Raw genomic sequence first — 57,671 nt, forward strand, 5'->3', positions numbered from 1 at the left:
GGGGGGTGTGCACTGGAGGGTCCTCCTGGAGGTACGGGAGCAGGCTTCATCGCCCGTCGGCCCGTGCTGGGGGGATGGGTGTGGTGCAGGCGGAGCGGGGAGTCCTTGGGTGGAGCAGGGAGTCAGTGGGTGGAGAACACCGCTTCCCGAGCTGTGGCGAGGGCGCGTTGCAGGGCGCCGTGCAGGACGGGGGAGCCCGGCACGGAGCTGCTGCGCACCTCCGGCCGGGGGATGGAGATCTGGGCCAGCGTGTCCTGGACGAGCTCGCGCAGGCGGTCGCCGCCGGCTGTCGGGATGCCGCCGGAGATCACCACCAGCTCGGGATCGACCACCGCGACGATCACGGCCAGCCCGATGGCCAGCCGCTCGGCCAGGGTCTCCAGGAAGCGGTCGCCCGCACCGGGCGTGGCGAGCGCGAGGGCGATCGCCTCCCCGGCGCCGGCGGCCGCGAGACCGTGCTCCTGGGCCAGCGCGAGCACCGCGGGGGCGCCGGCCAGCTCCTGGAAACCGCCGGAGTTGCGCCGGCGGGGCTTGTGGATCAGCGGCGCGCCGGGCACCGGCATGTAGCCGACCTCGCCCGCGCCGCCGGTGAAGCCGCGGTGCAGCCGGCCGGCGATCACGATCGCCGCGCCGATGCCCTCCTCGGCCCAGAGCAGCACGAAGTCCTCGCAACCCTGCGCCGCGCCGAAGGACTGCTCGGCTATCGCGGCCAGGTTGACGTCGTTCTCCACGCTCACCGAGGTGCCCAGCGCGCACTCCAGGTCGGCCGTCAGGCGCGGCGAGTGCCAGCCGGGCAGGTGCGGGGCGTAGCGGAGCTTGCCGGTGGACGGGTCGAGCGCGCCGGGGACGCCGATCACCACCTCGCGCAGGCAGTCGGCGGGCAGCCCGGCCTGGCGGACCGTCTCGGCCACGGCGGCGGCGGTGCGCTCCACCGTCTCGGCGGCCGGCCAGCCCTTGGTCGGGGCGGTCAGCTCGGCCAGCGTGCGGCCGGTGATGTCGGCCACCGCGACCTTGACCCGGGTGGGCGTGACGTCGAGCCCGGCCACGTACCCGCTGGCCGGGTTCACCTGGTACAGCTGCGCGTTCGGCCCGGGGCCGCCGGCGGTGGTGCCGACCGGCTCGACCAGGCCGGCCGATTCGAGCCGGGCCAGCAGCTGGGAGGCGGTGGGCTTGGAGAGGCCGGTGAGGCTGCCGATCTGGGTCCGGGAGAGCGGGCCGTTGGCGAGCAGCAGTTCGAGGGCGGCCCGGTCGTTGATGGCGCGCAGCAGGCTGGGCGTGCCGGCGAGCGGGGTACGGGTGGTGTCGGTCACAGCCCGCATCCTCCTCTGTCGCCGGGCGGGTCCACTGGGCGGGGCTACCGGGCGGGCCGGGGCGGCCCCTCCGGCGAACTGTTAGGAAACTTTCCAGTCGCTTCGAGAGGACGGTAGATCCCGCGTCAGCGGGGTGTCAATGACTCGGTGGGCCCTGGATGCCGAAGCGTTACGGAAAGCACCGAGCCCCGCCACGGGGGCGGGGCTCGGGCGTGCCTTCCGGGTCCGGTGCGGCGGGCCGTCAGGGGCGGTCCTCCGGGGCCGGCAGCGGGATCGGCTTGGTGGCCAGCGACCGGGCCGAGGCCGGGTCGGCCAGGATCGAGGGGGCGGCCGTCTCCACCGCCGGGGCGGCCACCACCGCGACCGGCTCCTCCTTGAGCTTCACCCCGGCCAGGTCGAAGGCGGTCTTCAGCCGCTGCCGCAGGGCCCGGCCGACCAGCGCCGACTTGCCCGGCGTGGTGCGCGCCTCGACCCGCAGCACCACCGAATCGGCCGCCACCGACTCCACGCCGAGGATCTTCGCCCGGCCCCAGATCAGCTCGTCGTAGGGCGTCTCCTTGCCCAGCTGCTCGGCCGTCTCCACGATCAGCGCCTCGACCCGCTCCAGGTCCTCCTTGTAGCCGACCTGCACGTCCACCGAGGCGGTGCCCCAGCCCTGGCTCATGTTGGCGATCCGCTTGACCTCGCCGTTGCGGATGTACCAGATCTCGCCGCCGGCCCCGCGCAGCTTGGTCACCCGCAGGCCGACCTCCAGCACCGTGCCGGTGGCGACCCCGGTGTCGATCTCGTCGCCGACCCCGTACTGGTCCTCCATGATCATGAAGACCCCGGAGAGGAAGTCCGTCACCAGGTTCCGCGCGCCGAAACCGATCGCCACGCCGGCCACCCCGGCGCTGGCCAGCAGCGGGGCGAGGTTGACCCCCAGGGCGGAGAGCACCATCAGCGCGGCCGTGCCCAGGATGGAGAAGGAGGCCACGCTGCGCAGCACCGAGCCGATCGCCTCGGCCCGCTGCTGGCGCCGCTCGGGGTTGACCACCCCGCTGTTGGCCAGCAGCCCGCCGAGCCGGCCGAACTCGGCCTCGCTCTCGGCGTGCCGGGTCATCCGCCCTATCAGCTGGGTGATCAGCTTGCGGACCATGGCGCGCAGCACCATCGCCAGCACCACGATGAAGACGATCCGCAGCGCGCCCTCGACCCAGCTCTGCCAGTTGGCACCCAGCCAACCGGCCGCCTGCCTGGTGGTGTCGGAGACCTCGCTCGCGCTGGTCGGCACTCTCAGGTCCAGCTTGGGCAGCGGGTCGTCGGAGGCGGGGGAGGGGCTGGGGCTCGGACTCGCCGAGGCGGCGATCAGCAGGCCGGTGGCGCGGAACACGGACGGACCTTTCCGGGGCGGGCGGTGTGCACGGCCCGCGCCCCGACGGGCCCAGGGCCGTTCGGGCCAGCTTAGTCCGATGCCGGGTCGCCTCCGTCCGGGTGGTTGCCCGGCGTGATCCGGCGACCGGTGCCAGGACGAAGCGGCCGAAAAGCCGGGGCCGGTGGTGCATTCCGGCCATCGCCTGGGCATATCCGCTATGACCGGTGATGGCAACTGCCTCATACAGGTCCGTTACACAGGAGTGGTGGCGCCCCACGACACCGTGAGGCGACACTGATGGTGATCGCGGTGCGAGCTGCGGTCACCCGCTCGTCCCGGCGCGAGCCACGCGCCGCAGGCGTCCAAGGAGGCATCCGTGCCACATGTCCTGGTCCTCAACGCGTCCTACGAGCCGCTCGGCGTGGTCACCATGCGCCGCGCGCTCATCCTGGTCCTCAACCACAAGGCGGTCAGCCTGGAGGATTCGGGAGTCACTCTGCACAGCGCCACCAGCGCCGTCACGGCGCCGTCCGTCGTCCGACTGACCCGCTTCGTGCGGGTCCCGTTCTGCGGGCCCGTCCCGCTCACCCGCCGAGCCCTGTTCGCCCGTGACCACGGGCGCTGCGTCTACTGCGGGGCCGCCGCGACCAGCGTCGACCACGTCATTCCGCGCAGCCGGGGCGGCCAGCACCGGTGGGACAACGTCGTGGCGGCCTGCCGCCGCTGCAACCACACCAAGGCCGACCGCCACCTCACCGAGCTGGGGTGGCGGATGAAGCGTCCACCGGCCCCGCCCAGCGGGCTGGCCTGGCGGATCATCGGCACCGGCCTGAGAGACCCCCGCTGGCGTCCGTACCTGGAGCCGTACGGCGGGGTCGAGCAGTTCCGCGAGTACGAGCACCACGATCATCCGGAGCAGCCCGTCGGCCACCCGGCCGCCGTCACGCCCACCCGTCACCCCGTCACCCGTACCCACCGCGGCGAGCAGCCGGAGCCACTGCCGGCCTGACCGTCGCCCGAGCCGACCGGGCATGCCCCTCGGTACGCCTCATGGGCCGCCGTTGCACCCCCTCAGCGGGAGCAACGGCGGCCCGCCGTTTTGCCCTGCTGCTACGGGCTCGGGCTGGCCGTCGGGCTCGGCACGGCCGTCGGCGGGGTGCTCGGCGCGGTCGGCAGCAGCGGGGCCACCGGCAGGGTCGGCACCACGGGCAGCGGGGGGAGCGAGGGCAGCAGCGGCGGGGGCGTGACCGGCACCGGCAGCGAGACGGCGTACGCCTCCACGCCCCAGAGCGAGTACCCGTACTTGGTGGCCCGGGTGACGCCCTGGACCCGGACGTACCGGGTGCCCGGCGCGTCGAACCGCACCGTCTCGGTGCCGCCCCGGCCGTCGTCCTCGCGGGCCACCGTGGTCCAGTGGGTGCCGTCCGCCGAGGTCTGCACCTGGTAGGCCGAGGCGAAGGCGTCCTGCCAGTGCAGCACCAGCGAGCCCAGCCGGACGGGCTGCGGGAACTGCAGCTGCACCCAGGCGTCGTCCTTGGCCGGCGAGGACCAGCGGGTCTTCGGGTCGCCGTCGGTGACGGCCGAGGCCGGGAAGGCCGGGGTCTCGTCGCCCGAGGAGGAGGCCGTCGCGCCGGGCGCCAGGTCCGGCCCGCCGGTGGGCGGCACCACGTGCACCTGGAGGGTCTGGCGGACGGTCACCGTGCCGACGGTGAAGGTGAGCGGCACCTGGTACGTGCCGGACGGGGTGTCCGCCGCGGCCGTCAGCTGCACCGGGGCGCCCACCTGGCCGCCGCGCGGCACCGTCACGGCGGCCGTGGGCGTCACGGTGAGGCCCTTGGCGGCGGCCGGCACCTCCGCCTTGAGCTCGCCGCTGACGCCCTCCGGACGGCCGGAGACCAGCACCGCCTTGGTCTGCGCGGGTGTGCTCTGCCCGGCCACCACGTCCAGGCCGGGGTCGCTCAGGCTCATCCGGGCGGCGGGGATGTCCGCGTACCAGGGCACCACCTGGTTGACCACCGGCGGCGCGCCGCCCGGGGCCCAGACCAGCCGCATCGCGTCCACCGCACCCGGGGCGGGCAGCTCGTTGTAGCCCGGCTGCACGGTGCCGACCGGTGTCCAGGCGCCGGCCTTGCGCACCTCCAGGGTGGCCGTGGCGTGCACCGAGGGGTCGGTCAGCACGGTGACCCGGTCCAGCGGGCGGGCCGCGCCGAGCTCGATGGTCAGCGGGGTGTCGGCGGCGGTCGGCGCGGCGGCGGCCCGGTAGGCGGTGTCCGGGTTGCCGTCCAGCACCGAGGAGGGGGCCGCGCCGGGCAGCGCGGCGGGGCCGCCGGAGACGGTGGCCGGGGTGTCGCCGGGGGCGGTGATGCTGAAGTCGCGCACCGCCATCCCGCCCTTCTGGCTCGCGGTGGCCCGCAGCCGGACGGCCTTGGCCACCGTGCCCGCCGGAGCGGTGGCGGTGACGTTCTTCTGGTTGTGCACGGTGGCCAGCTGCTTCCAGCCGCCCTCGCCGGTGGTGTACTCCAGCACCCCGTCGTGCAGGTAGTCCTCGGCGGCCGAGGCCGCGTCCGGCCCGTCGCCCCATGAGCCCATCAGCACCGTGACGGTGCCCAGCGGGCGGCCCGCGCCGAGGTCCAGGCCGACCGAGTCGCCGGTCTGCGGCGGGGTGCCGCTCCAGTAGAAGGTGTCGGGCGCGTCGTCGGTCATCAGCGCGGGGGCGTGGTCGTGCGCTGTGCCGAGCGTGGTGGTCGGCGTCAGCGCCCCGGCCCGCACCCCCGACCAGCTGTCGGCCGAGTGCAGCGCCCGGTCCAGGAAGCCGTCCAGCACGCCTGCACCCACGGTGGCGGTGCCCTGCGCCAGCTGGGTGCGCAGCTGGCGCAGCGTCACCCGGGCCTGCCAGGCGGCCGAACCGTTGCCACCGCGCTGGGCCACCAGCATGTCCACGGCTGTCTGCCCGGCCCGGCCGTACCCGGCCAGCTGGGCCAGCCAGGGGGCGGTCTCCGGCCCGATCTCCTCCTTGGCCAGGGCCTGTTGGGCGCCGGCCATGGTGGTGAACGCCGCGCGCAGCGCGGCGGCGGCATCCAGAAGCCGGGCCTGGTCCGGGGCCGCGTCGTTGGCCCCGCTCGGGTCCAGGGCGGCCCAGAAGTGGTCCAACAGCGGTGCCAGGTAGGCGGATTCGGTGGGGGAGAGCGGGGAGGAGAGGCTGTTGCCGGCCAGCGCGGTGAGCGCGGCCAGGCCGGCCTCGCTGCCCGCGAGCGGGCGCAGCGCGGCCCGCCAGGAGTCGGCGGGGTGGTAGCCCGCCGGGTTCCAGGCGAAGTCGGCGGCGGTGGCCAGCGGCACCCGGGAGGCGACCGGCTGGGTCATCGCCGAGGTGAGCAACGCCGCCGAACGGGAGGCGAGCCCGGCCTCCCGGCCGGTGTAGGCGCCGAGGTAGAGCCGGTCCGGGGCCGAGTCGTTGGCCGGGTAGCTGTCCAGGGTCATCAGCGGGTGCGCGAGGGCGGTGGCGGCGTCCTCGGCCTGGGCGCCGGTGATCTTCGCGGGGAAGGCCGCGCCGCCGCTCCAGGCGATCTGCACCTCCTTGGGCAACGCCGCCACCAGCGCCGTCCGGTACGGCGAGGAGCCCGACCGCTGGTACTCGGTGGGCACGATGCTGAGCGGCGCGAGCTCCGGGTGCTTGGCCGCGAACCTGTCCCGCACCTTGGTGACCAGCGCCGCCTGCGCCTTCGCGGCGGCGGCCGGGCCGGTGCCGAAGTTCTTCCGGTCCACCGCGCAGTGCCACTCGGTGTAGCTGACGTCCAGGAACTGCAACTGGAAGGCGCCGAAGCCGAGTTGGCGCAGCTGCTCCAGCTTGGTCAGCAGCGCGTCGGAGTCCCGGGTGGAGCTGTAGCAGAACGACTGCCCGGGGTCGATCGAGTAGCCCAGCGTCACGTGGTCGGCCTGCGCGCGCTCGCCCAGCTTGCGCAGCTCCTCGGCCTGCTCGGCCGGGTAGGCGTCGCGCCAGCGGGCCAGCCGGTACGGGTCCCCGCCGGGGGCGTAGAGGTAGAAGTTCTGCTTGGTCCGGGCCAGGAAGTCCAGCTGGCCGAGCCGCTCCTCGGTGCTCCACGGGGTGCCGTAGAAGGACTCGGCGAGGCCGCGCACCGGCGCCCCGCTCGGCCAGTCCCGCACGGTCACGGCCGGGAAGGCCGCACCGGTGCTGGTCCTGGTGAGCAGCTGCCGCAGGCTCTGCACCGCGTTGAAGGTGCCCACCTGGTCGATCCCGGCCAGCACGATCGCCCCGAACTGCCCCTCCAGGGTCGGCAGTTGCCCGGCCGCCAGCAGGTATCCACCGCTCGGCAGCCCGGTGTACGAGGGCCCCTGGGTGTCCTTGTCCCCGGCCGCCACCGAGAGGTCGCGCAGCGCCCGGTCCACCGTCCCGTCCGCACCCTCGGCCGGCCCGCCCACGTACACCACCAGCGAACCGGCGGTCGGGGTCTGCGGCTGCGAGTGCTGCTCGCTCACCGTGGCGACCCCGGCCTCGGTCAGCAGCGCCTTCAGCGCCGCCACGGCCGGTCCGTCGGCCTTGTCGGCGAGCACCAGGCTGACGCTCTTCGGCACCGTCACCGGCGCCCCGCCCTGCTGCAACTCCTGGGGCTTCGGGTAGATCTGAGGGTTCGTCAGACTGCCTTGGGCGTACGGGGCCTCCGCCGCTGCCGCCGCGTTGCTCACCGTCCGGTCGAAGCCCGGCACCGCGTACCCGGGCGCGCTCACCAGCAGCCCGCCCACCACGGCCGCCGCGGAGAGCGTGGCCGCCAGCTGCAGCGCCTTCCGGCGCGGCCCGCGCCGCCGCTCCGCCCGCACCGAGGCCAGCAGCGGTTCCGTGCCCTTGAGGTCCGCGATCAGCCGGTCCGCCGCCTTGGGCGCCCACTGGCGCGCCGTCCGCGCCGTCGCCCGCCGCGCGGCCAGCGCCGCCGGATGCCCCAGCACCTCCCGCAGCGCCGCACTCCGCTCGACCGCGTCCCGCAGCCGACGCCCCGCCACCACGGACACCCGAGCCTGCACCAGGAGCCTCCTCATACCCGCCGACCACCCGGCTCTCCGGACCTTGGCCAGCCCATCAGTTGCCACGTCCGGTGTCAACGGCACTGCGGCCTATGTCGGGTTTGTCCGCTGCGAAGATCAGGTGACCGTCGGCGGGGGCGGGTGGTATGCGCACGGCCCCTCCCCGGCGTGCCGCCGCGGCTCTCAGGGACGGGCCCCGCCGAATCCGCGTCGGCTGAAGCGGGTCAGGGCCAACTCGGTGCGCAACTCCTCCAGCCGCTCCAGCGCGGGCGTGCCGTAGAAGGCGTGCAGGAGTTCCCGGTCGAGGGCGTGGGCCCCGTAGAGGTAGGGACGGCCGCCGACCTCGGCGCACACCTCCAGCAGGCGGCGCTGCGCGCGGCGCGTGGCGGAGACGAGCTCCTCGTCGGCGACGGGGGCCGAGGCGAACACCCCGATGCCGTACTGGACGGGCGCGTCCAGCACGGGGGCCAGGGCGAAGGGGGCGGCAGGGCCGGGGCGCTGGACGACCAGGAAGTAGAGGCTGACCAGGCTCTGGGCCAGGCCGGGCTCGGCGATCAGTTTCTCCAGCGCCGCGGTGAAGGCCGGCAGGCCCGCCTCGTCCAGGACGTAGTCGGCCCAGAGGTTCGCATGGGTGTCCGTCCCGAGCAGCGGCGCGAGGTGTCCGGCGACCTCCTGGTGGAGCAGGACGGTGTAGCCGGGTACGGGGAGCACCGGTGTCGCGAGGCCGGTCTCCTCGGCCCCGGGGGCCAGGGAGAGCTGCGAGTACCAGGCTTGGCGGTCGTACATCCCGAAATACCCCTCGAACCGCGGGTCGGCGGCGACGCGCGGGAGGTGGGAGACCAGGTCGGCCAGGCCGCTATGGTCGACCCGGGTGACGCGGGTGACGCGGGTGACGGCCGGGCGCTCCACGGTGCGCAGGACCGCCGTGGTGAGGTGGCCGACCTGGCCGACGCCGCCGAGGGCGTACCGGAAGAGTGGGCTTTACCCCAGGTTGTGGACACTTCTGAGAAGCGGATCTTCGGGTCCGTGGAGAGGATGTCCTCATGGGTACTGCGAGGTACTCGGGGGAGTTCAAGCGGGACGCGGTTGCTTTGGTGGAGTCCAGCGGGCGCCGGGTCTCGGCGGTGGCGCGGGAGCTGGGTGTCAACCCGGAGTCGCTGCGCCAGTGGGTTGCACGCTCACGCGCACAAGCGCCTTCTGGTGCGGGCGGTGAGGGCCCGTTGACCCCCGCCGAGCGCGAGGAACTGCGCCGGCTGCGCAGGCAGGTCCGTGAGTTGGAGCTGGAGAAGGAGATCCTGCGGAAGGCGGCTCAGTATTTTGCCAAGGAGATGGGCCGATGACCGGCCGCTGGCGGTTCATCTCCGACCATCGTGACCTGTACGGAGTACAGCGGCTGTGCCGGGTGCTGAGCGTCTCGGCGTCCGGTTTCTACCGGTGGATACACGCCACCCCTGTCCGTGTGGCCCGCAAGGCGGCCGACGAGGTGCTGGCCGGGCGGATCGAGGAGATCCACGGCGAGTCGAACGGCGCCTACGGCGTCCCCAGAATTACCCGCGAGCTGCGCGAGCGGCACGGCGCGGTGAACCACAAGCGGGTTGCCCGGCTGATGCGCGAGCGCGGCCTGGCCGGGCGGCGCCTGCGGCGCACGGTCCGCACGACGATCGCTGACCGGACCGTGCCCCCGGCGCCGGACCTGGTCGGGCGGGTGTTCGCCGCCCCGGCACCGGACGTGCGCTGGTGCGGCGACATCACGTACCTGCCGGTCGGTGGGTCGTGGATGTACCTGGCGACGGTGATCGACATGCACTCGCGGCGGGTCGTGGGCTGGTCGCTCGCGGAGCACATGCGTGCCGGCCTGGTCGTCGACGCCGTCCGGTCAGCGGTCGCCGCCCGGGGCGGCGATGTGCGCGGTGTGCTGTTTCACTCCGATCGCGGGGCGCAATATACGTCGGCGGCCTTCGCCGAGGTCTGTCGGGCGTACGGGATACGGTGCTCGATGGGCCGGGTCGGCTCGAGTTACGACAATGCGATGGCGGAGTCGTTCTTCGCCACGCTCAAGCGCGAACTGCTCTATGGTTCCCGATGGTTGACCCGGCCCCAGGCGCGCATGGCGGTCTTCGCCTGGATGGCCTGGTACAACCGTCGCCGACGGCACTCCGCCCTCGGCTACCGAAGCCCCGTCGACTACGAACGGCAGCACGCCAGGCCTGTTACTAACCTGGACTTGGTCGCATAACAGGCAAGTGTCTACGAAATAGGGCAAAGCCCGGACCCAGATCACCGGCTACACCTACAACCCGGCCGGCCAGATCACCTCCATCACCAACACCCCCGACAACACCCCGTCCCTCCGGGACCGGGAGTGCTTCACCTACGACCGCCTCGGCCGGCTCACCACCGTGTGGACCGACGGCGGAGGCATCACCACCCCGCCGTCCACCCCGTTCACGGCCCTCTCACAGGGTGCCTGCACCAACGCGACGCCCACCAGCGGCGCCGTTGCCCCTGCCAAAACCACCGTCAAGGGCGGTAACCCCTACTGGCAGGAGTACCGCTACGACCTGACCGGCAACCGCACCGCCCTTATCCAGCACGACCCGCTCGGTGACACCACCAAGGACGTCACCACGACCCAGACCTTCGGCCAGGCCCCCAACACCAAGACGAACAGCCCCAATCCGGACAGCGGCACGGGAGGACCGCACGCCCTCCTCACCTCCTCCGTCCAAACCGGCAGCGGCACCCCCGCGGTGAGCAGGACCCAGTACGACGCCGCCGGCAACACCGCTTACGTCACTGATCCGAACGAGTTCACCACCCTTCTCTGGGACCGCGAGAACAAGCTCGAAACCGTCGACAAGCGCACCCAGCCCGGCAACACCCACTACGTCTACGACGCCGACGGCAACCAGCTCATCCGCCGCTACGCCGGCCGTAGCACCTACTTCTTCGGCGCCGACGAGATCACCGTCAACAACAACGTCACGCCCAAGGACATCGCGGGCACCCGCTACTACCCGATGCCCAACGGCATCACCGACGTCCGCGTCGGCAACAGCAGCCTGGTTGCCCAGATCGCCGACCACCACGGCACCAACTCCCTCTCGATCGACCTCAGCACCAACACCAAGACGCGCCGCCCCACTGACCCCTTCGGCAACCCCCGAGGGACCCAGCCTGCACCCGGCACCTGGGCGGGCGACAAGGGCTTCGTCGGCGGCACCAAGGATGACGTCGCTGGCTACACCAATCTCGGTGCTCGTGCCTACGACACTCTTCACGGACGGTTCATCAGCCCTGACCCACTGTTGGACTTGGCGAACCCGCAGCAGTGGAACGGCTACGCCTACAGCAACAACGACCCGGTCAACTTCAGTGATCCAAGTGGTCTCCGCGGAGACCCTGACGGCGTGTGGTGCGATAATCACGATTGCAGTGGCGGTGCCAAGCAGTACGCCGATGACTTGCATGACAAGCAGACGCGACGCGACCGGGCGGTTCAGTTCAACCATGTGAAGACAATTCTCAAGCAACTTGAGGACTACACCACCGTCAAGCACTGCACCGGCCTCGGAAAAGCGACTTCCTGTCGTACTCAGCAGCAGATCGACAAGGATGGCTCTGACAGAAGCCGCCTCTATGCCGAAATCCGAGACTCGTCGGCCGCCATAACCCAGATGTTTGGCCATGCTGCAGAGTCGCTTATCGGGGCGGCAGGGATTGTTGGAGGCGCTGGCTTCGATTTCCTTGGAGGCGTTGAGTGCGCTACCGGTGTACTCTGCCCTGCCGGGGCGGCTACCATAGTGGCTGGCACTGCCACCATTGGCGGGGGAATTTGGCTGGCAGGGAGCGGGGCAAAGGGCCTCGGCAGTGATATTCATACTCTCCTGAGTGAATCCCATGAAACTGGTGGAGGCTCCCCTGGTGGAGTATTCAATGATGGAGATATATTTCTTCAGACCTTCAACACGCACTCTGGGGATTTGGATGTAGCTGCAGAGGTCACGCATTCGGGTCGGGATCTTCACCTTGACGATCTGATGATTTTTCCGCGCGGCACCGCAGGGCTGGAGCGATCGGCAATGGGACCGGAGGCGATCAACTCTTTGAAGTCGCAGATTTCGGACATGGCTCGACGGCAAGGCTTCGATAAGATCATCATCTCGTATACGAGATACTTGAAGGGTGGGGAAGTTAGGCGCCCCGGATCCATGACAATTGACCTGGGAGGAAACTGATGGATCGAGAGTCCCTTGACCGGGTGAGCGAGGAGATTTCGACCCGGGGGGGTGTGAGAGCTGACGTGGAGGCAGCTCGAATTAGAGCCTCTGGGTACTCTATTGTCGAGTCGGCCTATATTCTCGCGAAGGCATTTGCGGTTCCGCTTTCCGAAGCGAAGCGCATTGTGGTTGCCGTGGAATCTAGAAGCGGGGGGATTTGGGATTTTGACGCCCTCCATGATCGTCTCATCGGAGACTAGCTGAGTTATTTCAGCTCGCGGAAACCCCTCCAATGAATGGGTGGCCCCATCGGAGTAACTCTCTGGTGGGGCCGCTTTTGTTCGGATTTATGGGCGGTCGCGGTGCCGCTTCCAAAAGGCGGGTATTGCTCAGGGTGGTCCGAAAGGGGAACAGTGCGTCTTGGCAGGGAGGCCCGCGCTGTTCTTGGCGTTGGCTGCGATCTCGTTGATTGAAGTCGATTGATGAGTCGATACTCCTCGTGTCGTTGCGGGGTCGGGGTGGGGTGGGGCGGGTAGGACTTGAGGCGTCCTGTGTGTGGGGTTGGGTCGTGAGTAGGTGGGAGCTCGGGCGTGGCTGCTTATCTGGGTGACGGTGAGGGTGAGGTCGGCCTGGTGGGGCGGGGGGTGGAGGTCGAGGAAGGGGCCCTGCCCTCGGGGGAGTTGGTGATGTTGGCGCAGGCGTACGGGGTGGACCCGACGTATGACGCCGGGGGTGGGCCGGTGGTGGTGGCGCCGGGGACGTTGGTGGCGGTGCTGGGGGCCTTGGGGGTGGAGGCCGGGACGCCCGAGGCGGTGACGGAGAGTCTGACGCGGCACCGGGCCGAGGTGGCCGGGCGGTTGGTGGCGCCGTGCGTGGTGGTGCGGAGTGGGCGGCGGACGGCGGTGGATGTGCCCGCCGGGGCCGTGCTGAGCGTGGAGTTGGAGGAGGGCGGGGTCTGGTCGCTGCCGGCGGGGAAGTCGCACTGGTTGCCGGCGGATCTGCCGCTCGGCCGGCATCGGTTGAGGGTGCGGGTCGGGGAGCGGGAGGAGAGTGCGGCGCTGATCGTGGCGCCGCAGCGGCTGCCGGAGGTGGCGCAGCGGGGGTGGGGGTTCCTGGCGCAGCTGTACTCGGTGCTGAGTCAAAGGTCCTGGGGGATGGGGGACTTGGGGGATCTGAAGGAGTTGGCGGAGTGGGCGGGGAGTGGATTGGGGGCGGCCTTCCTGCAGATCAATCCGTTGCATGCCGCGTTGCCCGGGGTGCCGTCGGATCCTTCGCCGTACCGGCCGAGTTCGCGGCGGTTCGCCGACCCCGTGCATCTGCGGGTGGAGGCGGTGGAGGAGTACGCCTATGTGGGGGACCGGGCGGAGCTGGAGGAGTTGCGGGAGAAGGCGGCCAGGCTGCGGGGGGAGGTGCTGGGGCATGACGGCCTGATCGACCGGGATGCCGTGTGGGCGGTGAAGCGGCGGGCGTTGGAGATCCTGCACCAGGTGCCGCGCGGGGTCGGCCGGGAGGCGGCGTACCGGGCGTTCGTGGAGCGGGAGGGAGAGTGGCTGGAGCAGTACGCCACCTGGGGGGCGTTGGCCTCGGTGCACGGGAGCAACTGGCGGAGTTGGTCGAAGGGGCTCAGGAAGCCCGGGAACCCGCAAGTGGCGGCGGCCAAGGTCGAGTTGGCGGGGGAGGTGGAGTTTCAGCGGTGGCTCGCCTGGCTGGTGGACGAGCAGCTGGGGGCGGCGCAGCGGGCGGCGGAGGATGCCGGGATGGCCGTCGGGCTGATCCATGACCTGGCCGTCGGGGCGCACCCGGACGGGGCCGATGCGTGGGTGTTGCAGGAGGTGCTGGCCGAGGGGATCTCGGTCGGGGCGCCGCCGGACGCGTTCAACGCGCACGGGCAGGACTGGGGTCTGCCGCCCTGGCGGCCGGATGCGCTGGCGGCGTCCGGCTACGCGCCGTACGCCGAGCTGCTGCGGGCCGCGGCGCGGCACGCTGGGGCGATCCGGATCGACCATGTGATGGGGCTGTTCCGGCTCTGGTGGGTGCCGGCGGGCAATCCGCCCACGCAGGGGGCGTACGTGCGGTACGACGCCGAGGCGATGCTCGGCGTGCTGGCGCTGGAGGCGCACCGGGCCGGCGCGTACGTGATCGGGGAGGACCTGGGGACGGTCGAGCCCGGGGTGCGGGAGGAGTTGGCGGCGCGTGGGGTGCTCGGGACTTCGGTGCTCTGGTTCGAGCGGGATTGGCAGGCGAAGGGGGCCGTGCTGCCGCCGGAGCGGTGGCGGGCCGCCTGCCTGGCCACGCTGACCACGCATGATCTGCCGAGCACGGCGGCCCGGCTCAGCGGGGAGCACGTGGAGCTGCGGGACCGGCTCGGGCTGCTGGCGCGGCCGGTAGCGGAGGAGATCGCCGAGGCCGTTAACGAACTCGCCGAGTGGAAGGGTGAATTGCGCCGGCTGGGGCTGCTGGGGGAGGGGGAGGAGCTGACGGCCGAGGCGCTGTACTCCTTCCTGGCGGACACCCCGGCGGAGTTGGTGGGCGTCTGGCTGCCCGATGTGGTGGGTGATCCGAGGCCGCAGAACCTGCCGGGCACCTGGGATCAGTACCCGAACTGGCGGCTGCCGGTGGCCGACGGCACCGGCCGGCCCTGCACGTTGGAGCGGCTCGCCGAGGCGCCCGGGGTCGCGGGTCTGGCGAAGGCGGTCGGCGGCCTGGGGGCGGCGGTGCCCGGAAGGCGGACCCCGGCGCGCGAGGGACAGTAAGGGGCCGGTACCTTGGGAAACGTGGACAAGAGGAACGCTTTGCGCGCCGGTGCGGTCACCGCAGCGGCCACGCTGATGATGCTGATGACGTCGCCCGCCATGGCCCTGACCCGGGACGATGGTGACGACCCGGGCTCCGGCCTGAGCGTTGCCCAGACCCTCGGTCTGTACGTGCTGGCCCCGATCGTGCTGTTCGCGATCATCGCCGGTCTGGTCATGCTGCCCTCGCTGGGCAAGGGCAAGAAGAAGTAACGAGCTGTTCGGCTGAGCGCCGTCGGGGCTGATGCTCCGGCGGCGCTCAGTGCTGTCCGGAGGCGGTAGCCGATCCAGGCAGGTAGCGGGTCAGCCCCGGGGTGATGCGGGTGGTGCCGTCGGGGAGGACGGCCAGGGCCTCGGTGTCCGGGCGGGCGGTGGCCCAGGCGAGGGCGCGGTCGGGGCCCATCGCGAAGGCGGCGGTGGCCCAGGCGTCGGTGCGGGCGATCCGGCGGCCGGTCAGGGTGAGGGCGGCCAGACCCTCGGCCGGGCGGCCGGTGTGCGGGTCGAGGATGTGCCGGCCGCGTTCGGCGATGCCCGAGGTGGCCACGGCCAGGTCGTGGCCGGTCAGCACGGTGAGCAGGGCACCCGGGCGGAACGGCGCCGCGATGCCGATCCGCCAGGGCCCGCCGCTGGTCTGGACGTCGCCGCCGCCGCTGACGCTGTGTTCGGTCCAGCCGGCGGCGGAGAGCGCGAGGGAGGCCTCCTCCACGGCCCAGCCCTTGACCCAGCCGCTCGGGTCGAGCCGCCCGGCGGGCCGGTGGGTGAACCAGCCGTCGGTCTCGGCGGCCACCTCGCGGCAGCGGGCGAGCACCTCCGCCACCTCGGGGTCGCACTGGGCGAGGGTGAGCTCGGCCCGTTCGAGCCGGCGGATCTGGCTGTCGGCGCGGTAGGTGGAGAAGACCTCGTCGATCCGGTGCAGGCGGGTCAGGATGCCGTGCAGTACCGCCTCGAAGGGCAGCCCGGCCGCCGGGGCGGTGGTGCGGGGGCGGACGGCGAAGGAGAAGACGGTGCCCATCAGGTGCTCGGCGTGGCGGAAGGCGACCGGGGCGGGCGCAGCCACGGGGGCGGGCCGGGTCATTTGCGGCCGGCCTGGTCGAGAGCGCTCTGCAGGGAGCGCGTGTAGCCGTCGCTGGTGAAGGTGGCGCCGGAGACGGCGTCGATCTGGGCGCTCTGGGCGGCCAGCGCCTCCTGGTTGAGTTCGGGGAGGGCGAAGGTGTTGATCTCCTGGTCGCGGCGGCTCTCGTCGGGGTACTGGATGACGTCGATCTTGGATATTCGGCTGTTGTCGAGGGTGACGCGGACCTGGACCGGGCCGTAGCGAGTGTCGACGGCCTCACCGGTGACGGTCCGTGAGCCACCGGCCGTGGTGGGCGATGCCGAGGGGGAGGTGCCGGTGCTCGGGGCGGCGGCCTGGACGGGGCCGGTGCCGGTGGAGATGACCTTGGCGGTGGAGCCGGTGCTGCCCGCGCCGCCGGTCTGCTTGAGGGAGAGCAGCAGGACGATGCCCGCGGCGGTGGCGGAGGTGGTGACGACGGCTCGGCGCACGGGGACTCCTGGAGCGGATGGGAAGTCAGAGAGGTCGATTCAGAGGGAGCGAGTCAGAGGGGGTGAGTCAGAGGGAGAAGGACTCGTGGTGGATGCGGCGGACTCCGGCGGCGCGGAGGGAGCGGACGGCCTCGGCGGTGAGGGCGTCCGGGCCGCAGAGGAAGACCTCGTGGCGGGCGAGGTCGGGGACGAGGCGGGCCAGCGCGCGGCCGAGGTCGCCGACTTCGGTGCGGGTGCCGAGGAGTTCGAGGGCCCGGCCGCCCCGGGCGGCGGCCACGGCGGCGAGTTCGGCGCGGAAGAGCAGGTCCTCGGGCCGCCGGGCCCGCTGCACCAGGGTGACCTGGCCGGGGAGGGTCTCGAAGAGCGCCCGCAGCGGCGTGATGCCGACGCCCGCGCCGAGGAGGAGGACCGGACGGGTACGGGTACGGGAGCTGCGACGGGGCGTGGGGGAGGCGGGTGAGCCGGCCCGACGGTGGGCGGCAGCCTGCGGCGCGGCGGTACCCGCGGCCGGGGCCGAGGCCGAAGCTGGGGTGTGAGCCCGGCGGTGGGTCGCGGCCTGCGGCGCGGCGATGCCCGGGGCGGGGGCGGGGGCGGGGGCGGGGGCGGGGGCCGGGGCTGGGGCTGGGGCGTCGGCGAGGCGGCGGGCCGTGAAGGCTCCGTACGGGCCCTCGGCCAGGACGCGGGTGCCGAGGGGGAGGCGGGCGACCGCTGCGCTGTGGGAGCCGAGGGACTTGACCGTGAAGCGGAGGAACTGCGGGTGGGGCGGGGCGGAGAGGGAGTAGGGGTTGGCGGCCCAGCGCAGGCCCGGGGTCTGGAACTGGAGGCGGAAGAACTGGCCGGCCTCGGCGCCGAGCTCGTCCAGGTGCTGCCCGGTCAGGAAGACCGAGACCACGCCCGGGCCTTCGGGGCGGATCTCGGCGACCCGGAGCCGGTGGCGGCGGTCGCGCAGGTACGGGACGGCCAGGCGGTACCAGCCGAGCAGGGCGGCGGTGCCGAGGTAGAGCGCGTACCAGAGCAGCCGGCCGGGGCCGTCGCCGAGTTGGGCGCCGTTGGCGAGCTGGTGGCCGAAGGCCAGGGCGACGGCGAGGTAGGTGGCGAGGTGGAGGTAGTACCAGAGCTCGTAGGAGAGCCGGCGGCGGGCCACGGCGGCCGAGACGGCGCCGGTGCCGAGCAGCAGGAGGGTGCCGAGCGTGCCCTTGATCATCTCGGGGTAGTCGAAGACCAGGTGCACGCCCTCGGCGAGCAGCCCGCGTCCGTCGGTGAGCGCGTAGCCCCAGGTGATGGTGAGTACGTGGGCCAGCACCAGCCCGACCATGTACCGCCCGCCCCTGGCGTGCCAGCGGGCCAGCCGGTCGGCGCCCACCTCGCGTTCGAGCAGCGGGAGCCGGGCCATCAGGAGCAGCAGGACCGGCGCCGCGTACCCGGCCAGCAGGCCGGTGATCTGGCCGGCCCCGGTGAGCCATGCGGCGGCGCCCCGCACCTCGGGCGTGTCGCGCCACCAGAGGGCCACCACCCCGGCGGCGCCGACCCCGATCGCGGCCAGGAGGAGCGCGGGCAGCACCCGCCGGAGCGGGCCGGGCAGCAGGAAGCCGGCGGGAGCACCGGGGCGGGGAGGGCCCGGGGAAGGCAGCGGCGGCCGGACGGCCGGGGGTGGTCCGACGGTCGGGGCGGACATCGGGCCTCCGGGATGGTCTGGTTGTCGTGGGCATTGCCAGGGCGGGCCGTCCATGAGTGGATGCCCTGGGCGCGGTGGCGCCCGGCGTGAGCGGATGGCGCAACCCTTGCACCGGAAGCTCTCAATTGCCTCTGAATGTCGCGGGGCACAGGAACGAGATCGGGAACGAAAGTGCAGGTCAGCATGGGTGAAGTGGTGGATTCGGGCCCGAAGCGATCTCAGCGCTTTCTCATCCCCGACCCCGAGAATGAGTACCCGCCACCCGCCACCGATCACGATGGGCCGCCCATGGACACCGACCTCGCCCCGGAGCCCTGGCGGCTCCTGGTGGTCGACGACGAACCCGATCTGGTCGAGGTGCTCTGCGGCGCCCTGGCCTACGAGGGCTGGGACGCCCGGGGCGCCGCCGACGGGCCGGCCGCGATCGAGCTGGCCGCCGAGTGGCAGCCGCACGCCGTGGTGCTCGACATGATGCTGCCCGGCATGGACGGCATGGAGGTGCTGCGCCGGATCCAGGCCCGGCAGCCCGAGGTGCGGGTGCTCTTCCTGACCGCCAAGGACGCCGTGGAGGACCGGATCGCCGGTCTCGCGGCCGGCGGGGACGACTACGTGACCAAGCCGTTCAGCCTGGCCGAGGTGGTGGTCAGGCTGCGCGGTCTGCTGCGCCGCGCCGGGTCGGTGCCGCGGCGGCCGACCGGCCCGCTGCTCACCCTCGGCGACCTCACCCTGGACGAGCAGTCCCGCGAGGTCACCCGGGGCGGAGAGCCGGTGGAGCTGAGCCCGACCGAGTACGCCCTGCTGCGGCACCTGCTGCTGCACCCGAGGCAGGTGCTCAGCAAGGCGCAGATCCTGGAGGCGGTCTGGTCGTACGACTTCGGCGGGCAGGCGCACGTGGTGGAGCTGTACGTCAGCTACCTGCGGAAGAAGATCGACCACGGGCGGGCACCGATGCTGCACACCGTGCGGGGGGTCGGGTACGTGCTCAAGGCGGGGGCGTGAGGGCACGCCCGGGCAGGCTGGTGCCGCGGACGCTGCGGGCCCGGCTGATCGCCGGGGTGCTGGCGCTGCTGGTGCTCACCTGCGGCGGGATCGGGCTGGCCACCACCCAGGCGCTGCGGCACTTCCTGATCGACCGGCTCGACCAGCAGCTGGTGGACACCGGCGGCCGGTACGCGGCCAGTCTGGAGCACCAGGCGACACCGGGCACGGCCGGCACGCCCGGCACGGCCGGGCGGGAGCGCAGCGACACCCGGGCGCAGGCGCCGGGCACCTTCGGGGCCCGGCTGGTGCACGGGGTGGTGACCAACGCCGGGGTGGTGGACGGGGACGCGGACGACTCCCAGGTGGAGGCCGGCGAGGTGCCCGCCGACACCGACGACCTGGTGCGGCTGGACGCGGCGGACCAGCGGGCGCTCGCCGCCCTGCCGGTCGGCGGGCCGGCCCGCAGCCTCGACCTGTCGGGGCTGCCGGGCTACCGGGTGCGGGCCTTCGCCGGGAACGACGGGGACGTGCTGGTCACCGGCCTGCCGCTCAAGTCGGTCTCGGCGACGGTCCATCAGCTGGTCACGGTCGAACTCGTGGTGTTCGTGGTCGCCTTGGGCTTGACCGGGGTGGCCGGAGCGCTCTGGGTCGGGCTCGCGCTGCGGCCGCTCGGACGGGTGGTGGCGGCGGCCGAGCGGGTCAGCGGGCTGCCGCTGGCCAGCGGGGAGGTGCAGCTCTCCGTCCGGGTGGACGAGGACGATCCGCGCAGCGAGGTCGGGCGAGTCGGCGCCGCGCTCAACCGGATGCTGGGGCACGTCGGGCAGGCGCTGGCCCAGCGGCAGACGGTGGAGGAGCGGCTGCGGGCCTTCGCGGCCGACGCCGGGCACGAGTTGCGGACTCCGGTGGCGACCGTGCGGGGCCATGCGGAGCTGGCTCTGCGGCATCCGGGGCCGCTGCCGGAGGAGGTGCGGCACTCGCTGACCCGGATCGACGCCGAGACGCGGCGGATGGGCACGATCGTGGAGGACCTGCTGCTGCTCGCCCGGCTGGACGCGGGGCGGCCGCTGGCGGTCGGCGAGGCTGACCTGACCCGGATCGCGTTGGACTGCGCCTCGGATGCCCGGGCCGCCGGGCCGGGGCACCGCTGGCGGTTGGAGCTGCCGCCGGAGCCGGTGGTCGTCCCCGGGGACGAGGGGCGGCTGCGGCAGGTGGTGGCGAACCTGCTGGCCAACGCGGGGGCGCACACGCCGGAGGGGACGGAGGTGACGCTGCGACTCCGACGAACCGAGGATGGTGTGGAGTTGAGCGTGAGCGACACCGGGCCGGGGATCGAGCCGGAGCTCGCGGAGCGGGTGTTCGAACGGTTCGTCAGGGGGGACCGCTCGCGGGCCCGCGCCACGGGGTCGACGGGGTTGGGGCTGGCGATCGTCCGGGCGGTGGTGAGCGCTCACGGTGGCACCGTCAGCTTGGAGAGCCGGCCGGGGCGGACCACGTTCACTGTGCGGCTTTAGGGCAACCCGAACAGGGGCGCGGGGAACTGCGCGATCAACCGTGCACCTCCGTAGAGGGCTGGTCGCGCAGTTCCCCGCGCCCCCAGTGGTCAACGCCCCGAGTCGGCAACCTGAGCTCGGAGAGCCCGCTCGATGCCCGCGCGGGCCTCGATGACCATGCGGCGCAGGGCCGGGGCCGGGTCGGCGGTGGTGAGCCAGGCGTCGGTGGCGTCCAGGGTGGACTGGCTGACGTGGTAGCTCGGGTAGAGGCCGACGATGATCTGCTGGGAGATCTCGTGGCTCCGGGTCTCCCAGATGCCCTTGACCGCCGCGAAGTACTTCTCGACGTAGGGGGCCGTCAGCTCGCGGTGCTCGGGCTGGTTGAAGCCGCCGATCACCGCGTCCTGGACGTAGTTGGTGAGCTCGTCGCGCTCGATGACCGAGGCCCAGGCCGCGGCCTTGGCCTCGGCGGTGGGGAGCGCCGCCAGGCAGCTGGCGGCGTGCTCCTGGCCGGCGGCGGTCTGGTCGCGCGCCAGCTCGGCGTCCACCTCGGCCTGCCCGGCCTTGCCGGTGGCGACCAGGCGGGAGAGCAGGGTCCAGCGCAGGTCGGTGTCCACGGCCAGGCCGGCCAGCTCCACCGAACCGTCGAGCAGGCCGGCCAGCAGGGCCAGCTGGTCCTCGGTGCGGGCGACGGCCGTGAAGGTGCGGGCCCAGGCCAGCTGGTGGTCGGAGCCGGGGGCGGCGGAGCGCAGGTGCTGCTCGGCGGCCTCGGCCCAGATGCCCAGGCCCTGCTCGCGCCAGGCCGGGTCGGCGTAGAGCTCCAGGGCGAGCTTGGCCTGGCGCTGCACGGTCTGCACCACGCCGATGTCGCTCTCGCGGCCGAGGTTGGCCACGGCCAGGGCCAGGTACTCGCGGGTGGCCAGCTCGCCGTCGCGGGTCATGTCCCAGGCGGAGGCCCAGCAGAGGGCCCGCGGGAGCGAGTCGGCGAAGGCGCCGAGGTGCTCGGTGAGCACGGCCAGCGAGGCCGGGTCCAGCCGGACCTTGGCGTAGGAGAGGTCGTCGTCGTTGAGCAGCAGCAGGGCCGGGCGGGCCTTGCCGGCCAGCTGCGGGACCTCGGTGCGCGGGCCGTCGATGTCCAGCTCGACCCGCTCGGTGCGCACCAGGGCGCCGTCGACCAGGTCGTAGCAGCCGATCGCGATCCGGTGCGGGCGCAGCACGGCCTCGCCCTTGGCGCCGGCGGGCAGGGCCGGGGCCTCCTGGAGCACGGCGACCGAGGCGAGGGTACCGTCGGCGGCGAGCTCGAGCTCCGGGCGCAGCACGTTGATGCCGGCCGTCTCCAGCCAGGCCTTCGACCAGGTCTTGAGGTCGCGGCCGCTGGCCTCCTCAAGGGCGCCGAGCAGGTCGCTCAGGCGGGTGTTGCCCCAGGCGTGGCGCTTGAAGTAGGCGCGCACGCCCTCGAAGAAGGCGTCCTGGCCGACGTAGGCCACCAGCTGCTTGAGCACCGAGGCGCCCTTGGCGTAGGTGATGCCGTCGAAGTTGACCTGGACGTCCTCCAGGTCGTTGATCTCGGCCATGATCGGGTGGGTCGAGGGCAGCTGGTCCTGCCGGTAGGCCCAGGTCTTCATCTGGTTGGCGAAGGTGGTCCAGGAGCCGCGCCAGGCGGAGCCCTCGGCCTCGGCCTGGCAGACCGTCTCGGCGAAGGTCGCGAAGGACTCGTTCAGCCAGAGGTCGTTCCACCACTCCATGGTCACCAGGTCGCCGAACCACATGTGGGCGAGCTCGTGCAGGATCGTGGCGGCCCGGGCCTCGTACGAGGCGTCGGTGACCTTGGAGCGGAAGACGTACTGGTCCCGGAGGGTGACCACGCCCGCGTTCTCCATCGCGCCGGCGTTGAACTCCGGCACGAAGAGCTGGTCGTACTTGGGGAAGGGGTAAGCGTAGTCGAACTTCTCCTGGAAGTAGTCGAAGCCGAGCTTGGTGACCGAGAAGATCGCCTCGGCGTCCAGGTACTCCTTGAGCGAGGGGCGGCAGTACACGCCCAGCGGCACGCGCTGCGCGCCGTTCTCGTACGCGTCGAAGACGCCCACGTACGGGCCCGCGACGATCGCGGTGATGTAGGTGGACATCCGCTTGGTCGGCTCGAAGCTCCAGACCTGGGTGTCGCCCTCGCCCACCGGAGTGGGGGTGGGGGAGTTGGAGACCACGACCCAGCCGGTGGGGGCCGTCACGGTGAAGGTGAAGGCGGCCTTGAGGTCGGGCTGCTCGAAGTTGGCGAAGACGCGGCGGGCGTCCGGCACCTCGAACTGGGTGTAGAGGTAGGTCTCGCCGTCGACCGGGTCGACGAAGCGGTGCAGGCCCTCGCCGGTGTTGGTGTAGGCGCAGTCGGCCACCACGCGCAGCACGTTCTCGGCCAGCAGGCCGGGCAGCGCGATGCGGCTGTCCTGGAAGTTGTCCAGCGGCAGCTGCTCGCCGTTGAGCTCGATCTCGGTGACCCCGGGGGCGACGAGGTCGATGAAGGTGGCGGCGCCCGGCGTGGTGGCGGTGAAGCGGACCTCGGTGGTGGACCGGAAGGTCCCGCCCTCCCGGGCACCGCTCAGGTCGAGCGTGATGTCGTACGCGTCCACGTGCAGGAGCTCGGCCCGGGTGCGGGCCTCCTCACGGGTCAAGTTGGTGCCAGGCACTCGCAGGACTCCTTCGTCAAGGCAAGAGATGAGTCGAATCCTCCCATGTCGCAGCCGGGGGGAGCCGCGTGGTTTCGGTCGAGGGGGTCGAACAGAGCTCCGGCAGAGGTTTTGCAACGATCCGCGTTCGGCCTTGACGGGGGATCGGGCTGTGGGCGGACCATAGGGTTCAGAAGTTGAAGCGTCCTGCTGCGGCTTCACACAGACTGTACTCAGACCTTGCACACATGGCCGCAATGGCGCGGCAGGGGCGCCCGAGCGCCCTGGGAGGGTGGAACATGTCGACGGACACACCGGGCTCGCAGTCCTCGCTGCACCGGGCGAACCTCGAGCGGGTGCTCCGGGCCGTGCGGATGGCGGGCTCGCTGACCCAGGCCGAGATCGCCCGCAGCACCGGCCTCTCCGCCGCGACGGTGTCCAACATCGTCCGGGAGCTGAAGGAGAGCGGCACCGTCGTCGTGGCCGACACCTCCTCGGGCGGGCGCCGGGCCCGCAGCGTCTCGCTGAGCGGGGACGCCGGGATCGTGGTCGGGGTCGACTTCGGCCACACCCACCTGCGGGTGGCGGTCGGCAACCTGGCGCACCGGGTGCTGGCCGAGGAGAGCGAGCCGATCGACGTGGACGTCTCGGCGCAGCAGGGCTTCGACCGGGCCGAGGCCCTGGTGGCCCGGCTGCTCCAGGAGGCCGGCTTCCGGCCGGACAAGGTGATCGGGGTGGGCCTGGGCGTGCCCGGCCCGATCGACCAGGAGACCGGCGCGCTCGGCTCCACCGCGATCCTGCCCGGCTGGACCGGCATCGCGCCGGGCCGGGAGCTCTCTCAGCGCCTGGGCATGCCGGTGTACGTGGACAACGACGCCAACCTGGGCGCGCTCGGCGAGCTGGTCTGGGGCGCGGGGCGCGGGCTGACCGACCTGGCGTACATCAAGGTGGCCAGCGGCGTGGGCTCCGGCCTGGTGATCAACGGGCAGATCTACCGCGGCCCGGGCGGCACGGCGGGCGAGATCGGGCACCTGACCCTGGACGAGTCGGGGCCGATCTGCCGGTGCGGCAACAGGGGTTGTCTGGAGACCTTCGTCGGGTCCCGCTACTTGCTCAACCTCTTGAACGCCAACCACCCGGGCGAGCTGACCCTGACCCGGGTCGTGCAGCTGGCCCAGCAGGGCGACCTCGGCTGCCGCCGGGTGATCGCCGACGCCGGGCGGCAGATCGGGACGGGCGTCGCCACGCTCTGCAACCTGCTCAACCCGCGTCGGGTGATCCTCGGCGGCGACCTCGCCGAGGCCGGTGAGCTGGTGCTTTCCCCGATCCGGGACTCCGTGGCGCGGTACGCGATCCCCTCGGCGGCCCGTCAGCTCTCGGTGGTGCCGGGCACGCTGGGTGGCCGGGCGGAGGTGCTCGGGGCGCTCGCGCTGGTGATGAGCGAAATGGGCGAATCGGGCGTAATCCGGCAGCCCGGAGCGGCCGTCGTGGCGGTCGGCTGAGGGTGTGCGCGGGGTGTGGCCGAGTCGTTCCGGTCTCGGTCATACCTTCAGGAAGATAACGAAAAGGTTCGGATCTCCGGGAGGTCGGTTTTACTTATTGACGACAAGCGAGGCGGGCAGGTTGACTCCCTTCCACCTCGCCGCAACGTTGCGGCGCCGTCAGGGAGGCACCACCCACCATGAACGCAATGATGCGTCGCGCTGTGATCGGCACCGCCGCGGTCTCGATGGCTCTGACCATGGCCGCCTGTGGCAAGGCCGGCGGTGACAAGAACTCCGCTTCCTCCGCCCCGTCCGCCGCCGGTGGCAGCAAGTCCGTCGGCCTCCTGCTCCCGGAGAACGCCACCACCCGGTACGAGCAGCTGGACAAGCCGCTGATCGAGGCCCAGGTCAAGTCGGCCTGTGCCGACTGCACCGTCGACTACGCGAACGCCGCGGGCAGCGCCGCGACCCAGGCGCAGCAGGTCTCCACGATGATCACCAAGGGCGTCAAGGTCCTGATCCTGGACGCCGTGGACTCCGCCGCCATCAAGTCCTCGATCCAGGCCGCCGTGGACAAGGGCATCAAGGTCATCGCGTACGACCGCCTGGCCCAGGGCCCGGTCTCCGCGTACGTCTCCTACGACAACGAGAAGGTGGGCGAGCTGCAGGGCCAGGCCCTGCTGGACGCCATGGGCGCCAAGGCCACCCCGACCGCCAACGTCGTGATGATCAACGGTGACGACGCCGACCCGAACGCCGCGATGTTCAAGGCCGGCGCGCACAAGGTCCTGGACGGCAAGGTCAAGATCGCTTACGAGCAGTCCGGCCTCTGGAAGGACACCGTCGCCAACCAGAAGGTGACCGCCGCCGTCGCCCAGCTCGGTGCCGCCAACATCGCGGGCGTCTACTCCGCCAACGACGGCATGGCCGGCGGTGTGGCCACCGCCCTCAAGGGCGCGGGCGTCTCCGTCCCGGTCACCGGCCAGGACGCCGAGCTCGCGGGTCTGCAGCGGATCCTCGCCGGCACCCAGACCTCCACGGTCTACAAGGCCCCCAAGCCCGAGGCCGAGGCCGCCGCCAAGCTCGCCGTCGACCTGCTGAACGGCAAGGCCGTCACCGACACCGCCACCGCCAGCTCCACCAGCGGCTCCGGCGACAAGGTCCCGTCCCTGCTGCTGACCCCGGTCTCGGTGACCAAGGCCAACCTGGCCACCACCGTCATCGCGGACAAGCTCTACCCGACGGACAAGATCTGCTCCGCCGACTTCGCGGCCGCCTGCGCCGCCGCCGGCATCAAGTAAGCAGCGACACCGCACCGGGCGGGGGCTCCACAGCGGCCCCCGCCCGCCTCGCCGTCCCACCCGACGGCCCCGAATACATGTCATCGACCGCGCCGCCGGGGCGGCGCGGCGGCCACCCTCGGCACGGGGTGGAGCAGGAGGAGTTGGTTCACGTGACAAGCGCACCCGTCCTGGCGCTGCGCGGCGTCTCCAAGCGGTTCGGCGCCGTGCAGGCGCTGACCGAGGTCGACCTGGAGGTGCACGCCGGAGAGGTGGTCGCCCTGGTCGGCGACAACGGCGCCGGCAAGTCGACGCTGGTCAAGACCATCGCGGGTGTCCACCCGATCGACGAGGGCACCATCGAGTGGGAGGGCAAGCCGGTCTCGATCAACCGGCCGCACGACGCCGCCGCCCTCGGCGTGGCCACCGTCTACCAGGACCTCGCGCTCTGCGACAACCTCGACGTGGTCGGCAACCTCTACCTCGGCCGCGAGCTCAAGCGCTTCGGCGTGCTGGACGAGGTGACGATGGAGCAGAAGGCCCGCGAGCTGCTCTCCACCCTCTCCATCCGCATCCCCAGCGTCCGCATCCCGATCGCCGGCCTCTCCGGCGGCCAGCGCCAGGTGGTCGCGATCGCCCGCGCGCTGATCGGCGAGCCGAAGATCGTCATCCTGGACGAGCCCACCGCGGCGCTGGGCGTCGAGCAGACCGCCCAGGTGCTCGACCTGGTCGAGCGGCTGCGCGAGCGCGGCCTCGGCGTCATCCTGATCAGCCACAACATGGCCGACGTGCGCGCCGTCGCGGACACCGTCGCCGTGCTGCGCCTGGGCAAGAACAACGGCTCCTTCCCGGTCGCCGAGACCACCCACGAGACGATCATCGCCGCGATCACGGGCGCCACGGACAACGCCGTGACCCGTCGTCAGGCGCGCACCGCTGCGGAGGCGGCCAAGTGAGCACCGAGACCACTCCCACCACCCCGCCGGCCGTCGACCCCCGGCTGCTCGTCCGCGAGGAGGGCTTCAAGGGCTACCTCACCGAGTTCAAGCGCAAGGTGCGCGGCGGCGAGCTCGGCACCCTGCCGGTCGTGATCGGCCTGGCCGTGATCTGGGCGGTCTTCCAGATCCAGGACAGCCACTTCCTCACCGCCACCAACCTGTCCAACATCGCGTACTTCATGTCGGGCACCGGCATGCTGGCGATCGGCCTGGTCTTCGTGCTGCTGCTCGGCGAGATCGACCTCGCGGTCGCCTCCGTCGGCGGCCTGGCCGCCTCGGTCTTCGCGGTGCTCTCGGTCAACCAGGGCGTCAACCCGCTGCTGGCCGTGCTGCTGGCGGTGCTCACGGGCGTGGCCACCGGTGCGCTGCACGGCTGGTTCTTCGCCAAGATCGGCGTGCCGGCCTTCGTGGTCACCCTGGCGGGCAACCTGTTCTGGAACGGCCTGATGCTCCAGCTGCTCGGCAAGACCGGCAGCGTCACCATCAAGGACGAGGGCTTCCTGCACCTGCTCGGCCAGCGCGCCTTCTTCCTGGACTCGGACATCTCCGGCGCCTACATCCTGGCCGTGCTCGCGGTGGCCGCGATGCTCGGCGGCTCGCTCCTGGAGCAGGCCCGCCGCCGCAAGGCCGGCGTGCCGTACCGCCCGACCAGCGAGATCGTGGTGCGCTCGGCCGCCCTGGCGATCGTCTCCTTCGGCGCCGCCTTCATGTTCAACCAGGCGTACGGCGTGCCGGTGGCCGTGGTGCTCTTCCTCGCCGCGCTGGTGATCTCCGACTTCGTGCTGCGCCGCACCACCTACGGCCGCCAGGTCTTCGCGGTCGGCGGCGGCATCGAGGCGGCCCGCCGCTCCGGCATCAACGTCGCGTTCGTCCGGATCTCGGTCTACGCGATCTCCGGCGGCTTCGCGGCCCTGGGCGGCCTCTTCTTCGCGGCCCAGACCTACACCTCCAACCTCGGCGGCATCGGCAGCGCGAACCTGCTCATGATGGCCATCGCCACCGCCGTCATCGGCGGCACCAGCCTCTTCGGCGGTCGCGGCTCGGTCTGGTCGGCCCTGCTCGGTGGCCTGGTCATCCAGTCCATCCAGACCGGTCTCGACCTGCTGAGCATGAACACCTCGGTGCAGTACATGATCACCGGTGCGGTGCTGCTGGCCGCCGTCGTGATCGACTCGCTCTCCCGCAAGACCCAGAAGGCCGCCGGCCGCGGCTGACGGCTCCCGCTCCGCACGGGCCCCCGGACGACCTGCGTCCGCCGGGGGCCCGTCGGCGTGTCAGGGGGCCGGGGAGTGCAGCGGGATCTTCTGCGCGTCGGCGAAGGCCGGCGGGGCCGAGCCCAGGTCGGAGACGGTGGTGACCACCACCGCGTCGGCCTCGGGCACCCAGGCGGTGGTCTTGGACTGCACGGTCACCTCCTGGGTATGTGGGGCGCCGTCGCAGAGCACCAGCACGGGGGAGACCCGGGTGGAGCCGAAGGCGACCGCCGAGGCGTCCTGCGGGTCGGTCTGCTCCACCGAGACGTTGAGCGACTTCTCACCCGCCGGGGCGTCGCAGGCGTAGGTGACCGTCACCTTGACCTTGCTCGGGATCTTCGGGTCCAGGGTGGCAGTGCCGATCCCGATCACCGTGGCGGCCCAGGCCGGCCCGGCCGCCGCCAGGGCGCCCGCCGAGACCGCGAGCGCCGCCACGGCGGCCCTGACAGTGCGTTGCATCCTCACTCCTCCGTTCACGTACCGCCCCCGGTCGAGTCTCCGGCCCGGCGGGCGGCCGCGCAGCCCGGGAGCCCGGCCGCTGGGCCTTCCGGCTCCCGGGGTGCGTGCGGGGAGCGTCAGCCCGCCCGCTGCGCCTGCCGGATCAGCCGGTCGGCCTGGTGGGCGAGGTCCTCCGCGCGGTCGGCGGAGAGGTGGCCGTGGCCGAAGGCCGAGGCGTCCAGGAGCTGGGCCATCTGCCCGGCCAGCCGGTCGCGCTCGGCGCCGAGGGCGGTCAGGCGGTCGGTGGAGGCGCGGTAGGCCGCGTCGCCCGGGGTGTCCGAGGCGATGCCGGCGGTGGCCGAGCGCAGGGTGGCGGCGGCGAAGGGGCCGACGCCCGCGTCCAGCTGCTTGTAGGCGGCGGCGAGGCGCTGGTAGGCGCGGACCTGCCCGGCCAGGCCGTGCGGCAGGGCCGAGCGGTCCAGGTACTCGGTGAGCACCCGGCCGTCCGAGCGGTACGGGTCGTGCAGGCCGAGCAGGGCCAGCATGGTCGGCCGCAGGTCGGTGTGGTCGGACCAGACCGCGTCGGTGCGCCCGAGGTGCCTCACGCCGGGGCCGACCAGGCCGACCCAGGTGGTGTTGATGTCCGGGGCGAAGTCGCCGTGGTTCCAGGCGTAGGCCGGGCCGAGGTAGACGCAGGGCTTGGAGCAGTCGGAGCCGGCCGCCGTCACGTAGTAGTCCGGGTCGGCGAAGGAGGTGAAGGTCGGGGTGCGCAGCGGGTCACCGGTGACCATGTGCAGGATCCTCATCTCGGCCTGGTCGGCCAGGTACTGCGAGACGGTGTCGGTGCGCCCGGTGATCGGGTTGACCGCGGTGATCCTCGACCAGGCCCGCTCGAAGCCGCGGGTGGCCGGGTCGGCCGGGCCGGGCTGCCCGTTCAGGTAGAAGTTCGGCGCCGAGTCGGAGTGCACCTGGAAGGGGGTGGTCACGCCCTGCTGGGTGGCCAGCAGTCCGCGCGCGTTGGCGTTGACCTCGCCGATCTGCCGGTAGGTGCAGGGCACGGTGACCCCGTCGCAGCCCGCCGGGCTCGGCGCGCCGCCCACGAAATGGTCGTTCTCGTCGGCGGTGACCACGAAGAGGGTGTTCGAGGGCGTGATGCCGTCCCGCCGCAGGCGCTGGAAGAAGGTGCCGAAGGCGTCGTCGTAGGACTTCAGCTGCTGCACGTACCCGGCCTCGCCCGGGCCCCAGGCGCCGCTGGTCGGGCCGTGCTGGTCGTGGGCGTCGGAGATGTAGGCGTAGGTGACCGGGACGCCGGCCTCCTGCATCTGGGCCACGTAGCCGAGCGAGTTGTCGGCCGTCATGGCGTCGAAGCCGGGGAAGCCCGGGTTGCCCTTCGGGTCGGTGATCGCCTTGCCGGCCGTGGAGGTCACCGCGGCGGCGCCGCCGGTGATCGCCGGGTCGACGGCCTTGGCGCCGTACAGCGCCCGGTAGCCCTGGTAGCCGCCGGGCTCGTCGGGCAGCAGGTCGGGGCTGGTGGCGCCCTTGGCGCAGACGGCCGAGTGCTGGGCGCAGTGCACGCCGATGCCCACGTAGTCGGCCTGGGCCCGGGCCGGGTCGGCCTTGGCCTCGGCGGCCTCGGGCGAGGCGGCCCCGAACACCTTGGTGATGTCGACCGTGGTGTTCTCGAGGATGGTGTTGGCCGCCGAGACGGCGCCGAAGTCGCAGCCCGCCTTGGTGTAGGCGGCCCAGGGCGCGGGGGCGTTCCTGCCGTCCGGGCCCACCATGGTCGGCGCGGCGTCGGCCGGGGCGGGCACCGAGGCGTCGGCCACGCCGTCGGTCCAGTAGGCGAAGCTGCCCGCCGAGTTCGTGGTGCCGTCCGGCTTGTAGTACCGGTAGGAGTTGGAGACGGCCTGGCCGTGCCGGTCGCCGTAGAGACCGGTGAGCGAGGTCAGGATGTCGTTGCCGGTGTGGGCGATCAGGGGGGTGTGGTGGTCGCCCGAGAGGGTGCCGTTCTCCTGGAGGAAGCTCAGGAGGTGCGGCATCTGTTCGAGATCGGACGGCACGTTCGGGTTGTCACGGGTCAGGTGCACGTTGTCGAACTGCAGGTAGATCACGTGGCGGAAGTCACTCCCGCCGGCCGATATCTGACACCCCGTCGGGTGCCGGTGGTGCTCGGTGTCGGCGGCGACGGCCGGTCCGGCCAGGGCCGATGCCAGGCCGAGGGCCAGTGCCAGGGCCGTCACTCTGCGCTTGCGCATCCTGCTGCCTCTCTGGAGACGAACGGGTACGGCGGGTACGACGGCGCGAGGCTCCCACAGCCGGCGCGAACGGAACAGGGTGACGGCACCAGGTCGCGGTGAAGGGGCGGTAAAATCGGCCCTTGGCCGAGGCGGACCCCCGCGACTGATCGGCCCCCGGCCCTTGTCCGAAAGCCGGACATTAGACTCGACCAGTCACGGTGTGCCGCCCCACGCGGAGCACGGGGACGCCGAGGGCGAGGTAGCCCTCGTCGGGCACACGGCCCGGGACCTTTGAACGAGGAGGAACGGGTGGCCCTGCTGACCCGCATTCGGGGACCGCGCGATCTCGACCGGCTCACCCCGGCCCAGCTGGCCGCACTGGCGGAGGAGATCCGCGGCTTCCTGGTCGACGAGGTCTCCAAGACGGGTGGCCACCTCGGGCCGAACCTGGGCGTGGTGGAGCTCACCATCGCGCTGCACCGGGTCTTCGACTCGCCCCGGGACCGGATCCTCTTCGACACCGGCCACCAGTCCTACGTGCACAAGCTGCTCACCGGCCGCCAGGACTTCTCCCGGCTGCGGATGAAGGGCGGCCTCTCCGGCTACCCGTCCCGGGCCGAGTCCGAGCACGACGTGATCGAGAACTCGCACGCCTCCACCGTGCTCGGCTACGCCGACGGCCTGGCCAAGGCCAACCAGCTCCAGGGCCACTCCGACCGCCCGGTGGTCGCCGTGATCGGTGACGGCGCGCTCACCGGCGGCATGGCCTGGGAGGCGCTCAACAACATCGCCGACGCCAAGGACCGCCCGCTGGTCATCGTCGTCAATGACAACGAGCGCTCCTACTCGCCGACCATCGGCGGCCTGGCCAACCACCTCGCCACCCTGCGCACCACCAAGGGCTACGAGCGCTTCCTGACCTGGGGCAAGGACGCGCTCCAGCGCACCCCCGTGGTCGGGCAGCCGCTGTTCGAGACCCTGCACGGCGCCAAGAAGGGCCTCAAGGACTTCATCGCCCCGCAGGGCATGTTCGAGGACCTCGGCCTCAAGTACATCGGCCCGATCGACGGCCACGACCTGACCGCCCTGGAGTCCGCGCTCACCAAGGCGCGCGGCTTCGGCGGCCCGGTGATCGTGCACTGCCTCACCGAGAAGGGCCGCGGCTACCGCGCCGCCGAGCAGAACGACGAGGACCGCTTCCACGCGGTCGGCGTGATCCACCCCGAGACCGGCCTGCCGATCAAGACCTCCGGCAAGGACTGGACCTCGGTCTTCGGTGAGGAGATGGTCGCGCTCGGCGCCGAGCGCAAGGACGTGGTGGCGATCACCGCCGCCATGCTCCACCCGGTGGGCCTGGCCCCCTTCGCCAAGGCGTACCCGGACCGGATCTTCGACGTGGGCATCGCCGAGCAGCACGCCGTCACCAGCGCGGCCGGCCTGGCCACCGCCGGGCTGCACCCGGTCTTCGCGGTGTACGCGACCTTCCTCAACCGGGCCTTCGACCAGGTGCTGATGGACGTGGCCCTGCACAAGCTGGGCGTCACCTTCGTGCTCGACCGCGCCGGGGTGACCGGCACCGACGGCGCCTCGCACAACGGCATGTGGGACATGTCGATCCTCCAGGTCGTCCCGGGCCTGCGCCTGGCCGCACCGCGCGACGCCGAGCAGCTGCGGATGCAGCTGCGCGAGGCCGTGCAGGTGGACGACGCGGCCACCGTGGTCCGGTACTCCAAGGGCACGGTCGGCCCGGCCGTCCCGGCGGTGGGCCGGGTCGGCGGGATGGACCTGCTGCGGGAGTCCGCCGAGGAGCGGCCGGACGTGCTGATCATCTCGGTCGGCGCGCTCGCCCCGCTCTGCCTGGAGACGGCCGACCTGCTGGCCGCCGAGGGCCTCTCGGTCACCGTGGTCGACCCGCGCTGGGTCAAGCCGGTGGACGCCGCGCTGCCCGGCCTGGCGGCCCGCCACCGGGTGGTCGTCACGGTGGAGGACAACGGCCGCGCCGGCGGCGTCGGCTCGGCGATCGCGCAGGCGCTGCGGGACGCCGAGGTGGACGTGCCGCTGCGGGACTTCGGCGTGCCGCAGGAGTTCCTGGACCACGCGACCCGGGACGAGATCCTGAACGAGATCGGGCTCACCGCCCCGGCGATCGCGGCGAAGGTGGCCGCGCTGGTGGCCAAGCTGGAGCGGGTCGAGGTCTGAGCTTTTCACGGGGGGTCGAACCCGTGACGGGATTGACCGGTCGTCCGGTTTTCTGACCCTTTGATGCCGTTCTGTCGGATTTGCAGGGGCGTGTCTCACGACACGCCCCTGTGACATTGTCAGATGATCGCGCCAAAAGGCGGGACCAAGGCCGTCCCCGACCGGCCCGCCGGGTAGGTTGTCATCCGTGCCGACCTCCATCCCCCTCCTCCGCCGCGTCGTCGCGCTGCCCTCCCGGCTGCCCGCCTCCGTGCGGACGGGGTACTGGACCCGGGTCGTCCCGGTGCTGGCCCTGCTCGCCGCCCTGACCCACATCCCCTCCTTCCTGCGGCCGGTCTGGAGCCCCGACGAGGGCTTCCTGGCCACCCAGGCCCGGATGCTGGCCGACGGCGGCGTGCTCTACGACACCGTGGTCGACCGCAAGCCCCCGCTGCTGCCCTGGCTCTACGAGGCCTGCTTCGCCGTCTTCGGCTCGGCCTCGCTCTGGCCGCTGCGCACACTCGCGATCGTCGCCCACCTGGTCACCGCGATCCTGCTGGCCTCCCTGGCCCGGGGCCGCTGGGGCGACCGGGCCGGGGAGGCCGCCGGGGCGCTCTACCTGCTGGTCTCGATCGGGCTCTCCCCGGAGGACACCCAGGCGGCCACCTTCGAGGTCTTCATGCTGCCCGCGATGGTGGCGGCCTTCCGGTACGCCGAGCGGCGGCGCTGGCTGGCCGCCGGGATCGCGGTGGCGCTCTGCTCGCTGACCAAGCAGACCGGTGGGGCGGTCATGCTGCCGGTGCTGTGGATGCTCTTCCAGGACGCGCGGCAGCGCGGCGTTCGGTGGCTGCCGGCCCTCGGCAAGATCGGCTTCGGCTTCGCGCTGCCGATAGCCCTGGTCGCCGTCATCCTGACCAAGCCCAAGGGCTTCCTCTTCTGGGTGGTCACCGGCAGCGGCGACTACGCCTCGCTCGGCGGCTCGCTGCTCCAGATGACCGGTCGGGCGCTCGGCAACTCCGCCATCCTGCTCGGGGCCGGCCTCGGCTTCCTGCTCCCGCTCGGGCGGCGGCTCTGGTTCGCCTTCCGCCACCGCCCGCTGGCCGTGGCCGCCGGCGCCGAGCACGGCGCCACCTCGGACCTGTGGATCTGGCTGCTCTCCTCGGTGATCGCCGTCTCCACCGGCTTCCACTTCTTCGGGCACTACTACCTGCAGCTGATCCCGCCGCTGGTGCTGCTCGGCGTGGGCGCCGTCTCCACCTCCGCGATCAGCTGGCGCCCGGTCGCCGTCTACAGCACCGTCGCGGCCACCGTCTTCTGGGCCCTCGCCCTCTTCTGGCCCGGCCAGCGCCTCACCCACACCACCGAGGTCGCCACCACCGTCGCCGAGCAGACCACCCCCAAGGACACCGTCCTGGTCTGGGGCATGCACCCCGAGCTCTACTGGCTGGCCGACCGCCGCCCCGCCTCCCGCTACCTCACCGCCGGCTTCCTCACCAACTACAGCGGCGGCAAGGACGGCCAGCAGGTCGGCGAGCAGTACAGCGTCTCCAACGCCTGGCAGACCTTCGACCAGGAGCTCGCCAAGAACCCCCCGGAGATCGTCGTCGACGACTCCGGCCGGGCCCCCTACCAACCCGAGCTCATCCCCAAGATCGAGAACCTGCTGGCCACGCGCTACGAAGTGGTCGGCGTGAACGCTGACACGGTGATCTACCGCCTGAAGCGCTGAGCTGAGCTGAGAGGTTTCGTACCGAAACCTCTTGACAGTCGATCCCCCCCTCGCGAGAGACTTCCCCGGCGCCGATTCCGGCGGTCAAGGGAAATCAGTGGGGGACGTTCCGGTGCGAAGCGCAAGAATCCTGTCGGCCGTCGGGGCGTTCGCCCTCGGAGTGGGGCTCCTGCCCACCATGGCTTCCGCCGAAGCCGGGGGCGGCACCCGCTACGTGGACGGCCACAGCCAGTCCTGCTCCGACGCGGGCAGTGGCACCGAGGCGGCGCCGTACTGCACCGTCCAGGCGGCGGCGGACGCGGTGACGCCGGGCCAGACCGTGGTGATCGACCAGGACGTGCCGGCTCCGGGCACCGTGCACGTCACCCGCTCGGGCACGGAGGTGGCCCCGATCACCTTCACCGGACGGCCGGGGAAGCAGTTCGTCCTCAGCGGACTGGCGGTGACCGGAGCTGCGCACCTGCGGTTCCAGGGGATGTACTGGGCCGAGGGCGGGGTGGCCGTCTCCAGTGCAGAGGATGTCAGCTTCGACCACGACGCGCCTTACTCCGGTGTCGGGCCGTTCCACGTGACCGACGGCTCCACCGGAGTCCGATTGACTCGGAGCTGGTTCTTGAGCCAGGCGCCGATCGTGGTCGACAAGGGGTCGACGGGCACTGTCATCAGCGGCAACTACTTCGCCAGTGTCGACCACCCGAGTGCGGCGTTCGTCTCCGTCGACGGAGCGACCGGCACGGCTGTCACGGGCAACACGATGCGCTTCAGTTGCGGCGGTGCAGTCTCGGTGGGCGGTCGATCCACGGGAACGACCATCGAGAACAACGTCGTCATGCCGCCCTGGCGCAGCACCTGCGCGACCAGCGGGATCCAGGTGGCGGCGGATTCCACTGCCACGACCAAGAGCGCGTACAACCTGTTCAACCCCGACGCGGCGCAGCCGATCTACACCTGGTCGGGTGTCTCCTATCCCGACCTCGCCGCTTTCCGGACGGCCACCGGCCAAGGCGACCATGACCTGAGTGCGCCCGATGGCAGCAGGATCCTGGCCTGCCAGACCAACTACATGCAGCTGGCCGGGCCGCTGGCCGTCGACTCTGCCGACTCGGACGCGCCCGGCGCATTGCCCACCGACATTTACGGCACGCCCCGCACCGACGACCCGACCATCCCCGACACCGGGGCCGGCGGCGGCCACTACGACCGGGGCGCGGTCGAACTCGGTGCCTGCCCGGTCCTCGACACGGAGATCTCAGGGGAGCGGGAGACCCATCAGACCGGTGCCCGGTCGGTGCGGGCCTTCCTCACGGTCAAGCAGAGTTGGGACCTCCCGGGCACCATCGAGGTCGCCTGGGGGGACGGGACGACGACTTCGTACCCGTTCCACGGCTCGCAGGGCGTGACGGTGGAGCACACCTATGCCCGGGCCGGGATCTACACCACGACCGCGACCACCACGCTGGCCGGGATGTCGAGCAGCCTGACCCTCACCTCCACCACCATGGGCTCCCAGTACCGGGCCGTCACCCCGGTCCGGGCGCTGGACACCCGGGACGGTACGGGGGCCGGCGGGCGGATCGCCCGGATCCCGGCCCGCGGTGTGCAGCACCTGGACCTCTCCGGGGTGCTGCCCAAGGGGGCTCTGGCCGACAGCGCCGTCGTCAACATCACCGCAGTCAACCCGGGGGCGGCCGGCTTCATCACCGCGTACGAGACCTCCCGGCCCCGGCCGCTCGCCTCCACGCTGAACTTCACCAAGGGGGCCGTGGTCGCCAACCTGGCCACCCTGCCCAGCGCGTGGGGGATCGACCTCTACAACGGCTCGGACGCCCCGGTGGACCTGGTGGTGGACCTGGCGGGCTACTACCAGCGCAGCGCCGGGGACGGCTTCCACCCGACCGCCCCGACCCGGCTGCTCGACACCCGGAAGACCCGGCAGGTGCCCGCCCACGGCTCGACCACGCTCAAGGTGGCCGGGGTCGGCCCGGTGGCGGCCGACGCCTCGGCGGTGATGCTGAACGTCACCGAGGCCAAGGCCACCGCGCCCGGCTTCGTCACGGCCTACCCGGCCGGGATCGACCGGCCGACGGCCTCGAACCTCAACTTCACCCCCGGGGCCGTCGTGCCCAACAGCACCGTCGTGCCGGTGGGCGCGGACGGCTCGGTGACCTTCTACAACGGCTCCGCCGCGCCGGTGGACCTGGTGGTGGACGTGCAGGGCTACTACAGCCCGACCGGCGGGATGGCCTTCCAGTCGGTCACGCCCACCCGAGTCCTGGACACCCGGGACTGGTACGTGGCCAAGCCGGTGGCCCCGTTCTCGTCCACCGCCGCGTACGTGGGCGGGCCGGACTTCCGGGACGACATGCAGCCCAAGGCCGTGGTGCTCAACACCACCGTCACCGGGCCCACCGCCGCCGGCTTCCTCACCGCCTACCCGGCGGGCACCACCCGGCCGACCGCCTCGAACCTCAACTTCGCGCCGAACCAGACCCTCGCCGCGATGACGGTCAGCGGTCTCGGCTCGGGCTCGAAGGTGTCGCTCTACAACGGCTCTTACGGCTCTACCCACGTGGTCGCCGACTTCACCGGCTACTTCTACGGCTGACCCGGCTCCGCCGCCAGGCGGCGGAAGCGGCCCCCGTGGAAGACCAGCGGAGCCGTCGCCGGGGTGGCGGCGAGGTCGTGGACGCGGAGCAGGACGATGTCGTGGTCGCCGGCCGGGACGAGCTGGTCGATGCTGCACTCGAACCAGGCGGCGGCGGCCGGGAGCACGACGGCGCCGGCCTCGGTGGCCCGCCAGTCGAGGCCGGCGAAGCGGTCGGCGGCGGTGCGGGAGGCGAGGCGGAGGCAGGCGTCCTGGTGCTCGGCGGCCAACACGGAGATGCCGAGGCGGGGGCGGCTGCGCAGCACGGGCCAGGTGCTGGAGGCGCGGTCGGCGCAGACCGAGACCAGGGGCGGGTCGAGGGAGACGGAGGTGAAGGAGCTGGCGGCCAGGCCGACCGGGTGGCCGTCGACCAGGGCGGCCACGGCGGTGACGCCGCTGGGGAAGGCGCCGAAGACCTGGCGGAGGGCCTTGGGGGCCAGCTTGGGGTCGAGATCGGTGGTGACGGTCATCGCTTGGACCATTCTTCGGCGAGCAGCTCGTAGGAGCGGACCCGGTCCTCGTGCTGGTGGGTGATGGTGGTGACGATCAGTTCGTCCGCGCCGGTCTCGGCCCGGAGGACCTCCAGCTGGTCGGCCACCTGGGCGGCGGTGCCGAGGAACTGGGTCTCCACCCGGTCGGCGACCAGCTCGCGGTCGGCCTCGGTCCAGACGTGGGCGCGGGCCTCGGCGGGGGTGGGGAAGGGGATGGCGCCCTCGCCGCTGCGGATGGAGCGGACCCAGAGGCCGTAGCCGGTGGCGAGTTCGCGGGCGGTGGCCTCGTCCTCGGCCACCACCACGTCGGCGGAGACGCTGACGTGCGGGCGGTCGAGCACGGCCGAGGGCTTGAAGGCGGCCCGGTAGCCCTCGGCGGCCTCCAGCACGGTGGCCGGGCTGACGTGGTAGTTGGCCGCGAAGCGCAGGCCGTGCCGGCCGGCCGTCTCCGCGCTGATCCCGGCGCTGCTGCCGAGGATCCAGACCTGGAGGTCGGCCCCCTCGCCCGGTACCACGCGAGCGTCGGGGTAGGTCCCGGCCAGCAGGGCCAGCAGGTCGGCGATCTGCTCGTCGTAGGGCTGGGGTTCGGCGCCGGGCAGTTGGAGCAGCCGCCGGTGCAGGGCGAACCGCGGTGAGTGCAGCAGGTGTTCGAAGGAGAAGCGGGCCGGGATGCGCAGGCCACCGGGCGTGTACCCGGGCTCGGAGCGGACCGGCGCGGGAGCGCCCGAGCGGGGTGCGGCGGAGCCGCCGGAGCGGCCGAGCCCGAGGTCGAAGCGGCCCGGGTGGAGCGCGTCGAGCAGGCCGAACTCCTCCACGGTGGCCAGCGCGGTGCGGTGCCCGAGCTGGACGGCCCCGGCGCCGAGCCGGATGGTGGAGGTGGCCGCGGCGGTGAGCGCCAGCACCACGGCCGGGGAGGTGCCGGCCACGCCGGGGTTGAGATGGTGCTCGGCGAACCAGTGGCGGGCGTAGCCGAAGCGTTCCGCCTGCTGCGCCAGGTCGATGCTGTTGAGCAGGGCCTGCCGGGCGTCGGAGCCGGAGGAGATCGGTACCAGGTCGAGCACGGTGAGCGGGGTGTTGGTCATGAGAGGTCCTCCGGAGTCGGGGTGTCGGTCACGGCTGCTCCTCCGGAGCGGGGACGGCGGGAGACCAGGGCCACGGCGGGTCCGGCAGGCTGTGGCGCAGCGCCGGGGCGATCTCGCCTTGGAACAGCTCGAGGCTGTCCCGGTGCTGGGTGTCGGTCAGGCCGCTCGCCTCGGCGCGGATGTGCAGCACGCTGTGGCCGAGCTGTTCGTGGTAGCGGTGCACCTTCTCGACGATCTGCTGCGGGCTGCCGATCAGGGCCGAGCTGCGCTCGACGAAGTCCTCCAGGGTGGTGAAGACCGGCTCCGGCGTGTGCGCCAACTGCCTTTCGAAGAGCGGACGGTAGACGGCGAGGGCCTGCTGGGAGGTGCGGGCGGCGTAGTAACCGGCGCTGCCCGCACCGACGGTGGCCAGAGCCGGGTCGTGGCCGTAGTGGGCCCAGCGTTCGCGGTAGTGGCGCACCAGGGCGGCGTACGGCTCGATCGGGTTGGTGACGTTGGCGGAGAAGAGCGGGTCGCCGTAGCGGGCGGCCAGGTCGGCCGAGCGTTCGCTGGTGGCGCTGCCGTGCCAGACCCGGACGGGCTGCTGGAGCGGGCGCGGCCAGACCTCGGCCTCGGTCAACTCCGGCCGGTAGCGCGGCTTGTAGGTCACCTTCGGCTCGCGCCAGAGGCGGCGGAACAGCTCGTAGGATTCGGCGTTGCGGTCCCACTGGTCCTCGGGCGAGACGTCGAAGAGCTCGCGCTGGGCGGTGCCGTTGCCCTTGCCGATGATCAGGTCGAGCCGGCCGTCGGAGAGGTGGTCCAGGGTGGCGTAGTCCTCGTACGCGCGGACCGGGTCGAGCAGGCTGAGCGTGGTGACGGCGGTGAACAGCCGGATCCGGCTGGTGCGGGCGGCCAGGTGGCCGAGCAGCACCGGGGGCGAGGAGGAGATGAAGGGCCGCTCGTGCCGCTCGCCCACGCCGAAACCGTCGAAGCCCAACTCCTCGGCCAGCACCGCGTTCTCGACCACCTCGCGGAACCGCTCGCGGGTGGGCTTCGGCTGCCCGGTGGCCGGGTCGGGGGTGTGCGGGATCAGCGTGATGGCGAGGAACTTCACCGGGCCACCGCCGGGCGGGCGGTGGGGCGCGGGGTGGCGAGCCCGAGGTGGTCGCGGAGCGTCTCGCCCTGGTACTCGGTGCGGAAGACGCCGCGCTCCTGGAGCAGCGGCACGACGGTGTCGGCGAACTCGTCCAGGCCGCCCGGGGTCAGGTGCGGTACCAGGATGAATCCGTCGGCCGCGTCCGTCTGCACGAACTCGTTCAGGTCGGAGGCGACTTGGGCCGGGGTGCCGATGAAGGTCTGGCGGCCGGTCACCTCGATCACCAGCTCGCGGGCGGAGAGCTTCTTCTCCTCGGCCAGCGCCCGCCACTGCGCGGCCACCGCCACCGGGTCGCGGTGCATCCGTACCGAGGCCCGGCCCTGGGCCACCGTGTTCTCGCCGGGCAGCGGGTCGACCGTGGGCAGCGGGCCGTCCGGGTCCAGGTCGCTCAGGTCGCGGTTCCAGAGCTGTTCGAGCAGCCGGATCGCGGTCTGGCCGCTGACCTGCTGGCGGCGGATGTGGTGGGCCCTCTCCTGGGCCTCGGCCTCGGTCCCGCCGAGCACGAAGGTGACCCCGGGCAGGATCTTGAGCTCCTCGGGCGCCCGGCCGTAGCGGGCCAGCCGGCCCTTCACGTCGGCGTAGAACTCCCGGCCGGCCTCCAGGGTGCCGTGCCGGCTGAAGATCGCGTCGGCCGAGGAGGCGGCGAACTCGCGGCCCTCCTCGGAGTCGCCGGCCTGGAAGAGGACCGGCCGCCCCTGCGGGCTGCGCGGCACGTTGAACCGGCCGGCGATGTCGAACTGGCTGTCCCGGTAGGAGAACTCACCCGGGGCGGGCTCGGCGAGGAAGGCGCCGGACTGCTGGTCGGCGAGGATCTCCCCGCCGTGCCAGGAGTCGAACAGCTCAGTGGCGGCGGCCAGGAAGCGGCGGGCCCGCTCGTAGCGGTCCTCCTGGGCGAGGAAGCCGCCGCGCCGGAAGTTCTCACCGGTGAACGCGTCCCAGGAGGTGACCACGTTCCAGGCGGCCCGCCCGCCGGAGAGGTGGTCCAGCGAGGCGAACTGCCGGGCCACCTCGTAGGGTTCGTTGAAGGTGGAGTTGATGGTGCCGGCCAGCCCGAGCCGGTCGGTGACGGCGGCCAGCGCGGCCAGCACGGTGAAGGTGTCGGGGCGGCCGACCACGTCCAAGTCGTAGATACGCCCGTGCTGTTCGCGCAGCCGCAGGCCCTCGGCGAGGAACAGGAAGTCGAACTTGGCCCGCTCGGCGGTCTGCGCGAGGTGGACGAAGGAGCTGAACTCGATCTGGCTCCCGGCGGCCGGATCGCTCCACACCGTGGTGTTGTTGACGCCGGGGAAGTGCGCGGCGAGGTGGATCTGCTTCAGCGGCTTGCTCATGGCTGCCACTCCTTCCGGTCAGAGCGCGGCGGACGCGTAGCGGTTGGCGGGGCGGGGCAGGCCGAGCAGACCGCGCAGGGTGCTCGCCTCGTAGCCGGTGCGGAACAGGCCGCGCCGCTGGAGCTCGGGCACCAGCAGCCGGGTGATCTGCCCGAGGTCGTAGGGCAGGGTGGCCGGTCGCAGCCGGAAGCCGGTGAGGCCGGCCCGCTGCCAGTCTTCGAGCAGGTCGGCCAGCTCGGCCGGGGTGCCGGTGTAGACGTACGCGTCGCTGCGGTACGGCGCGCCGGCCAGTGCGTCCAGCCGGTCGAGCCGGGCGGCGGCGGCCCCCGCCTTCTCGTCCAGCAGCACCACCAGATCGGCGAAGACGTGCACCGTCTCGGCCGCCCGGCCGGCCGCCGCCTGCGCCGCGCGGATCTCGGCCACGACCGCCTCGGCCTCGGCGGCGTCCTGCGGGGTGACGAAGCCGAGGTCGGCGGAGCGGCCGATCAGCCGGTACGGCTCGGCGCGGTGGGCCAGCGCCGCCACCGGCGGCTGGCCCTGCGGCGGCCGGGGCGTGATCGAGGGCCCGCGCACCGCGAACCGGCTGCCGGTGAAGTCGATGTGGTGCAGCTTGGCGGTGTCGACGAACCGGCCGGTGGCCACGTCCCGGATCTCGGCCCCGTCCTCCCAGCTGTCCCAGAGCCGCCGCAGCACCTCCACGTACTCCTCGGCCTCGGTGAACAGCTCGTGCAGCAGCTCGCGCCCGGCGGGGGAGTCCAGCGCCTCCGGCTCCACCCGGGTGATCGGGCGGCGGCCCACGTGCGCGGCCTCGTCGGCCCGGCCGGAGACCTTCACCCGCAGGCCCGCGCGGCCGGAGCTGACGTAGTCCAGGGTGGCGATCGCCTTGGAGAGGTGGAACGGCTCGGTATGGGTGGTGATCGCCGTCGGCAGCAGGCCGATGTGCCGGGTCAGCGGCGCGATCCGGGCGGCGGTGAGCACCGCGTCCAGGCGCCCGCGCACCTGGTCGGTGCGGTCGTCCGGGTCGAAGGGGAGGGTGGACTGGAGGCTCAGCGAGTCCTCGAAGGTGACCAGGTCGAGCAGCCCGGCCTCGGCCTCGGCGACCAACTCGGCCCAGTAGGCGGCGGTGAACAACTCCCCTGGTCGGGCCTCCGGTTCGCGCCAGGCGGCGGGGTGCCAGCCGGCGCCGTCGAGGGCGACGGCCAGGTGGAGCGGCGGGGTGGGCGGGTGGACGGACATGGTGGGACCACCTGGGTGCTAGGAGGGCCACGGCGCGCGGGAGCGCACACCGGCGCGGGCCCTCGGCGAGGCTGAGGCAGGGGTGGGGGGACAGGGTGGGGAACGGCAGCGGGGAGAGCGGGCTTCAGCTCTGACAGGCGGCCGGACAGAGCGCGGTGGCGACGCGCTGGAGGTCGATGTGGAGCCGCGCGTAGGTGGCCGGACGGGCCGGGTTCTGCTGCACCGTCGCCACCTCCGTTCGCTGTCTTCGCTCTCACTCACCTGCACCGTAACCCGGCCGGGGAGCCGGACACAATGCGCGCCGGCCGCCTGATCGCGCCGTCATCTTCCCGAAACAGTGCGGTAGTTGTGTTGCACCGCCACCCTGCGGACGGCCATTGACAGCCGTCGCGGAGGGCGCCTACCTTCGACCGCACCGGAACGGGAGAGTGACGACGATGCAGGCAGCAGCACTGATGACCGCCCAGTGGCGGCCGTGCGCGTGCCCCGCCGCGCCCCGGTGTTGTCCGGCCTGCGGCTGACCCCTCCGTCCTGACCGACGCCCACCTCGCCTGCCCCGATGCGGCGCGGTCCCCCCGTGTCCCCGTACCGCTGTGACCCCCGGCCCCACCGCCGGTGCGCCGTCACGGCCTCCGCTGGAGTCTCCCGATGAGCGAATCGCTCACCCCTGTCATCCCCGAAACCCCCGCCGCACCCGAGGCCCGACCCCGGCCGGACGGTGCCGAGCGGGTGCTGCCGCTGCGCCACCCCGGCCGCTGGCTGGTCGGCGCCCTCGTCCTGGTGCTGCTCGCCCAAGTGGCGCACGGTCTGGCCACCAACCCGTTCTACCAGTGGGACAGGTTCCGCTACTGGTTCCTCCGCCCGGTGATCACCGACGGCCTGGCCGTCACCCTGGAGGTCACCGCCTGGAGCGCGGTGCTCGGCCTGGCCGGCGGGGTGCTGCTCGCGCTGGCCCGGCTCTCCCGCAACCCCGTGCTGCGGGTGGTCAGTTGGGGGTACGTCTGGCTGTTCCGCTCGGTGCCGCTGATCGTGGTGCTGCTCTTCCTCTACAACTTCAGCGCTCTCTACCGCACCGTCAGCCTGGGTGTGCCGTTCGGCCCGGCGCTCTGGAGCTTCGACGAGTCGCGGCTGGCCACCGACCTGGTGGTGGCCGTGGTCGGGCTCAGCCTCAACGAGGCCGCCTACGCGGCCGAGGTGGTGCGGGCCGGCCTGCTCTCGGTCGACCAGGGCCAGCACGAGGCCGCCGCCGCCCTCGGCCTGCCGGGGCGGTACCGCTTCACCCGGATCGTGCTGCCGCAGGCGCTGCGGGCGATCGTGCCCGCCTACGTCAACCAGCTGATCGGGCTGGTCAAGAGCACCTCGCTGGTCTTCTACGTCTCGCTGCTCGACCTCTTCGGCTCGGCCCAGAGCCTCGGCAGCACCTACCCCGGCGACATCGTGCCGCTGCTGCTGGTGGCCACCGCCTGGTACGTGCTGCTGACCAGCCTGGTCTCGGCCGCCCAGTACTACGTCGAACGCCGCTACTCGCGCGGCGTCCGGAAGGAGACCGCCCGATGAGCGCCCCCGCAGCAGTGGAACTGCACGACGTGCACAAGTCCTACGGCTCGCGCGCCGTGCTGGCCGGCATCGACCTGACCGTCCGCGCGGGGGAGGTGGTCGCGGTGATCGGCCCCTCCGGCTCGGGGAAGTCCACCCTGCTGCGGGTGGTCAACCACCTGGAGCGGCCCGAGCGCGGGCACGTCAGCCTGCACGGCGAGCTGATCGGCGTCCGCCGCCACCGGGGCCGGCTCCGTGAGCTGGCGGACCGTCAGATCCTGGTCCAGCGAAGGAAGATCGGTTTCGTCTTCCAGGGGTTCAACCTCTTCCCGCACCTGACCGTGCTGGACAACGTGGCCGCCGCCCCGGTGGCCACCGGCCTGCTGGCCAAGCCGGAGGCCCGGGAGGCCGCCCGGGCCCTGCTGGCCCGGGTCGGGCTGGCCGACCGGGCCGAGGCCTACCCGCGTCAGCTCTCCGGCGGCCAGCAGCAGCGGGTGGCGATCGCCCGGGCGCTCGCGCTGCGGCCCGAGGTGATCCTCTTCGACGAGCCCACCTCGGCGCTCGACCCGGAGCTGGTCGGCGAAGTCCTCTCGGTGATCCGGGACTTGGCGGCCAGCGGCACCACCCTGGTGATCGTCACCCACGAGATCGGCTTCGCCCGCGAGGTGGCCGACCGGGTGGTCTTCCTGGACGGCGGCCGAGTCCTCGAACAGGGCCCGCCCGCGCAGGTCCTCGACCACCCTCAGCACCCGCGCACCCGCGAGTTCCTCGCCAAGGTGCTCTGAGCCGGCCCTCGCCCGGCCCCACCCCGCTCAGCCGCGCCAACTCCGTGCTGCGCCAAGCCAGTACCCCGTCAAGCCCGCACCGCGCCAACTCCGTACCGCGCCAAGCCCGCACCGCGCCACATCCTCTCCGCAGCGCGTCAACTCCGCACCACGACAAGGAAACCACCGCCATGCCCGCCATTCGCAGCAGACTCCGCCGCGCCCTGTCCGCAGGCACCGCCGCCGCCACGCTGACCCTGGGCCTGGCCGCCTGCGGCAGCAGCGCCACCCCGGCCGCCTCCGGCACGTCCGGTGCCGGCACCGGCGCGATCGCCATCGCCGCCAAGTCCAACGGCGCCGGCACCCCGGCCGAGCTCAAGGTCGACCCGGTGGCCGAGATCCGGGCCGAGCTGCCGGCCGAGGTGGCCAAGCGCGGCAAGCTCGTGATCGGCGTCGGTGCGCTGCCGGCCGGCTCCCCGCCGCTGAACTTCATCGGCGACGACCAGCGCACCCTCACCGGCGCCGAGCCCGACTTCGGCCGGCTGATCGCGGCCGTGCTCGGCCTGGAGCCGGTGGTGCAGAACTCCACCTGGGAGAACCTCTTCGTCGGGATCGACAGCGGCAAGACCGACGTCGGCTTCTCCAACATCACCGACACCGAGGAGCGGAAGAAGAAGTACGACTTCGCCTCCTACCGCCAGGACAACCTCGCCTTCGAGGTGGCCGGCACCAGCGGTTGGACCTTCACCGGCGACTACCGCGTGCTGGCCGGGAAGACGGTGGCCGTCGGCTCGGGCACCAACCAGGAGAAGATCCTGCTGGAGTGGCAGGCCAAGCTGAAGGCGGCCGGCCAGCAGCTCACCGTCAAGTACTTCCCCGACAACAACGCCGTCCACCTGGCCCTGGTCGGGGGCAAGATCGACGCCTACTTCGGCCCGAACCCCGCCGTCGCCTACCAGGTCGCCAAGGATGCGGGCTCGCCCACGCCCACCCGCAACGCCGGCACCTACTCCGGTGCGGGGGAGTCCCTGCAGGGCCTGATCGCCGCCACCACCAAGAAAGACAGCGGTCTGGCCAAGCCGGTCGCCGACGCGGTCAACCACCTGATCAAGAACGGTCAGTACGCGCAGTGGCTCACGGCCTGGCACCTCGCCAACGAGGCCGTCCCCACCTCGCTGGTCAACCCGCCCGGCCTGCCGTCCACCAACTCCTGACCCTCCACCCGCCACCCGGGAGAGCCGTGTCCGCCACCATCCGCAGTGCCACCCGCACCACCAGCCCACCGCACCTGCTCGACAACCCGGTCTGGGCCGCCCTGGCCGGCCCGCACGCCCACCTCGCCGAGCGCCACGGCCGGGCCGCCCGCTACCCGGCCGAGGTCAGCCCCTTCGCCGCCCTCGCCGATCCGGCCGACCCGCAGGCCTGGGCCGACCTGGCCGAGCTGGTCGGCCCCGGTGGCCTCGCCGCCCTGACCGGCCTGCTCGACCCGCCGCCGGGCTGGCGACTGGAGGACACCATCCCCGGCGTCCAACTGGTGGCCACCGCCCTCCGCACCGAGCCGCTGCCGGGGGCCACCGCCCTCCGTACCGAGCCGCTGCCGGGGGCCACCGGTTTCGGGCCCGAGCCGGCCCTGGAGGCCGTCCGGCTCGGGCCCGCCGACGTGCCCGAGATGCTCGACCTGATCAAACGCACCCAGCCCGGTCCCTTCCTGCCCCGCACCGTCGAGCTGGGCGGCTACCTGGGCCTGCGGGTGGCCGGCCGGCTGGTCGCGATGGCCGGCCAGCGGCTGCATCCGCCCGGCTGGACCGAGATCAGCGCGGTCTGCACCGACCCCGCCCACCGGGGCCGGGGCCTGGCCACCCGCCTGGTCCGCGCGGTCGCCCACGGCATCCGCGAGCGCGGCGACACGCCGTTCCTGCACACCTCGGCCGCCAACACCACGGCCATCCGCCTCTACGAGTCGATCGGCTTCACGCTCCGCCGCCGCCCGGACTTCCTGCTGCTCCGCGCCCCGGGCACCGCCCCCGACCGTCCGGGCACCGCCCCCGACCGTCCGGGCACCGCCGCCGAGCAGGAGCGGGCCCGATGACCGCCCCCACCCGCGAGCCCGCCACCCGTGCCGCCGAGCCGACCGCCGAACGCTCCACCCTCGTGCTGCCGCTGCGCCGCCCCGGCCGGTGGGCCTCGGCGGTGCTGCTCCTCGTGCCGGCCGTGATGCTGGTGCACACCCTGTTCACCAATCAGCGGTTCCGGTGGGCGGTGGTCGGCTCCTACCTCTTCGACGGCTCGATCCTGCGCGGCCTGGAGCTGACCCTCTGGCTGACGGCCGCGGTGATGGTGGTCGGCTACCTGCTCGGCATCGTGATCGCGGCCCTCCGGCTCTCGGGCAATCCGGTGGTCGGCGGGCTCTGCTTCGGGTTCGTCTGGCTGGTGCGGTCCGTGCCGCTGCTGGTGCAGCTGCTCTTCTGGTACGAACTCGCCTCGCTCTTCCCGAAGTTGTCGCTGGGCATCCCGTTCGGCCCGGAGTTCGCGGTGTTCCGCACGGCCCACCTGTTCGGCGGGCTCACGGCCGCCTTCGTCGCGCTCACCCTGGACGTGGCGGCCTTCTCCTCCGAGATCGTCCGGGGCGGCCTGCTCTCGGTGGACCGCGGCCAGACCGAGGCCGCCCAGGCGCTCGGCCTCGGCCGGCGCTGGATCCTGCGCCGGATCGTGCTGCCGCAGGCCATGCCCGCAATCGTCCCGGCCTCCGGCAACCTGCTGATCGGGATGCTCAAGGCCACCTCGATCGTCAGCGTCATCGCGGTGCAGGACCTGCTCAACTCCGCCCAGCTGATCTACAACCAGAACTTCGAGATCGTCCCGCTGCTCCTGGTGGCGACCCTCTGGTACGTCCTGCTGACCACCCTGCTCTCCGTCGGCCAGCACTTCCTCGAACGCCACTTCGCCCGCAGCCAGACCCGTTGAGTCTGCTGCTAAGGACCTCCGATGAACCGACCGCCCCTCGCCCGCCTGGCCGCCGCCTCCGCCCTGCTCGCCCTGCTCACCGCCTGCGGCTCCACCACCACGCCGACCGCCGTCCGGGCCACGGCGGCCGACGCCACCGCGCTGCCCACCCAGGACGTGGTCTCCCACCTCAAGGCCGACCCGGCCCTGGCGGCCCAGCTGCCCGAGGCCGTCCGCAGCCGGGGCACCCTGTTGCTGGGCACCACCCAGGCCGTGGGCAGCTCCAGCCTGCCGCACGGCGGCCAGGACCCGAGCGGCAAGGAGGTCGGCCTGGACATCGACCTGCGGGAGGCGGTGGCCAAGCTGCTCGGGGTCCGCTGGGACGTGCAGTACGGCACCTTCCCGACCGTCATCCCCGGGGTGCAGAACGGCAAGTACGACGTGGGGCAGGACAACTTCGGCGTCACCAAGGCCCGCGAGCAGGTGGTCGACTTCGCCACGTACCTGGAGGACGGCCAGTCCTTCCTCGGCGCCAAGGACCTCGACCTCGCCTCGGTCGCCACCCTCGCCGACCTGTGCGGCCACACCGTGGCCACCAGCCCCGGCACCACCTTCCAGCAGATCCTCACCCAGGGCGCGGCCCTGTGCGCGGCGGCCGGCAAGAAGCCGTACACCGTGCAGTACTTCGCCGAGACCGCGCCGATCTTCCTCGGGCTGGCCAACGGCAAGGTCGACATCTACTTCGGCCCGACCCTGAGCCTCAAGTACGACGCCGCCCACCTGCCCGGCACCAAGTACCTGGGCCAACTCAGCTCCACCCCGGTCGGGTTCGTCACGGCCAAGGGCTCCCCGGTGGGCAAGGCCCTGGCCGCCGCCGTCAACAAGCTGATCGCCGACGGCGACTACGACCGGATCTTCGCCAAGTGGGGCGTGGCCGGCACGGGCGTCAAGCAGTCGCTGCTCAACCCGCCGGCCGCGCTCTGACCGGCCGTCAGAGCGCCCGGTGCATCACGTGCAGCCCGACGTACCCGTGCTCCGGGTGGGCGAAGGCGCCGGGCACGGTGCCCACCACCTCGAACCCGAGCGAGCGGTACAGCTTCACCGCGTACGCGTTGGTCTCCACCACGGCGTTGAACTGCATCGCCCGGTAGCCGGCCGCCTTCGCCCACGCCAGGCTGTACTCGCAGAGCGCCCGCCCCACACCCCGCCCCGCGTACGCCGGGTCGACCATGTAGCTGGCACTGGCCACGTGCGACCCGTTCCCCGCCTGGTTGGTGTTCATCTTCGCCGTCCCGACCACCACCCCGGCCTCGTCCACGGCCACCACCGTCCGGTTCGGCGCGGCCAGCAGCCACCACCCCCGCCCCTCCTCCTCGCCGAGGTCCACGGGGTAGGTGAAGGTGTCGCCGGCGGCGACGATCCGCTGGAAGAACGGCCAGATCGCGGCCCAGTCGTCCTCGGTGGCTTCCCTGATCATCATCCGCCCAGCATCCCGCCACCGGGCGGATCATCGCAACGGCTTAAAACGCCGGAGTCCCGGCACCCATCAAGGGGTGCCGGGACTCCGGCGGCTACCGAGCTGCGCGGATCAGGCCGGGATGGAGGCCACGCCCGGGGGGAGGAAGCGCTTGCCGTTGACGCGCTCGGAGACGCCCTCGCGGTCGAGGTACGGGGTGATGCCGCCGAGGTGGAAGGGCCAGCCGGCGCCGGTGATCATGCACAGGTCGATGTCCTGCGCCTCGCCGACGACGCCCTCGTCGAGCATCAGGCCGATCTCCTGGGCGACGGCGTCCAGGGCACGGGCCCGGACCTGCTCCTCGGAGAGGGCCTTGTCGCCGAAGGTGAGGATGGCCAGCACCTCGGGGTCGAGGACCTGCTTGCCGTCCTCCCAGATGTAGAAGCCGCGCTTGCGGGCCTCCACGACGCGGGCCAGGTTCTCGGAGACGGTGAACCGCTCCGGGAAGGCGCCGTGCAGCGTCTCGGAGACGTGCAGGGCGATGGCCGGGCCGACCAGCTCGAGCAGCGCGATCGGGGACATCGGCAGGCCGAGCGGCTCGACGGCCTTCTCGACCGTCTCGAACGAGGTGCCCTCGTCGATGATGTTCTGGATCTCGCCCATGAAGCGGGTGAGGATGCGGTTGACGACGAACGCCGGGGCGTCCTTGGTCAGCACCGCGGTCTTCTTCAGCTTCTTGGCGACCGCGAAGGCGGTGGCCAGCGAGCCGTCGTCGGTCTTCTCCGCGCGGACGATCTCCAGCAGCGGGAGGATCGCGACCGGGTTGAAGAAGTGGAAGCCGACGACCCGCTCGGGGTGCTCCAGCTTCGAGGCCATCTCGGAGACCGAGAGGGAGGAGGTGTTGGTCGCCAGGATGGTGGTCGGGGAGACCACGGCCTCCAGCTCGGCCAGCACGCTCTGCTTGACGCCCATCTCCTCGAACACGGCCTCGATCACGAAGTCCGCGTCACCGAAGGCGACGGCCTTGTCCAGGTGCCCGGAGACCAGGCCCTTGAGCTTGTTGGCCTTGTCGTTGCCGATCCGGCCCTTGGCGAGCAGCTTGTCGATCTCGCCGTGGACGTAGCCCACGCCCTTGTCGATGCGCTCCTGGTCGATGTCGGTGAGGACGACCGGGATCTCCATGCGGCGGGCGAAGAGCAGCGCCAGCTGCGAGGCCATCAGGCCCGCGCCGACCACGCCGACCTTGGAGACCGGGCGGGCCAGCGACTTGTCCGGCGCGCCGAACGGGCGCTTGGCCCGGCGCTGCACCAGGTTGAAGGCGTAGATGCCGCTGCGCAGCTCGCCGCTCATGATGAGCTCGGCCAGCGCGGCGTCCTCGGCGTCGAAGCCGGCCTGCAGGTCGCCATCCTTGACCTGCTGGATGATGTCGAGCGCCTTGTAAGCGGCCGGGGCAGCCCCGTGCACCTTGGCGTCGGCGACCCAGCGGCCCCAGGTGACGGCGTCGTCCCAGGCCTTGCCGCGGTCGTGCTCCTCGCGCTCGACCGTGACCTCGCCCTTGAGGACCTTGGCGGCCCACAGGATCGACTGCTCCAGGAAGTCGGCCGGCTCGAAGATCGCGTCCGCGATGCCGAGCTCGAACACCTCCTTGCCCTTGAGCTGCTTGTTCTGGCTCATCGAGTTCTCGATGATGACCTTGACGGCCTTCGCCGGACCGATCAGGTTCGGCAGGATGGTGCAGCCGCCCCAGCCGGGGACGAGGCCCAGAAAGACCTCGGGCAGCGAGAACGCCGGGACGCCCGAGCTGACGGTGCGGTAGGTGGCGTGCAGGCCGACCTCGACGCCGCCGCCCATCGCCGCGCCGTTGTAGAAGGCGAAGGTCGGGACGGGCAGGGCCGCGATCCGCTTGAAGACGTCGTGGCCGCCCTTGCCGATGGCCAGCGCGTCGGAGTGCTCCTTGAGCACCTCGACACCCTTGAGGTCGGCGCCGACCGCGAAGATGAACGGCTTGCCGGTGATGGCGACGGCGACGATCTTGCCCTCGGCCGCCTCGGCCTCGACCTGGTCGAGCGCCTCGGAGAGCTTCGCGAGCGAGCCCGGGCCGAAGGTGGTCGGCTTGGTGTGGTCGAAGCCGTTGTCCAGCGTGATCATCGCCAGCTTGCCGGCCTGCAGCGGCAGGTCCAGGTGGCGCACGTGGGCCGTGGTGACGACCTCGCCGGGGAAGAGCTCCGCGGCGCGCTTGAGCATCTCGGTGGTGGTCACTTGGTCCCCTCGAAGTGCGGGTTCTCCCAGATGACGGTCGCGCCCATGCCGAAACCGATGCACATGGCGGTCAGACCGTAACGGACGTCGGGGCGCTGCTCGAAGCGACGCGCGAGCTGGTTCATCAGGCGCACGCCCGAGGAGGCCAGCGGGTGACCGAAGGCGATCGCGCCACCGTACGGGTTGACGCGCTCGTCGTCGTCGGCGATGCCGAAGTGGTCGAGCATGGCCAGCACCTGGACGGCGAAGGCCTCGTTGATCTCGAAGGCCTGGATGTCGTCGATGGTCAGACCGGCCTTGGCCAGCGCCTTCTCGGTCGCCGGCACCGGGCCGATGCCCATGACCTCGGGCTCGACGCCGACGAAGGCGTAGGAGACCAGGCGCATCTTGACCGGCAGGCCGAGCTCCTCGGCCACGTCCTCGGCGGCCAGCAGCGAGGCGGTCGCGCCGTCGTTCAGACCGGCCGAGTTGCCGGCGGTGATGTTGCCGTGCGGGCGGAAGGGGGTCTTCAGACCGGCCAGGCTCTCCATCGTGGTGCCCGGGCGCATCGGCTCGTCACTGGTCGCCAGGCCCCAGCCGGTCTCGCCGGCCTCGGGGTTGGTGTTCCGGATCGAGATCGGCACCAGGTCGGGCTGGATGTCGCCGTTGGCGTACGCCTTGGCGGCCTTCTCCTGCGAGCGCACCGCGTACGCGTCGCAGCGCTCCTTGGTGATGTGCGGGAAGCGGTCGTGCAGGTTCTCCGCGGTCATGCCCATGAACAGGGCGGACTCGTCGACCAGCTTCTCCGAGACGAAGCGCGGGTTCGGGTCCACGCCCTCGCCCATGGGGTGACGGCCCATGTGCTCGACGCCACCGGCGACGACGATGTCGTACGCGCCGAAGGCGATGCCGCCCGCGGTGGTGGTGACGGCGGTCAGGGCGCCGGCGCACATGCGGTCGATCGCGTAGCCCGGCACGGACTTCGGCAGACCGGCCAGCAGGGCGGCGGTGCGGCCGATGGTCAGACCCTGGTCACCGATCTGCGTGGTCGCGGCGATGGCGACCTCGTCGATGCGCTCGACGGGCAGGTTCGGGTTGCGGCGGACGAGCTCCCGGATGCACTTGACGACGAGGTCGTCGGCGCGGGTCTCGTGGTAGATGCCCTTCGGGCCGGCCTTGCCGAACGGGGTGCGGACGCCATCGACGAAGACGACGTCCCTCGCGGTACGAGGCACGGGGGCTCTCCTCCCAGGGACCAACAGGACGTAGTGCGCAGGGTGCCGCGAACAGGTAAAGCGGCGCTGCATCACGGCCATGCTACCCGCCGGTAACCAAGCTGCCTAGGACCCCCTGCGGTAACTCGCGTGACGTGCGACACCAGGCACATGGTCAGGGGCGCGGGGAACTGCGCGAGGCGGGAGGCTACGGCTTGCAGCCTTCCGACTTCGCGCAGTTCCCCGCGCCCCTGGATAGTGCAACCGGATCGAAGCGGGAGCCGATCAGGTCCGCTTCTTCCGACCTCGCGCAGTTCCCCGCGCCCCTATGAGCTGCCCTCTCCAGCAGGAGCAGCCCAGGCGGCGACGATCGCCGGGGCGACCAGGTCGACCTGCCACTGGCGGGCGCCGAGGGTGCGGAGGGCGGCGGCGACCGTCTCGCTGCTGTGCTCCGCCGGCGGCTCCCAGCAGAGGCGGCGGACCAGGTCGGGGGTGATCAGGTTCTCGGCCGGGAGGTGGTGGGCCTCGGCGAGGTCGGTCACGGCGGCGCGGGCCGCGGTCAGCCGGGCCGCGGCGACCGGGTCCTTCTCGGCCCAGGCGCGCGGGGGCGGCGGGCCCTCGTGCGGGGCGGTGGCGGGCGGGAGTTCGTTCTCGGGGATCTCCCGGGCGCGCTGCAGGGCGGCCATCCAGGCCTCCAGCTGACGGCGGTTCACCCGGGGGCCGAAGCCCTGCACGGCCTGCAGGCCGGGCACGTTGAGCGGCATGGCGAGCGCGGCGTTGACGATCGCCGCGTCGGTGAGCACCCGCCCGGGCGAGACGTCCCGCTCGCGGGCGATCCGGTCGCGGGCCTGCCAGATCTCGCGGACGGCCGCGAGCTGGCGCCGGCGGCGGACCTTGTGCAGCTGGGAGGTGCGGCGCCAGGGGTCGACCCGGGGGGAGGGGCCGGGGGCGGCGGCGATCGCCGCGAACTCCTCCAGGGCCCAGCCGAGCTTGCCCTGGGCGTCCAGCTCCCGTTCGAGTGCGTCGCGCAGCTCGACCAGCACCTCGACGTCCAGGGCCGCGTACCGCAGCCAGGGCTCGGGCAGCGGGCGGGTCGACCAGTCGACCGCCGAGTGCTCCTTGGCGAGCGAGAGGCCGAGCACGTTCTCGGTCATCGGGCCGAGGCCCACCCGGGGGAAGCCGGCGATCCGGCCGGCCAGCTCGGTGTCGAACAGGGTGCGCGGCCGCATCCCGACCTCGGCCAGGCAGGGCAGGTCCTGGGTGGCCGCGTGGACCACCCACTCGGTGTCCGCGAGGGCGGCGCCGAGGGCGCTCAGGTCCGGGCAGGCGATCGGGTCGATCAGCGCGGTGCCCGCTCCGGCGCGGCGGAGCTGGATCAGGTAGGCCCGCTGTCCGTAGCGGTAACCGGAGGCCCGCTCGGCGTCCACGGCGACCGGGCCGGTGCCCGCGGCGAAGGCCGCGACCGTCTCGGCGAGCGCCGTCTCGTCGGCCACGACGGGCGGCAGCCCCTCCCGCGGCTCGAGGAGCGGGACCGGGGCTGTCTCTTCTGGGATGGCTGCTACGGCGTCGGTCACCCCCCAAGGGTACGACGGCACCCGCTCCCGGGAGTGTTGTCGGACTGGTCAGACTGTGTTCCGACATATGCCGGGGGCGTGAGCGGGCCCTCCGGACCCCCGGCCCACCCCGCTCGGCGGGCCGTCACGGACGGCGGCAGGCCGCAGCAGAGGGGAGAGGAAACGTTCCTCCGCCCACTGCCGCGGCCTGCCGACCGGGGAGACGACGCGGCTCGCGGACCCGCAGCGGCTTCAGTGGATGATGCCGGTGCGCAGCGCCACGGCGACCATGCCGGCCCGGTCGCCGGTGCCCAACTTGCGGGCGATCCGGGCCAGGTGGCTCTTCACGGTGAGCGCGGAGAGGCCCATGGCCACGCCGATCGCCTTGTTCGACTGGCCCTCGGCGACCAGCCGGAGCACCTCGACCTCACGGCCCGACAGCTCCCGGTACGCCTGCGGCTGGGCGCCCGGCGCTCCGGGGGCCCCGGGCGCGCCCGGGGCGCCGACCGCACCCGGCAGGCCGGGACGCCGCATCCGGCCGGCCAGACCGCCCGCGCCGATCGGCAGGCCGGGGCGGCCGGGCATCGCCACGTTGGTGCGGGTGCCGGTGACCACGTAGCCCTTGACCCCGCCGGCCAGCGCGCTGCGCACGGCGCCGATGTCGTCGGCGGCGGAGAGCGCCAGGCCGTTGGGCCAGCCCGCCGCGCGGGTCTCGGCCAGGATGGTCAGGCCGGAGCCGTCGGGCAGGTGCACGTCGGCGATGCAGATGTCCCGGGGGGTGGTGACCCGGGGGCGGGCCTCGGCGATCGAGGAGACCTCGATGACGTCACGGACGCCGAGGGCCCACAGGTGCCGGGTGACGGTGTTTCGGACGCGCGGGTCGGCGATGACCACCATGGCGGTGGGCTTCGTCGGACGGTACGCGGCGACGTTGGCGGGGTGTTCCAGAAGGACCGACACCAGGTCTCCTTGGGGGAGTGGCGGACGGCTGGCCCCGGCTGCCGCCAACCGGCCTGGGGGCGGGCGGTCGGTGGGGCGGCCTGGGGAGTCCGCGTGTGGAAAGGGTCACTGACACCTTCGGCATCATCCGTGTCCGGCTTTAGCGAATGATCACGATCTAGTGAGTAACAATACGGACAAATCGCGCAGATGACTGATACGACATGCCCCGGAATCGCACGGAAGCGACCGGCGCGGGTCAATTCCGGTCAGGCTCGGACAGGGAATTGACGCAGAGCGGGGCCGAAGTCACCGTCCGTCAGCCCTGGGGGTGGCGCCGTTCGCACGGCGGCACGGTGCACCCCTTCCGTGGCAGCGTGCGGCGGGCCGGGTGGACGGGCGGGAGCGCGCGCCGGGCTCAGTGCGAGCGCGGGCGTCGCCGGGCGGGCATCGGGACCACTCCGCCGAGTGACGCGGTGTCGGGCAGCGGGACCGGGGCCGGCACGGTGGGCGGCAGGCCGGCGCAGATGCAGAGCAGGTCGCCCCAGGCCGCGAGGTGCCGTTCGAACCGGCCGTCGGCCGGGGTCCAGGAGGCCCGGATCTCGATCTCGGTGGAGGGCTCCCGCTCGGCGAGTGCGCCGAAGTAGTGCGAGGCGGCGTGGGTCACCGTGCCGCCCGGCTCGGCGTGGCCGGCCCCGTGCGCCTGGAGCGCGTCGGTCAGCCAGGCCCAGCCGACCTCGGCCAGCATCGGGTCGCCCGCCATCTCCGGCTCCAGCTCGGCCCGGGTGAGCGTCACCACCCGGAAGTCGCCGTGCCAGGGCTCCTGCCCGGCCGGGTCGTGCAGCAGCACGAAGCGGCCGTCGGCCAGCTCCTCGCCGTCCACCTCCACCGTGGCGGTGAGGGCGTGGGCGTACGGTGCCAGCCGGCGCGGCGCGGGGGCGACGGAGAGCTGGAGCTCCGGGCGCAGCCGCGCCGCGGCCAGCGCCTCGACCGCCGTGCGGAAACCGATCGGCGCCGACTCCTTGCCCGTTCCGCCACCTTGTGCGGGGTGCCCGCCGACCGCTGCCATGAACCGAAGCGTAGGTCGGCGAGCGCCGGTTTCCGAGCACCCGCCACCCGCGTGGCGTGGCTGTCCGTTCGAACTGTCGTCCAAATCGGGACGTACCCGCCACAACCGGCGGGACGTCAGGGAAAGGCTTTACCGAGAGCCGGGTCGCGGTACAGGTGGGGATGTTGGAGGAACCGACGACCGACCGCGGACGGCGGCGCCCGTGGCGCGTGCGAAGATTCGTACCGTGAGTGAGACTTCCGCAGCCCAGCCCGGTCAGCCCGACGCGCGCCGTGGCGCCGCGTACGACTCCGCCTTCCTGCGAGCCGCCCGGCGCGAGCCGGTGCCGCACACCCCGGTCTGGTTCATGCGCCAGGCCGGGCGCTCGCTGCCCGAGTACCTGAAGGTGCGCGAGGGCGTGCCGATGCTCGAGTCCTGCATGCGGCCCGAGCTGGTCAAGGAGATCACCCTCCAGCCGGTGCGCCGGCACAAGGTGGACGCGGCGATCTTCTTCAGCGACATCGTGGTGCCGCTCAAGGCCGTCGGCATCGACGTGGACATCAAGCCCGGCGTCGGCCCGGTGATCGCCGACCCGATCCGCTCCCTGGCCGACCTCGAGCGGCTGCGGCCGCTGGAGCCGGACGACATGCCGTACATCACCGAGGCCGTCGGGATGCTGGTCGAGGAGCTCGGCGCCACCCCGCTGATCGGCTTCGCCGGGGCGCCGTTCACCCTGGCCAGCTACCTGGTCGAGGGCGGCCCCTCCAAGAGCCACGAGAAGACCAAGGCCATGATGTACGGCGAGCCCGAGCTGTGGGCCGCCCTGGTCGACCGGCTGGCCGAGATCACCGCCGCCTTCCTGAAGATCCAGATCGAGGCCGGCGCCTCCGCGGTCCAGCTGTTCGACTCCTGGGTCGGCGCGCTCGCCCCGGACGACTACCGCCGCTCGGTGATGCCCGCCAGCGTCAAGGTGTTCGACGCGGTCGCGGGGTACGGCGTGCCCCGGATCCACTTCGGCGTGGGCACCGGCGAGCTGCTCGGCCTGATGGGCCAGGCCGGCGCCGACGTGGTCGGCGTCGACTGGCGGGTGCCGCTCAACGTGGCCGCCGAGCGGGTCGGCCCCGGCAAGGCGCTCCAGGGCAACCTGGACCCGGCCGTGCTCTACGCCCCCACCCACGTGGTGGAGACCAAGGCCCGCGAGGTGCTGCACGCCGCCCAGTCGCTGGGCGGCAGCGGCCACATCTTCAACCTCGGGCACGGCGTGATGCCGAGCATGGACCCGGACGCGCTGACCCGCCTGGTCGACTTCGTCCACCGCTCCACCGAGAGCTGAGACCCTTCCTCAGGGCGCGGGTCGGCCGGCCTCCTCGGCCGGCTCGCGCTCCTCGCCGTCCTCCTCGGCGGCTGCC

The 57,671-nt window shown here is 72.4% G+C and carries 45 protein-coding genes (2 of these 45 running past the window's edge); 21 read left to right on the forward strand and 24 right to left on the reverse strand.

Annotated features, from left to right (window positions below; all coding sequences use genetic code 11):
• The 3 genes from CFP65_RS27020 to CFP65_RS27030 form a co-directional block, all read right to left on the reverse strand.
• Positions 1–13, reverse strand: the 5' end (the start) of a protein-coding gene (locus CFP65_RS27020; RefSeq protein WP_104818628.1) for an ABC transporter substrate-binding protein. 1,337 nt of this gene lie to the left of the window's left edge; only the first 13 of its 1,350 coding nucleotides appear in the window; the start codon lies at positions 11–13; its stop codon lies off the left edge, out of view.
• A gap of 109 nt (positions 14–122) precedes the next feature.
• Entirely contained in the window at positions 123–1,319 is a 1,197-nt protein-coding gene (locus tag CFP65_RS27025; RefSeq protein WP_104818629.1) for an ROK family transcriptional regulator, read from the reverse strand.
• Positions 1,320–1,551: 232 nt separating this feature from the next.
• Positions 1,552–2,682: a mechanosensitive ion channel family protein gene (locus CFP65_RS27030; protein WP_254552586.1), complete on the reverse strand. Its 1,131-nt coding sequence runs from the start codon at positions 2,680–2,682 to the stop codon at positions 1,552–1,554.
• Positions 2,683–3,040: 358 nt separating this feature from the next.
• Between CFP65_RS27030 and CFP65_RS27035 the strand changes: the two genes are divergently transcribed.
• Positions 3,041–3,673, forward strand: coding sequence for an HNH endonuclease (locus CFP65_RS27035; RefSeq protein WP_104818631.1), 633 nt, complete (start codon positions 3,041–3,043; stop codon positions 3,671–3,673).
• A 101-nt stretch (positions 3,674–3,774) separates the two neighbouring features.
• On the opposite strand, the gene CFP65_RS27040 is transcribed toward CFP65_RS27035, so the two are convergent.
• A complete protein-coding gene (locus CFP65_RS27040) occupies positions 3,775–7,698 on the reverse strand; it encodes a beta-N-acetylglucosaminidase domain-containing protein (protein WP_254552587.1) in 3,924 nt (1,307 codons plus the stop codon).
• A 183-nt stretch (positions 7,699–7,881) separates the two neighbouring features.
• A complete protein-coding gene (locus tag CFP65_RS27045; protein ID WP_104818632.1) occupies positions 7,882–8,607 on the reverse strand; it encodes a hypothetical protein in 726 nt (241 codons plus the stop codon).
• A gap of 134 nt (positions 8,608–8,741) precedes the next feature.
• Here CFP65_RS27045 and CFP65_RS27050 point away from each other — a divergent pair.
• The 4 genes from CFP65_RS27050 (at position 8,742) to CFP65_RS27065 (ending at position 14,923) form a co-directional block, all read left to right on the forward strand.
• A protein-coding gene (locus CFP65_RS27050; protein WP_371682471.1) for an IS3 family transposase occupies positions 8,742–9,934 on the forward strand; the annotation gives its coding sequence in 2 pieces (ribosomal slippage) (positions 8,742–8,970 and positions 8,970–9,934; 1,194 coding nt in all).
• 163 nt (positions 9,935–10,097) lie between these two features.
• Positions 10,098–11,936, forward strand: coding sequence for an RHS repeat-associated core domain-containing protein (locus CFP65_RS27055; protein WP_104818633.1), 1,839 nt, complete (start codon positions 10,098–10,100; stop codon positions 11,934–11,936).
• Between the two features lie 668 nt (positions 11,937–12,604).
• On the forward strand, positions 12,605–14,671 hold the full coding sequence (gene malQ, locus CFP65_RS27060) for a 4-alpha-glucanotransferase (protein ID WP_104821154.1): 2,067 nt from the start codon (positions 12,605–12,607) through the stop codon (positions 14,669–14,671).
• A gap of 21 nt (positions 14,672–14,692) precedes the next feature.
• Entirely contained in the window at positions 14,693–14,923 is a 231-nt protein-coding gene (locus tag CFP65_RS27065; RefSeq protein ID WP_104818634.1) for a hypothetical protein, read from the forward strand.
• A gap of 46 nt (positions 14,924–14,969) precedes the next feature.
• Here the strand turns inward: CFP65_RS27065 and CFP65_RS27070 are convergent, their stop codons facing one another.
• The 3 genes from CFP65_RS27070 to CFP65_RS41215 form a co-directional block, all read right to left on the reverse strand.
• A complete protein-coding gene (locus CFP65_RS27070; RefSeq protein ID WP_254552589.1) occupies positions 14,970–15,785 on the reverse strand; it encodes an FAD:protein FMN transferase in 816 nt (271 codons plus the stop codon).
• A complete protein-coding gene (locus tag CFP65_RS27075; protein ID WP_104818635.1) occupies positions 15,782–16,252 on the reverse strand; it encodes an FMN-binding protein in 471 nt (156 codons plus the stop codon). The genes CFP65_RS27070 and CFP65_RS27075 overlap by 4 nt, the downstream gene beginning before the upstream one ends.
• A gap of 67 nt (positions 16,253–16,319) precedes the next feature.
• Positions 16,320–17,927, reverse strand: a complete 1,608-nt coding sequence (locus CFP65_RS41215; protein WP_254552590.1) for a ferredoxin reductase family protein — start codon at positions 17,925–17,927, stop codon at positions 16,320–16,322.
• A 288-nt stretch (positions 17,928–18,215) separates the two neighbouring features.
• Here CFP65_RS41215 and CFP65_RS27095 point away from each other — a divergent pair, with 288 nt between their 5' ends.
• Both CFP65_RS27095 and CFP65_RS27100 read left to right on the forward strand, forming a co-directional pair.
• A complete protein-coding gene (locus CFP65_RS27095; RefSeq protein WP_104818636.1) occupies positions 18,216–18,926 on the forward strand; it encodes a response regulator transcription factor in 711 nt (236 codons plus the stop codon).
• Positions 18,923–20,419 (forward strand): HAMP domain-containing sensor histidine kinase, encoded by a 1,497-nt coding sequence (locus tag CFP65_RS27100; RefSeq protein WP_104818637.1) that lies wholly within the window; start codon positions 18,923–18,925, stop codon positions 20,417–20,419. The genes CFP65_RS27095 and CFP65_RS27100 overlap by 4 nt, the downstream gene beginning before the upstream one ends.
• A gap of 89 nt (positions 20,420–20,508) precedes the next feature.
• Here the strand turns inward: CFP65_RS27100 and pepN are convergent, their stop codons facing one another.
• Entirely contained in the window at positions 20,509–23,079 is a 2,571-nt protein-coding gene (gene pepN, locus CFP65_RS27105; RefSeq protein WP_104818638.1) for an aminopeptidase N, read from the reverse strand.
• 278 nt (positions 23,080–23,357) lie between these two features.
• Here pepN and CFP65_RS27110 point away from each other — a divergent pair, with 278 nt between their 5' ends.
• The 4 genes from CFP65_RS27110 to CFP65_RS27125 all read left to right on the forward strand — a co-directional run bounded on the left by CFP65_RS27110 (position 23,358) and on the right by CFP65_RS27125 (position 28,034).
• The gene (locus tag CFP65_RS27110) at positions 23,358–24,560 is read left to right on the forward strand and encodes an ROK family transcriptional regulator (RefSeq protein ID WP_104818639.1); all 1,203 of its coding nucleotides are present in this window, start codon (positions 23,358–23,360) and stop codon (positions 24,558–24,560) included.
• 179 nt (positions 24,561–24,739) lie between these two features.
• A complete protein-coding gene (locus CFP65_RS27115; RefSeq protein WP_104818640.1) occupies positions 24,740–25,843 on the forward strand; it encodes a sugar ABC transporter substrate-binding protein in 1,104 nt (367 codons plus the stop codon).
• Between the two features lie 143 nt (positions 25,844–25,986).
• On the forward strand, positions 25,987–26,778 hold the full coding sequence (locus tag CFP65_RS27120; protein WP_217368188.1) for an ATP-binding cassette domain-containing protein: 792 nt from the start codon (positions 25,987–25,989) through the stop codon (positions 26,776–26,778).
• Positions 26,775–28,034: a sugar ABC transporter permease gene (locus CFP65_RS27125; RefSeq protein WP_104818642.1), complete on the forward strand. Its 1,260-nt coding sequence runs from the start codon at positions 26,775–26,777 to the stop codon at positions 28,032–28,034. Before CFP65_RS27120 ends, CFP65_RS27125 begins: the two co-directional genes overlap by 4 nt.
• Before the next feature lie 60 nt (positions 28,035–28,094).
• Here CFP65_RS27125 and CFP65_RS27130 read toward each other — a convergent pair whose 3' ends face one another.
• Both CFP65_RS27130 and CFP65_RS27135 read right to left on the reverse strand, forming a co-directional pair.
• Positions 28,095–28,532 carry a hypothetical protein gene (locus CFP65_RS27130; RefSeq protein ID WP_104818643.1) on the reverse strand — a complete coding sequence of 146 codons (438 nt, stop codon included), beginning with the start codon at positions 28,530–28,532 and terminating at the stop codon, positions 28,095–28,097.
• 116 nt (positions 28,533–28,648) lie between these two features.
• Positions 28,649–30,766: a hypothetical protein gene (locus tag CFP65_RS27135; protein WP_158702367.1), complete on the reverse strand. Its 2,118-nt coding sequence runs from the start codon at positions 30,764–30,766 to the stop codon at positions 28,649–28,651.
• A 291-nt stretch (positions 30,767–31,057) separates the two neighbouring features.
• Between CFP65_RS27135 and dxs the strand changes: the two genes are divergently transcribed.
• The 3 genes from dxs to CFP65_RS27150 all read left to right on the forward strand — a co-directional run bounded on the left by dxs (position 31,058) and on the right by CFP65_RS27150 (position 37,260).
• Positions 31,058–32,947, forward strand: coding sequence for a 1-deoxy-D-xylulose-5-phosphate synthase (dxs, locus tag CFP65_RS27140; RefSeq protein WP_104818645.1), 1,890 nt, complete (start codon positions 31,058–31,060; stop codon positions 32,945–32,947).
• A 187-nt stretch (positions 32,948–33,134) separates the two neighbouring features.
• The gene (locus CFP65_RS27145; protein WP_254552591.1) at positions 33,135–34,655 is read left to right on the forward strand and encodes a glycosyltransferase family 39 protein; all 1,521 of its coding nucleotides are present in this window, start codon (positions 33,135–33,137) and stop codon (positions 34,653–34,655) included.
• Positions 34,656–34,833: 178 nt separating this feature from the next.
• On the forward strand, positions 34,834–37,260 hold the full coding sequence (locus tag CFP65_RS27150) for a right-handed parallel beta-helix repeat-containing protein (RefSeq protein ID WP_104818647.1): 2,427 nt from the start codon (positions 34,834–34,836) through the stop codon (positions 37,258–37,260).
• Here CFP65_RS27150 and CFP65_RS27155 read toward each other — a convergent pair.
• The 6 genes from CFP65_RS27155 to CFP65_RS42610 form a co-directional block, all read right to left on the reverse strand.
• Positions 37,251–37,769 carry a flavin reductase family protein gene (locus tag CFP65_RS27155; protein ID WP_104818648.1) on the reverse strand — a complete coding sequence of 173 codons (519 nt, stop codon included), beginning with the start codon at positions 37,767–37,769 and terminating at the stop codon, positions 37,251–37,253. The genes CFP65_RS27150 and CFP65_RS27155 overlap by 10 nt on opposite strands.
• A complete protein-coding gene (locus CFP65_RS27160) occupies positions 37,766–38,872 on the reverse strand; it encodes an LLM class flavin-dependent oxidoreductase (RefSeq protein WP_104818649.1) in 1,107 nt (368 codons plus the stop codon). The genes CFP65_RS27155 and CFP65_RS27160 overlap by 4 nt, the downstream gene beginning before the upstream one ends.
• A 28-nt stretch (positions 38,873–38,900) precedes the next feature.
• Positions 38,901–39,965 carry an LLM class flavin-dependent oxidoreductase gene (locus tag CFP65_RS27165; RefSeq protein ID WP_104818650.1) on the reverse strand — a complete coding sequence of 355 codons (1,065 nt, stop codon included), beginning with the start codon at positions 39,963–39,965 and terminating at the stop codon, positions 38,901–38,903.
• Positions 39,962–41,335 carry an NtaA/DmoA family FMN-dependent monooxygenase gene (locus tag CFP65_RS27170; protein ID WP_104818651.1) on the reverse strand — a complete coding sequence of 458 codons (1,374 nt, stop codon included), beginning with the start codon at positions 41,333–41,335 and terminating at the stop codon, positions 39,962–39,964. The genes CFP65_RS27165 and CFP65_RS27170 overlap by 4 nt, the downstream gene beginning before the upstream one ends.
• An 18-nt stretch (positions 41,336–41,353) precedes the next feature.
• Positions 41,354–42,571, reverse strand: a complete 1,218-nt coding sequence (locus tag CFP65_RS27175) for an LLM class flavin-dependent oxidoreductase (protein ID WP_104818652.1) — start codon at positions 42,569–42,571, stop codon at positions 41,354–41,356.
• A gap of 124 nt (positions 42,572–42,695) precedes the next feature.
• Positions 42,696–42,794: a putative leader peptide gene (locus tag CFP65_RS42610; RefSeq protein WP_371682472.1), complete on the reverse strand. Its 99-nt coding sequence runs from the start codon at positions 42,792–42,794 to the stop codon at positions 42,696–42,698.
• A 425-nt stretch (positions 42,795–43,219) separates the two neighbouring features.
• On the opposite strand from CFP65_RS42610, the gene CFP65_RS27180 reads away from it, so the two are divergent.
• From CFP65_RS27180 to CFP65_RS27205, 6 genes are all read left to right on the forward strand, one after another.
• The gene (locus CFP65_RS27180) at positions 43,220–44,128 is read left to right on the forward strand and encodes an amino acid ABC transporter permease (RefSeq protein ID WP_104818653.1); all 909 of its coding nucleotides are present in this window, start codon (positions 43,220–43,222) and stop codon (positions 44,126–44,128) included.
• Entirely contained in the window at positions 44,125–44,892 is a 768-nt protein-coding gene (locus CFP65_RS27185) for an amino acid ABC transporter ATP-binding protein (RefSeq protein WP_104818654.1), read from the forward strand. Before CFP65_RS27180 ends, CFP65_RS27185 begins: the two co-directional genes overlap by 4 nt.
• 170 nt (positions 44,893–45,062) lie before the next feature.
• Positions 45,063–46,085 carry a transporter substrate-binding domain-containing protein gene (locus tag CFP65_RS27190; RefSeq protein WP_104818655.1) on the forward strand — a complete coding sequence of 341 codons (1,023 nt, stop codon included), beginning with the start codon at positions 45,063–45,065 and terminating at the stop codon, positions 46,083–46,085.
• Between the two features lie 26 nt (positions 46,086–46,111).
• Complete coding sequence (locus CFP65_RS27195; RefSeq protein WP_104818656.1) at positions 46,112–46,960, forward strand: GNAT family N-acetyltransferase; 849 nt, start codon at positions 46,112–46,114, stop codon at positions 46,958–46,960.
• Positions 46,957–47,835 (forward strand): amino acid ABC transporter permease, encoded by an 879-nt coding sequence (locus CFP65_RS27200; RefSeq protein ID WP_104818657.1) that lies wholly within the window; start codon positions 46,957–46,959, stop codon positions 47,833–47,835. The genes CFP65_RS27195 and CFP65_RS27200 overlap by 4 nt, the downstream gene beginning before the upstream one ends.
• Before the next feature lie 21 nt (positions 47,836–47,856).
• Entirely contained in the window at positions 47,857–48,798 is a 942-nt protein-coding gene (locus CFP65_RS27205) for an ABC transporter substrate-binding protein (protein WP_104818658.1), read from the forward strand.
• Between the two features lie 7 nt (positions 48,799–48,805).
• Here CFP65_RS27205 and CFP65_RS27210 read toward each other — a convergent pair whose 3' ends face one another.
• The 6 genes from CFP65_RS27210 to CFP65_RS27235 form a co-directional block, all read right to left on the reverse strand.
• Positions 48,806–49,294 carry a GNAT family N-acetyltransferase gene (locus tag CFP65_RS27210; RefSeq protein WP_104818659.1) on the reverse strand — a complete coding sequence of 163 codons (489 nt, stop codon included), beginning with the start codon at positions 49,292–49,294 and terminating at the stop codon, positions 48,806–48,808.
• A 108-nt stretch (positions 49,295–49,402) separates the two neighbouring features.
• Entirely contained in the window at positions 49,403–51,514 is a 2,112-nt protein-coding gene (locus CFP65_RS27215) for a 3-hydroxyacyl-CoA dehydrogenase NAD-binding domain-containing protein (protein WP_104821156.1), read from the reverse strand.
• Between the two features lie 11 nt (positions 51,515–51,525).
• Positions 51,526–52,743 carry an acetyl-CoA C-acyltransferase gene (locus tag CFP65_RS27220; RefSeq protein WP_104818660.1) on the reverse strand — a complete coding sequence of 406 codons (1,218 nt, stop codon included), beginning with the start codon at positions 52,741–52,743 and terminating at the stop codon, positions 51,526–51,528.
• A gap of 305 nt (positions 52,744–53,048) precedes the next feature.
• Positions 53,049–54,296 (reverse strand): ribonuclease D, encoded by a 1,248-nt coding sequence (locus tag CFP65_RS27225; protein WP_104818661.1) that lies wholly within the window; start codon positions 54,294–54,296, stop codon positions 53,049–53,051.
• 231 nt (positions 54,297–54,527) lie between these two features.
• Positions 54,528–55,235: a response regulator transcription factor gene (locus CFP65_RS27230; protein ID WP_104818662.1), complete on the reverse strand. Its 708-nt coding sequence runs from the start codon at positions 55,233–55,235 to the stop codon at positions 54,528–54,530.
• Between the two features lie 397 nt (positions 55,236–55,632).
• Positions 55,633–56,283 carry a DUF3000 domain-containing protein gene (locus tag CFP65_RS27235; protein ID WP_104818663.1) on the reverse strand — a complete coding sequence of 217 codons (651 nt, stop codon included), beginning with the start codon at positions 56,281–56,283 and terminating at the stop codon, positions 55,633–55,635.
• Positions 56,284–56,509: 226 nt separating this feature from the next.
• Between CFP65_RS27235 and hemE the strand changes: the two genes are divergently transcribed.
• A complete protein-coding gene (hemE, locus tag CFP65_RS27240) occupies positions 56,510–57,595 on the forward strand; it encodes a uroporphyrinogen decarboxylase (RefSeq protein ID WP_104818664.1) in 1,086 nt (361 codons plus the stop codon).
• A 9-nt stretch (positions 57,596–57,604) separates the two neighbouring features.
• Here the strand turns inward: hemE and CFP65_RS27245 are convergent, their stop codons facing one another.
• On the reverse strand, positions 57,605–57,671 hold the end of the coding sequence (locus CFP65_RS27245) for a DUF4349 domain-containing protein (RefSeq protein ID WP_158702368.1). Its footprint extends 953 nt past the window's final position; the window shows 67 of its 1,020 coding nt (coding positions 954–1,020); the start codon falls outside the window, past its right edge — the gene reads right to left on this strand; the stop codon is at positions 57,605–57,607.

The sequence above is a fragment of the Kitasatospora sp. MMS16-BH015 genome, from assembly GCF_002943525.1.
Taxonomy (GTDB): Bacteria; Actinomycetota; Actinomycetes; order Streptomycetales; family Streptomycetaceae; genus Kitasatospora.

Coding starts and splice junctions, on each gene's coding strand:
- CFP65_RS27070 (WP_254552589.1), bottom strand. CDS start 15,785: ATGACCCGGCCCGCCCCCGTGGCTGCGCCCGCCCCGGTCGCCTTCCGC.
- CFP65_RS27210 (WP_104818659.1), bottom strand. CDS start 49,294: ATGATGATCAGGGAAGCCACCGAGGACGACTGGGCCGCGATCTGGCCG.
- CFP65_RS27160 (WP_104818649.1), bottom strand. CDS start 38,872: ATGACCAACACCCCGCTCACCGTGCTCGACCTGGTACCGATCTCCTCC.
- CFP65_RS27185 (WP_104818654.1), top strand. CDS start 44,125: ATGAGCGCCCCCGCAGCAGTGGAACTGCACGACGTGCACAAGTCCTAC.
- CFP65_RS27215 (WP_104821156.1), bottom strand. CDS start 51,514: ATGCTCAAGCGCGCCGCGGAGCTCTTCCCCGGCGAGGTCGTCACCACG.
- CFP65_RS27150 (WP_104818647.1), top strand. CDS start 34,834: ATGGCTTCCGCCGAAGCCGGGGGCGGCACCCGCTACGTGGACGGCCAC.
- malQ (WP_104821154.1), top strand. CDS start 12,605: ATGTTGGCGCAGGCGTACGGGGTGGACCCGACGTATGACGCCGGGGGT.
- CFP65_RS27175 (WP_104818652.1), bottom strand. CDS start 42,571: ATGTCCGTCCACCCGCCCACCCCGCCGCTCCACCTGGCCGTCGCCCTC.
- CFP65_RS27025 (WP_104818629.1), bottom strand. CDS start 1,319: ATGCGGGCTGTGACCGACACCACCCGTACCCCGCTCGCCGGCACGCCC.
- CFP65_RS27110 (WP_104818639.1), top strand. CDS start 23,358: ATGTCGACGGACACACCGGGCTCGCAGTCCTCGCTGCACCGGGCGAAC.
- CFP65_RS27235 (WP_104818663.1), bottom strand. CDS start 56,283: ATGGCAGCGGTCGGCGGGCACCCCGCACAAGGTGGCGGAACGGGCAAG.
- CFP65_RS27135 (WP_158702367.1), bottom strand. CDS start 30,766: ATGCGCAAGCGCAGAGTGACGGCCCTGGCACTGGCCCTCGGCCTGGCA.
- CFP65_RS27180 (WP_104818653.1), top strand. CDS start 43,220: ATGAGCGAATCGCTCACCCCTGTCATCCCCGAAACCCCCGCCGCACCC.
- CFP65_RS27095 (WP_104818636.1), top strand. CDS start 18,216: ATGGACACCGACCTCGCCCCGGAGCCCTGGCGGCTCCTGGTGGTCGAC.
- CFP65_RS41215 (WP_254552590.1), bottom strand. CDS start 17,927: ATGTCCGCCCCGACCGTCGGACCACCCCCGGCCGTCCGGCCGCCGCTG.
- CFP65_RS27170 (WP_104818651.1), bottom strand. CDS start 41,335: ATGAGCAAGCCGCTGAAGCAGATCCACCTCGCCGCGCACTTCCCCGGC.
- CFP65_RS27205 (WP_104818658.1), top strand. CDS start 47,857: ATGAACCGACCGCCCCTCGCCCGCCTGGCCGCCGCCTCCGCCCTGCTC.
- CFP65_RS27130 (WP_104818643.1), bottom strand. CDS start 28,532: ATGCAACGCACTGTCAGGGCCGCCGTGGCGGCGCTCGCGGTCTCGGCG.
- CFP65_RS27200 (WP_104818657.1), top strand. CDS start 46,957: ATGACCGCCCCCACCCGCGAGCCCGCCACCCGTGCCGCCGAGCCGACC.
- CFP65_RS27115 (WP_104818640.1), top strand. CDS start 24,740: ATGAACGCAATGATGCGTCGCGCTGTGATCGGCACCGCCGCGGTCTCG.
- CFP65_RS27190 (WP_104818655.1), top strand. CDS start 45,063: ATGCCCGCCATTCGCAGCAGACTCCGCCGCGCCCTGTCCGCAGGCACC.
- CFP65_RS27155 (WP_104818648.1), bottom strand. CDS start 37,769: ATGACCGTCACCACCGATCTCGACCCCAAGCTGGCCCCCAAGGCCCTC.